Origin of the sequence: Catenulispora rubra (genome assembly GCF_015356825.1) — a bacterium.
Taxonomy (GTDB): domain Bacteria; phylum Actinomycetota; class Actinomycetes; order Streptomycetales; family Catenulisporaceae; genus Catenulispora; species Catenulispora rubra.
The window spans coordinates 1-56828 of record NZ_JAACYW010000042.1 but is presented as its reverse complement, the minus strand read 5'-3'; the positions used below and the strand labels follow the sequence as shown (position 1 = coordinate 56828).

Here is a 56828-nt window from a genome sequence, read left to right as displayed (position 1 = left end):
CCACCCACCACCCGCTACTCGTCGTCCCCGTACTCGCGCGGCAGCAGCTTGTACGTCGGGTTCGCCATCGCCAGGTGCCCCTCCATCTCGCCGACCATGCCCTCGACGCGCATGCTCGCGCCCGGCTCGATGCCGGGGATCGAGCGGCGGCCGTAGAACACCAGGGTGATGCCGCCGGAGGAGTCGTAGAGTTCGGCTTCCAGGGCGGGGGAGCCCTTCACCGGGGATACCGCCACCGATCTGATGCGGCCTTCGACCGCTGCGCGCTGGCGCCACTGGACTGTGCCGATCGGGGTCAGCGGGACCGGGACGCCGTGGCCGGGGTCCGGGATGCTGGCGCATTCGGCGTCGAGGAGCATCTTCTTCGTGGAGCGGGGCTTGGCGGCTCCGGTGCCCTCGGCCTCGCGGATCTTGCTCTTGTGGCCCTTCTCGGCCAGCTCCAGTTCCTCGATGGCCTCGACGACGTCGAAGGGCACGATCGTGGCCACCACGTGCGGCAGGGTCGAGAGGACCTCGGCCAGGCGGTCCGCCGTGCGGTCGTGGAGCAGGCGGCCTGCGACCGGCGAGTACGTGCGGCGGGGGAGCAGGACCGTCACCTCGTAGCCGTCCGCCGTCTCGCGGGCGGCCAGTTCCATCGCCGCGCGGCGGATGCGGCGGTCCGGGACCTCGATGACCTCCAGCGGGATGTCCGCCGCCTGGGAGGCGTCCCACTGGTTGCGCAGCTGCTCGGCGTAGACGTTGTCCACCATCAGGTGCACCGCCCGGAGCTCCGTCGGGCGCAGGGAGCGGGCGTAGCGCAGGGTCTTGATCACGGCCAGGTCCACCGAGTCGACCAGGACCATGACCGAGGTTTCCGTGCGGGTCGGGAGCAGGGCCGAGGCCGGGGTGTTCGCCAGCGCGTCGGCCTCGCGGCGGTAGCGCTTGTTCAGCTGGATGAGGCCGAACACCGCCGGCGGGAAGACCACCACCACCAGCCACGCGCCCTCGGTGAACTTGGTGACGGCGAAGATCAGGACGACGGCCAGCGAGCACACCGCGGCCGAGCCGTTGACGAACAGCTTCCACGTGCGGCGTGGTTCGTTGCGGATCCAGTGGTATTTGAACAGGCCGGTCGCGGCCATCACGAAGCCGGTGAACACCCCGATCGCGTACAGCGACACCAGCTTGGTCAGGTTGCCGCCCATCGCGACGATCAGGACCAGTGACAGGATCGTCAGCACGATGATGCCGTTGGAGAACGCCAGGCGGTGGCCGCGGGTGCGCAGCTGGCGCGGCAGGAACGAGTCGTCGGCGACGTAGGAGACCAGGAACGGGAAGCCGCTGAAGGAGGTGTTGCCGCCGGTGTACAGGATCAGCGCGGTGGCGATCTGGACCAGGGTGATCATCACGCCGCCGACCGCGTTCTTGCCCCACACCAGGTGCGTGATCTGCGCCAGGACGGTCGGCGCGCCGTTGGTGTAGGGGTAGGTCTTCATCTGCCAGGCCAGGATCGAGACGCCCAGCACCAGCGAGCCCAGGATGACCGACATGGCGGTCAGCGTCTTGCGGGCGTTGGCGCCGGCCGGCTTCTTGAACACCGAGATGCCGTTCGAGACGGCCTCCAGACCGGTCAGCGACGACCCGCCGTTGGCGAAGCCGCGCAGCAGCGCCAGCGCCGCCCCGGCCGTGAGCAGGAAGTTGGTGTGCCCGCCGACCTGCACGATCCCGCCGTAGCTGGTGGTGTCGTGCGCGTTCGTGGCGTGGTGCAGGGTGCCGGTGGCCAGCTGCACGACGCCCAGGATCAGGGTGATCCCGACCAGGACGATGTAGACGTACGCCGGGGAGGCGAACAGCTTGCCCGCCTCCTTGACCCCGCGCAGGTTGCCGTAGCAGAGCAGCAGGACCACGGCCACCGTGATCCACAGCTTCCAGCTGGTGATGTCCACGGAGAAGGTGATCGCCAGGTAGGAGGCGATGGCGTCGGTGCCGGCCGAGATCTGGACCGCGACCGTCACCACGTAGTCGATCATCAGCGCGACCGCGGCGATCTGGGCGATCTTCGGGCCGAAGTTGTCGCGGGCCACCACGTAGGACCCGCCGGCCTTGGTGTACACCGAGACCACGTCCCGGTAGCACAGGGTCAGCAGGATCAGCATGCCCAGAATCACGCCGGTGATCGGCATGACCAGCATGAAGCCCAGCGCGCCGAAGTAAGGGATGAGCTGCGTGAGCATCTGCTCGGAGCCGTACGCCGAGGAGGAGATCATGTCGATGCCCATGATCCCGAGCGCGGTCGGGTTGTTGAGCTTCTCCCCGTGCAGCTCGTCGTTGACCAGAGGCTTCCCGAGAATCTTCTTCTTGACCCGGTAGCCCAGCGACTCGGGAAGGTTGACGTCCGGGGCCAGGGCCCCGGGCGCCGCGACAGGTACCGCGCTCGCCCCCGCGCCGGCCGGCTTCGGCGCGGCCGTGCTGGTTCTGCTCATCGCAAGTTGCCTCATCTCGGCGGGATACAAAGGACCAACATGGTCCCTATGCCCATGCCGAAGGTCTGTCCTATCACCTCGGAGATCAGATCATCCAACTTGAGGGCGTTTGCATTTCGTTTGCGCCAACGGGAACGCCCCTGCCCGCGAGCGGGGAGGGGCGCTCCCGATCATGAGCTCTGCGTTTGCGACCAGGACTGTCGCATCGCGGTCGAACTCATCGTCCGGCAGGGCCGAACGGGGGAGTGTCATCGACCTCTCACGAGACCGTCCACGTGTCGGACCCGTGCAGGAGCTCGTCGAGCTTGCCCGAGCCGAGGGTGCGCGCGGCGTCGTCGAGCTGGTCGGCCATCAGCTGGTCGTACGTCGGCCGGGTGACGTCCCGGAAGACGCCGATCGGGGTCGGGGACAGCGTCGCCGGGTCGGGCAGCCGGGACAGGGCGAAGGCCAGGTCCGGCTCCGGGGTGTGCGCGTCGTGGATCAGCACGGCGTCCCCGGCCTGCTCCAGCGGCACCACCTTCAGGGTGGCGTCCGGCATCCGCACGATGCCATAGCGCTCGTCGTCCGGACCGAACGCGATCGGCTGGCCGTGCTCCAAACGGATGAGGTGCCGGTCCCGGACCGAGTTGTCCTTCAGGTTCTCGAAGGCGCCGTCGTTGAAGATGTTGCAGTTCTGGTAGATCTCGATCAGCGCCGTGCCCTGGTGCTCGGCCGCGGCCTGGAGCACCGAGGTGAGGTGCTTGCGGTCGGAGTCGATGGTCCGGGCCACGAAGGTCGCCTCGGCGCCCAGGGCCAGCGACACCGGGTTGAACGGGGCGTCCAGCGACCCGTACGGCGTGCTCTTGGTGATCTTGCCCAGTTCCGAGGTCGGCGAGTACTGCCCCTTGGTCAGGCCGTAGATCCGGTTGTTGAACAGCAGGATCTTCAGATTGACGTTCCGGCGCAGCGCGTGGATCAGGTGGTTGCCGCCGATGGACAGCGCGTCGCCGTCGCCGGTGACCACCCACACCGACAGGTCCGGCCGGGAGGCGGCCAGCCCGGTGGCGATCGCCGGGGCGCGGCCGTGGATGGAGTGCATCCCGTAGGTGTTCATGTAATACGGGAAGCGCGAGGAGCAGCCGATGCCCGAGACGAACACGATGTCCTCGCGGGAGATGCCCAGGGACGGCATGAAGCCCTGGACCGCCGCCAGGATCGCGTAGTCCCCGCAGCCGGGGCACCAGCGCACTTCCTGGTCGGTCTTGAAGTCCTTGGTTGTCAGCTTGAGAAGTTCAGGCATGGTTGTTCAGACCCCCACCTTGTCAACCGCGTCCGACTCGATCAGATCCTTGATCACTCCGGCCAGCTCAGCCGCCTTGAAGGGCAGGCCGCGCACCTGGTTGTAGCCGACCGCGTCCACGAGGTAGCGGGCGCGGATGAGCATGGAGAGCTGCCCGAGGTTCATCTCGGGGATGAGCACTCTGTCGTACTCCTTCAGTATGCGCCCGAGATTCTCCGGGAAGGGGTTCAAGTGGCGCAAGTGCGCATGTGCGACGGCCTGCCCGCCACGCCGGACCTGGCGGCAGGCGGCCTGGATCGGACCGTAGGTCGAGCCCCAGCCCAGGACCAGGACCTTCGCCTCGCCGGAGCCTGAATTTGAATCGGACCCAGTGTCGACCTCCAGCTCGGGGACGTCGATACCGGCCACCTTGGCCGCGCGGGTCCGGACCATCAGGTCGTGGTTCGCCGGGTCGTAGGAGATGTTGCCGGTGCCGTCCTGCTTCTCGATGCCGCCGATCCGGTGCTCCAGGCCCGGGGTGCCGGGGACGGCCCACGGCCGGGCCAGGGTCTGCGGGTCGCGCAGGAACGGCCAGAACACCTCGCTGCCGTCCTCCAGCACCTTGTTCGGGCCGGCGGCGAAGTTCGGGGCGATCTCCGGCAGGTCGGCGACGTCCGGGATGTGCCAGGGCTCCGAGCCGTTGGCCAGGTAGCCGTCGGAGAGCAGGAACACCGGGGTGCGGTAGGTGACGGCGATCCGCACGGCCTCCACGGCGGCGTCGAAGCAGTCCGCCGGGGAGCGCGGCGCCACGATCGGCACCGGGGCCTCGCCGTTGCGCCCGAACATGGCCAGGAGCAGGTCGGACTGCTCGGTCTTGGTCGGCAGGCCGGTGCTCGGGCCGCCGCGCTGGATGTCGCAGATGACCAGCGGCAGCTCCAGGCTCACCGCCAGGCCGATGGTCTCGCCCTTCAGCGCGATGCCGGGGCCGGAGGTGGTGGTCACGCCGAGCGACCCGCCGAAGCTGGCGCCCAGGGCCGCGCCGATGCCGGCGATCTCGTCCTCGGCCTGGAAGGTCCGCACGCCGTGGTTCTTGTGCTTGCTCAGCTCGTGCAGGATGTCCGAGGCCGGGGTGATCGGGTAGGCGCCGAGGAACATCGGCAGCCCGCTCTGGTGGCCGGCCGCGATCAGGCCGTAGGCCAGGGCCAGGTTGCCGTGGATGTTCCGGTAGGTGCCCTTCGGCATCGGGGCCGGGGCGATCTCGTAGGAGACGACGAAGTCCTCGGTCGTCTCCCCGTAGTTCCACCCGGCGCGGAACGCCGCCACGTTCGCGGCCGCTATGGCCGGCTTCTTGGCGAACTTCTTCTCCAGGAACGCCACCGTGGCCTCGGTGGGCCGGTGGTAGAGCCAGGACAGCAGGCCGAGCGAATACATGTTCTTCGCCCGCTCGGCGTCCTTGCGGGAGATGTCGTGGCCCTCCAGGACCTTGACCGTCTGCGTGGTCAGCGCGACCCTGTGCACCTTGTAGCCGTCCAGCGAGCCGTCCTCCAGCGGGTCGGCGGCGTAGCCGACCTTGGTCAGCGCGCGGGGCGTGAACTCGTCGGTGTTGACGATGACCGTGCCGCCGCGCGGGACGTCCTTCAGGTTCGCCTTCAGCGCCGCCGGGTTCATCGCCACCAGCACGTCCGGCGCGTCGCCGGGGGTGAGGATGTCGTGGTCGGCGAAGTGCAGCTGGAACGCGGACACGCCGGGCAGGGTCCCGGCGGGGGCCCGGATCTCCGCGGGGAAGTCGGGCAGCGTCGACAGGTCGTTGCCGAACGCCGCGGTCTCGGAGGTGAACCGGTCACCGGTGAGCTGCATACCGTCGCCGGAGTCGCCGGCGAAACGGATGATGACCCGGTCTACCTTCTCAACCTGCTTGGTCATGGGGAACCCGCCCTGTTGTAGAAGTATCGTTGCGCGTCCGAACAGCTGTCGTGGGTCGTCTCCTGCGGAGCCTTCCCACGCCGTGCGTCCGGGCCCGTCTCAATGCTACGGCGGGTAAGTTTCTCTAAGCGGTAGTGGGATTGCTCGGATGTCTTACAACGCGGGATCGCGGTGAAAGAGATGTAAAGAGGAGCGGGTCGCCTAGCGGTGCCCGCCCTTGATCGGCTAATGCGGCCGAACCAGCCTGGCCTGGCTGCCTCTGCCGACCCGCCTGGCCGGTTACGGCCGGCCCAGGGCCCGGTACGTCCAGCCCGCGCTCCGCCAGGCCGTCGCGTCCAGCGCGTTGCGGCCGTCGATGATCCGGGTCTGTCGCACCTGGGTGCGAACCGCCACCGGGTCGAGGTCCCGGAACTCCTGCCACTCGGTGAGGTGCAGGATCACGTCCGCCTGGTCCGCCGCCTCCATCGCCGAGTCGGCGTAGGACAGGGTCGGGTACATCTTGCGCGCGTTGTCCGTGGCCTTCGGGTCGTAGACCGTGACCTGCGCGCCCTGCAGGTTTATCGACGCCGCGACGTTCAGGGCGGGGGAGTCGCGGATGTCGTCGGACTCCGGCTTGAACGCCGCGCCCCAGACCGCGACGCGCTTGCCCAGCAGGGAGCCGTCGCACTGCTCGCGGGCCAGGTCCACGGTCCGGACCCGGCGCCGCATGTTGATGGCGTCGACCTCCTTGAGGAAGGCCAGGGCCTGGTCCACGCCGAGCTCGCCGGCCCGGGCCATGAACGCCCGGATGTCCTTGGGCAGGCAGCCGCCGCCGAAGCCGAGGCCCGGGACCAGGAAGCGGTGGCCGATGCGCGGGTCGTGGGACAGCGCCTCGGCCAGCTGCATGACGTCGGCGCCGGCCGCCTCGCACACCTCGGCCATGGCGTTGATGAAGGAGATCTTGACCGCCAGGAAGGAGTTGGCGGAGACCTTGACCAGCTCGGCGGTCGGGAAGTCGGTGACCACCAGCGGTACGTTCTCCGCCAGCAGCCGCGCGTAGACCCGGCGCAGGTCGGCTTCGGCCTGCTCCGACCGCACGCCGACGACCAGGCGGTCCGGGTGCAGCGTGTCGTGCACGGCGTGGCCCTCGCGCAGGAACTCGGGGTTCCACGCCACCTCGGCGTTCGGCGCCAGCTCGGCGATCCGGTCGGCGATCCGGGAGGCGGTGCCGACCGGGACCGTGGACTTGCCGATCAGCAGCGAGCGGCCCTGGTGCGCGACCGACCGGGCCAGGGTCTCGAACGCGGCGTCGACATAGGTCATGTCGGCGGCGTACTCGCCCTTCTTCTGCGGCGTGCCCACGCAGACGAAGTGCAGCGCGCCCTCGCCGGCCCAGGCGGCCAGCTCGGCGTGATCGGAGGTGAAGGACAGCCGGCCGGCGGCGATCTGCTCGCGCAGCAGGTCCTCCAGGCCGGGCTCGTAGAACGGGACGTGGCCGGCGGCCAGGGCGGCGACCTTCTCCACGTCGACGTCCAGCCCCATCACCTCGAAGCCGAGCGCGGCCATACAGGCGGCGTGGGTGACACCGAGGTAGCCGGTGCCGATCACGGTGATCCGCACGTGTGTCTCCGATCTGGTGGGATGTCCTGTCGAACCAAGCCAGCGTAGACGTCGATGCTATGAGCAACCCTCAGGCGAAAGCACCAAAACTTTTCAAGAATGCCGCAGTACCCGCGATCGGGCCGAGCAATCACCTCGCTCCGGGTGATGGCCCGACTTCGCTCCGTGCCCACCGCTTCCGGGGTTGAGAACGGTCGAACGGCGGGTGGCGGGCGGTTTGCTGAAGCGGTTGATCGGGGTCCCCGGCACCCGCGCTCCTCACCGGTGATTCAGTGCTCTGACAGGTGATCACGCCTCGTAAGCGACTAAGGCGCAACGGGTGGGCGAACAGATGTCCTTGGTCGGACGTTTCCCGGCGCCTGGTTTGCTTAGCACGCCTAGATTGATCGCTCGAGAACCTTCAAAATCGAGCTCGAGTGTTGGGCGGCATGCCATGGACACTGTTCGGGACGAGAGCGGACGGGTGCTGGTGGACCGCGCTGAGAACGGGCGCTACCGCTGGCGGGCGAAGGCGAGCAACGGACGGATCGTGGCCATCTCCGCCCCGGCGTACTCTGCCGCGGACGAGGCACGCCGGGCCTACTCCCGCTTAAGGCGCGACGCGCCCAACCTGTCGGCGCGCATCAGCCACGTGAAGGACGGAGCCGGCTGGACCTGGGTCCTGCAGTCCCCGAGCGGAACCCCGCTGGCCAGGTCGATCCGGTCCTACGAGCGTTACGCCACCTGCCAGATCGCGGTCGCCAAGTTCCTGGCGCTGCTGGCCGCCGACGGCTGAGATGCCCGGTGCCCTGGTGGTGCGCGCAGGCGACGGCGAACTGGTCTGGATCCTGCTGGCGGCGAACGGCCGCCCCCTGGCCCGCTCCGCCGGCGCCTACCGCAGCGACGAGGCCCTGGACGCGGCCTGGCGCGAACTGGTCGCCGACCGCGACGCCCTGAGCATCCGCCTGGGCCGCGACGCCGACGGCCCGGACTGGTGGTGGTCGGCGGCCCTGCCCGTGCGCGTGACCGGCACCGGCATGCACGCGGGCGTGGTCGTGGCCCGCAGCGCCCGCGGCTACCTCCGCCCCGACCAGTGCCGCGGCGGAGCGACCGGATTCCTGAACGCCCTGTCGGGATTCGCCCGCCGCGGGAGATGAACGAGGCGTGACCAAGGCGGCGCCGGGACGGTACTGAGGGAAACACTCGTGGTGCCGCCGACCCCGCGGGGGAGCGCTCGGCGGGCGCTGTGGCCTGCCCGTTCGACGGCATGCGCGCGTTGCGCGGCTTCGCGACCGTGGGTGAGGGGGCTGTGACGAGCAGTCGCCTTCGGTGATGGTGGACGGTACGCGGTTCACGACTCGTCGGAGGATGACCGGATGCGTGCCGGAATGCGGCGATCTGTGTCTAATACGAAGATCTATGTCGAATACGAAGATCTGTGCCGAATATGAAGATCTGTGCCGAATACGAGGATCTCAGGGACCGGCTCCTTCTTCGAGTCCGCGTGGGGCATCACGAACATCCCGTCGTGCGTCAGTCCGCCTGGGCCGACCCGGCCGGGGCTCGCCCCTGACGGCCTCGGCGGACCGCGTGTCGAACGCCGGACAGCGCTGTTCCTAGGTGAACGCGGGGCCCCGAAGACGGCACTACCGCGCCACTGCCGGAAGCACACCGGGTTTCGCCCGACTCTGTTTCAGGGTTCTCACACACCCTGCCAGCAGCACATCTGTGCGGCGCGCGGTCCGCCGGCCGGCAGGCCGTAAAGACCTTGAACCCTGGTCGGGAGGGAGCCCTTCGGCGAATGTCATTCCCGCAAGGACCAGTCCCCCTTGCAGGAGGAAATGTAATGCGCTCTGTCACCCGCAAGCTCGCGATGACCTCGGCGGTCGCCGCGGCCGCCCTCGGCGCCGTGATGGCGTCGAACGGCGCCGCGATGGCCGACCCGGCGTCCACCCCGGCCGCCGGCTCCATCGTCGCCGTCGGCTCGGACACGATCCAGTCGTTCGACAACGGTCTGTCCACGCAGTACAACGGCTCCACGCCGACCCCGGCGTCGAAGTTCTACAGCTGGGACGCGACCGGCACCTCGCCGATCACCCCGAAGACCGGCTGTGACACCACCGCCACCCCGCCCGGGGCCGGCGAGATCAACCGCCCGAACGGCTCCGGCTCCGGCATCACGGCGCTGAACAACACCGACTACACCTGCGTCGACATCGCCCGCTCCTCGCGCCCGCCGAACACCGGCACCACCGACTACTTCATCCCGTTCGCCTCGGACGCGGTGGGCTGGTCGGCCTACACCGGTGGCAACGCGCCGTCGAACCTGACGAGCGCCGAGCTCAAGGGCATCTACAACTGCACCTACACCACCTGGAACAGCCTGCCGACCGACCCGACGTCGTCGACCGACACGATCAAGGTCTACGTGCCGCAGTCCGGTTCGGGCACCCGCTCGTTCTTCCTGAACGCGCTGGGCATCACCGCGACCAGCGAGCCGTGCTGGCAGTCCGTCACCCCGGAGGAGAACGAGGGCACCGACGCCGCGTTCACCGGCAACACCGACGCCATCTTCCCCTACTCCCTGAGCCACTACGTCGGCCAGGTCTACGACAGCAAGGGCGGCGGCAGCGACCTGCCCGGCTCGCTGGACGCCGTGCGCTCGCTGGACAGCACCCAGCAGATCCTGACCGCGACCAAGGTCTGGAACAACGCCCTGTCGCTGACCTACACCCGCAACGTCTTCCACGTCGTCCGTGAGGCCGACTGGAACGGCACCGGCCCCGGCGGCGCGACCGAGCAGAGCCACCTCAAGGCCCTGCTGGACCGCAGCAGCAACAGCGGCTACCTGTGCACCAACGGCGCGAGCCTGATCACCAGCTACGGCTTCCAGACCCTGAGCCACGGCTGCGGCACGCTGCAGCCCGGCGTCTGACTCTCGCCGAGCGTCCGGTCGTCCCTGACCGGCTGAAAGACGGATCCACCACGGATCCGAGTACGTAGCGGGCCCGTCGGAAGCGTCCATCAGGACGAATCCGACGGGCCCGGCCCCTTCGTAGTTCATCGCCTGTCACACCCGATCATGTAGGAGCCTGCAATGAACCGCATCGCCATCCGCTCGGCCGCCGCTGCGGCCGCCCTGGCCGCCACCGCCTTCGCGCTCCCCGCCGCCAGCGCGACCGGCACCCCGGCCTCCGGCTCGGTCACCCTGACCGCCACCAACGCCTTCGTCGACAGCGCGCTCCACTCCGGCATCGCGGCGGTGCCGCTGCCGTCGGCGACCGGCAGCTACAGCAACACCACCGGCGCCACCGCGACCTTCCCGGTCACCGGCGGCAACGCGGTGCTCGCCCGGTTCTACGGCAGCATCACCCTGGGTGGCGGCCTGGCCTTCGCCGACGCGTTCACCGGCAAGATCGTCTGCTTCCACGACGTCGCGTTCGGCGGCGACACCCAGTCGCTGACCGCGGTGCCGGACGGCTCGACCACCCCGGTGACCCTGTTCGCGCTCGGCAACAACACCATCGGCAGCGGCAACGGCGTGGTGCCGGAGACCCTGACCGGTGACGCCGACGTGGACCCGGCCGGCGCGGCCTACCTGGACCAGGCGCTGCACACCACGTTCTTCAACGCCAACCAGGTCGTCGGCTCGCTGAGCGTCAGCTACACCCCGGCTTCCTGAGCCGTCCTCTCCGGACGGTCCCGACCGCGGGCCGGCTTCGGCCGTTCCCCTTGCCGAGCGGCTCGCGGTCGGCCAGCGTTTCCGCCTTGGCCGCCCTGCGGCCGGTCTCCCGTCGCCCGGGGACGGGCGAATGTATGAGTCCACTGATTTTCGAGCTCGGAGGTCTGTTTCCCATGTCGCCCCGTGAAGCGGGAACCAGGCGCCGGCCGGGGCTGCGTGCCTACTGCGCCGCGGTGCTCGCCTGGACGGTCGTCTTCATGACGGCCCTGATCGTGTTGCCCCCGAGCGCGAACACCCTCCCCAAGGCGCACGCCGACGCCACCTCCGTCACCGTGCAGGGACCCCCGGTGTGGAACCCGGCCACCGGGACGTCCGGCGCCCGCGGGACCGTGTCGGTCTCCCAGACGCAGAACCTGGTGGACCAGGTGGTCCACGTGTCCTGGACCGGGTTCACGCCGAGCACCAACGGCTCGTTCGTGGTCGTGGGCCAGAGCCCGAGCTGGAGCAACGTCGGCTATCCGGTGGTCGCCTACGAGTGCAAGGGCACCAACCCGCAGATCACCGACTGCTACGGGTCCCTGCACTACGGCCAGACCGTCACCAAGGACAACAACAACGGCTTCGGGCAGGGCGCGGTCGCGACCGGTCTGAACGCGCCGGACTTCGCCAACAACGAGTTGGCGGCGGTCACCGGCACCGACGGCACCGGCAGCCTGGACATGGAGGTCTACACCGCGAACCAGGCGCCGACCCTGGGCTGCGACGCCGACCACCCGTGCTCGATCGTCGTGGAGCCCAACTACGGCGGCGACCCGCTGGGCTATGACACCGGCGTTCCCGACTGCAAGGACCACACCGCCGACACCGGCGGGAGCGGCGAGGCCACCGACGTGACCTTCGGCATCCCCGACCCGTCGAACAACATCAGCGGCGAGTCGTGCGCCTGGCAGAACCGCACGGTCGTCCCCCTGTCCTTCGCCCCGGTTCCGGCCGCGTGCCAGGCCAGCGCGACCGGCGTGGCCGCCGAGGGCATGCCGATGCTCGACCGCGCCCTGACCCAGTGGGTGGTGGGCTCCTGCCTGGCCGGGAACAACCCGGTGACGGTCAACGCCCAGACCGACCAGACCGAGCCGGTGGCCCGCGGCGACTTCCTCGCCGGCAGCCCCAACGCGGACGTGGCCTTCACCTCGCTGCCGGCCGGCCCGGGGACGAAGGGCGCACGGCCCTACACCTACGTGCCGGTGGGCAGCACCGGGATCGCCGTCGTCTTCTTCGTCGACGATCCGAACACCAACCTGCCGATCCGGAGCATGAAACTCAACGCCCGGCTGGTGGCCAAGCTCCTGACCCAGTCCTATGACCTGGAGTCGTTCAAGGGCCAACTGGACGACACCGCCTCGGTGGCAGGGAACCCGGCCTGCCTGTTCGCCGATCCCGAGTTCCAGTCGCTGAACCCGACCGACAACGCGTTCGCCTGGCCGACCTGCCAGGACGTGACCGCGATCAACACCCTGCCGATCGTCGCCGGCGGCCAGACCGACCTGGTGCGCGAGCTGACCACGTGGATCATGGCCGACACCCAGGCCCGGGCCTTCCTGGCCGGCGCCGCCGACCCGTGGCACATGCACGTGGACACGAAGTACCTGACCTCGGTGTACCCGTATCCGATCAACAACCTGGTGCCGCAGGATTCCAGCGGGCCGAACAACGACCCGACCACCGGCAAGCCCGCCACCGGGGTCCACAAGGACTACAAAATCCTCAAGAGCTTCGAGTGGAACCCCATCCAGGACGGTCTCGACGACGTCCTACGGCATCTGCTCAAGGCCACGGCGACCTGCGACAGCCCGGACGTCGACAGTGTGACCGGCACGCACCTCAAGTGCGGGCCGCAGAACCTCGGTTCGCGCGGAGTGCTGGCCATCATGGACACCGGCCGCGCCGCCGCCTTCAGCCTGCCGACCGCCTCCCTGCCCAACGCCGCCGGCAACTACGTGGCCCCGACCGCGCCGGCCATGGCGGCCGCGACCGCGGACTACGCCACCGACCCCGCGACCGGCACCGAGTCGCTCCAGTGGGAGGCTCCCGGCCCGGCGTACGCCGGCGACGTCGCCGCGTACCCGCTGACCGTCCCGGCCTACGCGATGGCGCCGACCTCCGGGGTCTCCCCTGCCAAGACCGCCCACATCGCGGACTTCCTGGCCTCGGTCACCGACAACCGCAGCGGCCAGATGGCCGGCGACGCGCCCGGCGAGCTCGCGCCCGGCTACGTGCCGAACACCGCGGCCCAGGCCGCGCAGGCGGGGGCGGCGATCGCCAAGATCCGCGCCGGGGCCGCCCCGGGCGGCCCGACCGCCACGGTGACCGCCACCGGGCCGGCCACCGGCCAGCCGACCACGTCCGGCAACACGGTGGTCACGCCGGTCACCGTGTCGAAGAACGGCACGCCGTCGGTGTCCTACCTCACCAGCACCGTCGGTTCCGGCGGGAACGGCGGCGGCACCGAGCCCGGCGGCTCCTCCTCCTCGAAGGGCGCCGTGGCCCCGGCCGGCAGCAGCACCCCCGTGCACAGCCTCACCGGCTCCACCGCCGCGGCCGCCGTGGGCACCGCCAGCGCCGACACCGCGGGAATCGGCCGGCTGATCCTGCCGATCCTGCTGATCGTCGGCCTGGTCCTGGTGGCCGCCGGTCCCATCGCCCTGATGCTGACCTCCGGCGGGGTCGGCGCCCGGCTCCGGACCATCTGGAAGCGGCCCGCGCGCCGCTTCGGGCGGTGAGGCCGTGAGCACCGCCGACGCCGGCGCCGCGCTCGCCGACGACCTGTTCGGGCCACCGCCGCCACTGCCACCGCCACCGCCGTCGCCTCCGGCCTCCGGCCCGGAGGCGGGGCCCGCCCCCCTCGACGACACCCCGATCCGCATCGTCCCCGGGGTGTCCCGGGGGGACCGGATCTTCCGCATGGGCTTCCGGGCCGCCGGCCTGTCCGTGTTCGCCGTCATGGGCCTGATCGCGCTGTTCCTGGCCGTCCGGGGAGCGCAGGCGCTGCACGCCACCGGCTGGTCGTTCCTCACCGAGCAGCGGTGGCAGACCGCGGTCCACCGGTTCGGCGTGGGCGCGGTGCTGCCGGACGGGATCATCATCGCGGTCATCGCGATGCTGATCGCGGTGCCGGTGGCGCTCGGGTCGGCGCTGTTCATCTCCGAGTACGCGCCGGTCGGCCTGCGCCGGACCCTGATCTCGCTGGTCGACCTGATGGCGGCGGTGCCGAGCATCGTCTACGGACTGTGGGGTCTTGTGTTCCTCACCCCGCGCATCATCGGGTTCGAGCGCTGGCTGTCCACGCACCTCGGCGGCGTGCTGCCGTTCCTCAAGGTGCGCAACGGCCAGATCTCCACCTCCTACACCCAGTCCGCCTTCATCGCCGGGGTCGTGGTGTCGCTGATGGTGATGCCCATCATCTGCTCGCTGTCCCGGGAGGTGTTCTCGCAGGCCCCGACCGGGGAGCGGGAGGGCGCCTACGCGCTCGGGGCCACGCGGTGGGGGATGGTGCGGACCGTCGTGCTGCCGTTCGGCAAGGGCGGCGCGATCGGCGCGGTGATGCTCGGTTTCGGCCGGGCGATGGGCGAGACCATCGCGGTCGCGCTGATCATCTCGCCGGTGTTCGCGCTGTCCTCGCATCCGCTCCAGGCCGGCGCCAACTCGATCTCCTCGCTCATCGCGCTGCGCTACGGCGAGTCCGACAAGCTCGCGCTGTCGGCGCTGATGGCCGCCGGGCTCGTGCTGTTCGCGATCACGCTCGTGGTCAACATGGCCGCGGCCGCGGTCATCTCCCGTTCGCGCTCCGGCGCCGCGACCAATGAGTGAGAGGTCTGACGCCGCCATGACACACGTCGACTCCGCCGGACCCGGCTTCGCCGCCGATCCCACCGCCGCCGGCCTGAACACCGCCTACCTGGACACCAGGTCCGGCCAGGTCCAGGTCCGGCCCGGCTCGATCACCGCGGCCGACGTCGGGACCCTGGCCGGCGCCGCGGCCGGCGCGCTCGGGCTGGTCTGGCTGGTGTACGAGCGGATCATGCCCTTCGCCGGCGCCCTGGGCTTCTGGCTGTGCTGGTACGTGGCGTTCCTCGGCTTCTACTGGGGCATCGCGCGCACCCAGTGGGAGCCCCGGCACGTGCGCGAGAAGATCGCGACCGCCGTGTTCACCGGTGCCGGCCTGCTGATGATCGCGGTGCTCGTCGACCAGATCGGCTATGTCGCCTGGCGCGGGTCCGACGCGCTCGGGCACGGCAACTTCCTGACCACCGACATGCAGAAGACCGGGCCGCTGGACGGGCTCAGCAGCGGCGGCGTGCTGCACGCGATGATCGGCTCGCTGGAGCAGCTGGGCCTGGCGACCCTGTTCGCGGTCCCGCTGGGCCTGTCCACCGCGGTGTTCATGTCGGAGATCGGCGGCCGGCTGGCGCAGCCGGTCCGCACCGTGGTCAACGCGATGACCGCGCTGCCCTCGATCGTCGCCGGCTTGTTCGTGCTCGGCTCGGTCATCCTCACCCTGGGTTTCGACCGCAGCGGTTTCGCCGCCTCGCTGGCGCTGACCGTGATGATGATGCCGATCGTCACCCGGGCCGCCGAGGTGGTGATCCGGGTGGTGCCCGACACCCTGCGCGAGGCCTCCTTCGCCCTCGGCGCGAGCCAGTGGCGCACGGTGTGGAACGTCGTGCTGCCCACCGCGCGCTCCGGCCTGACCACGGCGATCCTGCTGGGCATGGCGCGCGCGGTGGGGGAGACCTCGCCGGTCCTGCTCACCGCGGGCTTCACCCCGCGCAAGAACGCGAATCCCTTCAGCGGCGAGCAGATCAGCCTTCCGCTGTACGTCTGGAACTACGTCCGCTATCCGCAGAACGACATGAAGATCCGGGCGTTCGGCGGCGCGCTGGCCCTGATGGCGATCGTCATGGTCCTGTTCGTCGCGGCGCGCCTGGTCGGCGGGCGCCGGCCGGGCGAGCTGTCGCGCCGCAGCCTGCGCCGGATGGCGCGGGACCGGGCCGCCTCGGTGCCGCCGTCCCCGACCATGTCCGGGCCGCCGGCCGCGCGCCCAGCGCCCGTGGCCGCCGCCGTCATCCATCCGGAACCGGAGCCTGCTTCGTGAAGACACACACCTTGAGAGGCCGTATCCCGGCGTTGCTGGCCGCGGTCGGCCTCGGCGGTCTGCTGGCCGCCGCAGGCCTGCCCGCCGCGAGCCCGGCGCACGCCGCCACCGCGCTGCGCGGCTCCGGTTCGTCCTGGAGCGGACCGGCGCTGGACCAGTGGCGCCGCGACGTCCTGCCGCAGGGCATCAACATCGACTTCGCGTCCAACGGCTCGGCCGCCGGCCGCACCGACTGGGAACAGGGCCAGGACGACTTCACCGCCTCCGACGTGCCGTTCCGCACCGCCGAGGACCAGGGCGTGGGCTCCTCCGGGCACTCCAACGGCCAGGGCAACGTCGAGAACCCGACCTACCGCTTCTCCTACGTGCCGGTGACCGCCGGCGGCACCACCTTCATGTACAACCTGCACATCGGCGGCAAGCAGATCATGAACCTGCGGCTGTCCCCGGATGTGCTGGTCGCCATCTTCACCAACCAGATCACCACCTGGGACGACCCGCGGATCAAAGCCGAGTACCCCGGGAACCTGCCGCACGAGCCGATCACCCCGGTGGTGCGCTCCGACGGCTCCGGCGCGACCGCGCAGTGGACCCGGTACATGGAGCACACGCACAAGGCCCAGTGGGACGCGTACTGCACGGCGATCAACGGCATCTCGTGCGGCGACTACACCGAGTTCTACCCGACCCCGGCCAGCAGCAACATGCACGCCGAGAACGGCTCGGACGTGGTGGCGAACTTCATCATGTCGCCGACCGGCGAGGGCGCGATCGGCTACGACGAGTACGCCTACGCCAAGCTGAACTTCTGGCCGGTCGTCAAGGTGCTGAACCCGGCCGGGTACTACACGGTCCCGACCGCGTCGAACGTCGCCATCGCGCTGACCGCGGCCAAGATCCGCGGCGTGGACGACAACACCCCGGCCAGTGACCCGAACTACCTGCAGCAGAACCTCGACGCGGTCTACACGATGGGCGACCCGCGGTCGTACCCGATCTCCAGCTACAGCTACGTCATCGTGCCCAGGGACACCGGGACGCTGCCCGCGGTGCCCCGCGCCTCCGACGACCACGGCGCCGCGCTGTCCAAGTACGCGGCCTACATCCTGTGCGCCGGCCAGGCCGAAGCCGACAACCTCGGCTACTCGCCGATTCCCCGGAACCTGGTGCGCGGCGGGATGCTGCAGATCTCGCACATCCCCGGGCAGCAGTCCGGCGTCGACCCCAACACCCTGTCCAACTGCCCGAACCCGACGTTCAACGCCGCCGGCCAGCTGACCGTGCTGGTCGACGCCCCGCAGCCGAGCCCGTGCGACAAGGTCGGCGCACCGCTGAACTGCACCGTCGGCGGCGGCACCGGCGGTGGCACCTCCGGAGGGTCCAGCGGCGGGTCCACCGGCGGCTCGGGCGGCAAGAAGGGCGGCACGACCGGCGGCTCCACCGGTGGGACGTCGGGCGGCACCAGCGGCGGTTCGTCCGGGTCGAACGGCGGGACCACCGGCGGCACGACCGGCGGAGCCGGTGGCTCGACCGGCGGGACCACCGGCGGCACGACCGGCGGCACCACCGGCGGGGTGGACCCGCTGACCGGGCTGCCCACGGACAGCTCCGGAGGCACCGGCGGTGACACCGGCGGCACCGTCGGCGGGGCCACGTCGGTGGTCGCCGACGTGCCCCAGCACCGTGATCCGAAGCTGATGGCCGGCCTCACGTCGCTGGAACTGCTGGCGGTGGTGATCGCGCCGCCGGTGTTCGGCAGCATGCTGATTCGGCGTCGCAAGCTCGCGGCGGCCGAGCGGGACGCGGCCTTCGTGGCCGGGGCGTTCCAGCCCGGCGGCGAGGAGAAGGGGCCCGGCAGATGACCGCGCCCACCGCGGAACCCGCCGTGGACTCCACCGCGGAGGAGCCGACCGCGCCGGCGGCTCCGGACGGCGAGTCCGAGACGGCTCAGACCGCTGAGACCGCTCAGACCGCTCAGACTGCCCAGATCGCGCAGACCGCTCCGGAGGCCGGCGCCGCCGCCGATCCGCAGCCTGCTGTGAAGCCGTTCGAGCTGCGGCCGTCGCTCGCCGCGCTCCGCGCCGGGCTGCGCGAGGGCCGGGGTCTGCGCGTGGTCCGGATGGTCTCCACAGCCGCGAGCCTGGCGGCGGTCCTGCTGCTCGGCTGGGGCGTCTACGCGTTCGGCCTGACCGGGCTGCAGGAGAAGCACAGCCAGGCCAACCTGTACCGGGCGTTCGCCGCCGAGCTCGCCAACGCCACCGCCCCCGTCGCCCCCGCGCCCGACGGCGCCCCCGTGATGATCCTGGACATCCCCCGGCTCGGGCTGCACCAGACGATCGTCGTCGAGGGCACCACCGGCGCCGATCTGGCGCGCGGGCCGGGGCATGTGCGGTACACGGTGCTGCCCGGGCAGCCGGGTGTCAGTGTGCTGATGGGGCGGCGCGGGACGTTCGGCGCGCCGTTCGCCGCGCTGCCGCAGCTGCGGATCGGCGACAAGATCAACGTCACCACCGGCGAGGGGTCCTACACCTACACCGTCAACGCCTTCGGGCAGGGGAGCAAGCCGGTCGACGACAAGTTCCCGAACCGGCTGGTGCTGGCCACCGGGGACTCGACGTGGATCCCGACGCACGCGATCTACGTCGGCGCGCGGCTGGACGGCCAGGCCGGCGCCGGTTCCGGGCAGACCGGGGCGCGCACCGACCTGGACAAGGCGCTGGCCTCCGACACCGACGCCTGGCCGGCCCTGCAGCTGTGGGCGCTGGCGCTGGCCTTCGCGGTGGTGGTGACGGTGGCGCTCGCGGTGTTCTGGAACCGCCGTGCCGCGTACCTGTCCATGGCGCCGGTGCTGGCCGCGCTGCTGTGGTGCGTGTACGAGAACGCCACCGTCTTGCTGCCGAACATCTACTGAAGCTGGGACCACGATGACCGAGATAGACGAGTACGGCGGGGTGGCGACGGCCTCGACCGCGGACGCTCCGACCGAGCAGTTGCCCGCCGTCCCGGGCGATCCGATCGGCCCCGGCGCGGGCCTGGATGCGAACATCGGGCGCTCCGGCCGGCTGGTCGGCCTGGAGACCCGCGACCTGTCCGCCTGGTTCGGCGACCACAAGGTGCTGGAGCGGGTGTCGCTGACCATGGAGCCCGGCGAGGTGACGGCGCTCATCGGGCCGTCCGGCTGCGGGAAGTCGACGTACCTGCGGATCCTGAACCGCATGCACGAGATGGTGAAGTCGGCGCAGCTGGCCGGGCGGGTGCTGCTGGCCGGCGACGACATCTACGCGCCGGGGCGCCGTCCGGCCGACGTGCGGGCCCGGGTCGGCATGGTGTTCCAGCGCCCGAACCCGTTCCCGGCGATGTCCATCTACGACAACGTGGTCAGCGGCCTGAAACTGGCCGGGATCAAGGCCGGCAAGGCGCGGCGGGACCAGCTGGTGGAGACCAGCCTGACGCAGGCCGGGCTGTGGGCCGAGGTGCGCAACCGGCTGCGCTCGCCCGGCGGCGCGCTGTCCGGCGGCCAGCAGCAGCGGCTGTGCATCGCCCGCTCGCTGGCCGTGGAGCCGGACGTCCTGCTGATGGACGAGCCCTGCTCCGCCTTGGACCCGACGTCCACCCGCCGGGTCGAGGAGACCATCGCCGACCTGCGCGGGCGGCTGACGATCGTGATCGTCACGCACAACATGCAGCAGGCCGCGCGGGTGTCGCAGAACTGCGCGTTCTTCCTGGCCTCGCACGACACGCCGGGGCGGATCGTGGAGGCGGGGCCGACGCGGCAGCTGTTCGAGGACCCGCGGGACGAGCGGACTTCGGACTACGTGAACGGGCGGTTCGGCTAGCCCGGCCGGAGTTTTCGACGGCACAGCGGCGTCGCCGGGTCCTTATGGATCCGGTGGCGCCGCTGTGGAGGTCGTCCGCCTGGAACGCCTAGAACGCCTAGAACACTTAGAACACCGACCACCCCGTGGCCGCGCTGAACCGGTCCAAAGCCTCCACGCCCGCCACCGAGTTCCCGTGCGGGTCCAGCGCCGGCGACCACACGCACAGCGCGGCGCGCCCCGGCACCACCGCGACGATCCCGCCGCCGACCCCGCTCTTGCCGGGCAGCCCGACGCGGAACGCGAAGTCGCCCGCGGCGTCGTACGCGCCGCACGTCATCATCAGGGCGTTGACCCGCTTGGCGCCGAGCACCGGCAGCAGCCGGGTGCCGTCGGCGCGCACGCCGTGCCGGGCCAGGAACAGCGCGGCCATCGCGGTCTCGGCGCAGCTCATCGCGATCGAGCAGTGCCGGAAGTAGTGCTCGGCGGTGAGGCCGACCGGGTTCTCGATGTTCCCGTACGCGGCCATGTAGTGCGCCAGCGCCAGGTTCAGGTCGCCGTGCTCGGCCTCGGAAGCCGCGACCACGCCGTCGATCGTCACGGTGTGGTCGTCGGATTCGGTGCGCAGGAAGTCCAGGACCGCGCCGGCCGCGTCGCCGGTCTGGGTCTGCAGGATGTCGGTGACGACCAGGGCTCCGGCGTTGATGAACGGATTGCGCGGAATCCCGCGCTCGAGTTCCAGCTGGATCAGCGAGTTGAACGCGTTGCCGGACGGCTCCACCCCGACCCGGCCGCGCAGCGCCCCGGCGTCGCCGGCCATCACCAGCGCCAGCGTGAAAACCTTCGAGATGCTCTGCAACGAGAAGCGCTCGCGGAAGTCGCCCACGCCGTACAGGTGTCCGTCGACCGTGGCCAGGGCCATCCCGAACCGGTCCGGCGGCACCTGGGCCAGCGCCGGGATGTAGTCCGCGACGCGGCCCTGGCCGACGAACGGAGCGACCTCGTCGGCGATCCACTCCAGCAGCGCGTCGTAGGCGATGTCGTCGATCGAGACCGCCGCGCCTTCCTCAGTCGCCATCGGCGGTGTCCTTCGCAGCGGTGTCCTTCGGATCGGAAGCGAGCCAGGCTTTTATATCCGCCGCCCACTGTTGGTCGCGCGTCGTCTCGGTGAACTCTTTCCAGTCGATCAACAGGTAGATCACTCCGTCCGTGCGGTGCTGAGGATCAAAGGCTTCAGGGCCTCGTCCCGGCACTGCCCGGACCAGCCGGAAAGCACCAGTTCACGCGGGGTGAGAATGATCACGCCGCGCCGCCGGAACTGCGCGCCGGCCGGGTCCGCGGTCATGCTGCCTTCGTTCCCCATCGTTCCCCTACGAAAGTCGGACGTGCGCCGTTCCGCACCCGACCTACGCTGAAGGGGTGAAATCCCCGGCCTGGCTCCCGCGCGCCCGCGACATCGCGGTCATGGCGCTGGCCCTGCTGGAGGGCCTCGCGGACCTGTACACGGACGGCGTGGACAAGCACGACCTCCCGATGGCCGCCCTACAGGGCTCGCTGGCGCTGGTCGGCACCGTCGCGCTGTGGTGGCGGCGCTCGCGCACCGAGCGCGTCATCGTGCTGACCATGCTCCTGGCCGTGGTGGGCCAGGTGTCGGTCCCGCTGGCGATGATGCTGTTCGCGCTGGCGGTGAAGCGCCGCGACCGGGTGATGTGGGGCCTGACCGCGCTCGGCGGCGCCGCCTACCTGACCCAGACCGCCATCGAGAACCACGGCGACCTGACCTTCACCGACGTGCTGGTGAACGTGCTGTGGGTGCTGGTCCTGGTGCTGTTCGGCGCCTACTTCGGCGCCCGCCACGACCGGCTGGTGGGCCTGCAGGAGCGCGCCGAGCGCGCCGAGGCCGAGCAGGAGGTCCGGGCCGAGGCCGCCCGGCTGGCCGAGCGGACCCGGATCGCCCGCGAGATGCACGACGTCCTGGCGCACCGCATCTCGCTGATCGCGCTGCACGCCGGCGGCCTGGAGATCACCGAGCGCCCCGAGCCCGCCGCGGCCCGCCAGACCGCCGGCCTGATCCGGGAGACCGCGCGCTCCGCGCTGGAGGACCTGCGCGACGTGCTCGGCGTGCTGGCCAGCGGCGACACCTCGGCCCCGCTGGCCCCGCAGCCGCGCTTCGCGGACATCGCCGAGCTGGTCGAGCGCTCGGCCGCGGCCGGCGTGTCGGTGCGGCTGGTGCCGAACAGCAGCCTGAGCCTGGACGCGCCGGTGCCCGAGGCCGTGGGCCGCGCCGCGTACCGGGTGGTCCAGGAGGCGCTCACCAACATCCACAAGCACGCCGCCTCGGCCGCCACCACGGTCCGGCTGTCCGGCGCGCCGGACATCGGCCTGGAGGTGCGGGTGGAGAACCAGGCGCCGCGCGTCGTGGGCACCTCGCTGCCCGGCGCCGGCTCGGGCCTGGCGGGGCTGCGCGAGCGGGTGGAGGTCGCCGGCGGCTCGTTCGAGGCCGGTCCGACGCTCCGCGGCGGCTTCCTGGTGCTGGCCTGGCTGCCCTGGCCGCAGGCCGACGCGAAGAAGGACGAGGCGGACTACGGTGTCATCGTCTCCCCGGGCAGCCGCGAGCGCGGCACCGGACCCTCGGCCGGAACGGCCTGCGTGACCGATGATGAGAAGGACCGCGCCGGCCGCACCGCCGACCCGGACGCCCCCCGCCTGATCCCCTCCCCGGAGCCCGCCGCATGATCCGCATCCTGCTCGTCGACGACGAGAGCCTGGTCCGCGCCGGCCTGCGCACCATCCTGGAGTCCGCCGAGGACCTGCGGGTGGTCGCCGAGGCCGAGGACGGCTCGCTGGTCGTCGACGCCCTCGCGGCGCACCGTCCGGACGTGGTCCTGATGGACGTCCGCATGCCCCGCGTGGACGGCCTGGAGGCGCTGCGCCGCGTGCAGGCCACCCCCGACCCGCCGCCGGTGGTCATGCTCACCACCTTCGACCTGGACGCCTACATCTTCGAGGCGCTGCGCCTGGGCGCCACCGGCTTCCTGCTCAAGGACACCCCGCCGCGCGACCTGATCTCGGCGATGCGCGTGGTGGCCCGCGGCGACGCGATGCTGTCGCCGCCGGTGACCAAGCGGCTGCTGGACCACTACACCGGGCTGCGCGTCGCGGACCGCGCCGAGCAGGCCGTGAAGCTGCTGGCGGAGCTGACGCCGCGGGAGCGGGACGTGCTCGCCGAGGTGGCGCGGGGGCTGTCGAACGCGCAGATCGGCAAGAACCTGTACCTGAGCGAGGCGACGGTGAAGGCGCACGTGTCGCGGGTGATGGCGAAGCTCGGCGTGGCGAACCGGGTGCAGGCGGCCCTGGTGGGACGGGACGCGGGGCTGCTCGACGAGGCGTGACCGCTGCGCTTCCAGGCCCGTGATCAGCGCGTTCCGCCGTCCCGGATTCCCCAAGCACCGCCCCGTCTGTCAGAACCCCGGGCTATGGTGAAAAACGTGTCCACGACCATCGACCGAGACGCCGTCGCCGACCAGCTCGAACCCTTCCGGCGCGAGCTGACCGCCTACTGCTACCGCATGCTGGGCTCCGCCTTCGAGGCCGAGGACGCGGTGCAGGAGACGCTGCTGCGCGCCTGGTCCAAGTTCGAGGGGTTCCAGGGGCGCTCGCAGCTGCGGACCTGGCTGTACCGGATCGCGACGAACGTGTGCCTGGACATGGCGCCGGCCGCGCAGCGCCGGGCGCGGCCGATGGACCTGTTCTCGCCGGGGTCGGCGACCGCGCCGAATCTGGCACAGCTGGAGGAGAACATCTGGGTCGGGCCGGTCCCGGACGAGCGGGTGCTCGCCGGGGACCCCGCCGAGGTGGCCGTGGGACGGGAGAGCATCCGGCTGGCGTTCGTCGCCGCGCTGCAGAAGCTCGCGCCCCGGCAGCGGGCCGTGCTGATCCTGCGCGAGGTGCTGGCGTGGTCGGCGGCGGAGACCGCCGAACTGCTGGACTCGTCGGTGGCCTCGGTGAACAGCGCGTTGCAGCGGGCTCGCGCCACCCTGGCCGAAGACGGCGCCGCCGGCGGGGACACCGCCAAGCCGCTGGACGAGGAGCAGCGCGAGTTCCTGGGCAAGTACGTCAAGGCCTTCGAGGCCTTCGACATCGAGGGTCTGACCGAGCTGCTGCGCGCCGACGTCTCGCTGAACATGCCGCCCTACCAGCTCTGGCTGCAGGGCATCGACGAGCTGCGCGCATGGTGGAACGGCGCCGGGGGCGGCTGCCGCGGCTCGCGGCTGCTGGCCGTCGAGGCCAACGGGTCGCCGGCGTTCGCGCAGTACCGTCCGGCCGAGGACGGCGACGGGTTCACACCGTGGGCGATCATGGTCCTGGAGATCCGGGACGGGCAGTTGGCCGGTATCGGCAACTACCTGGACACCGACCGGCTGTTCCCGCTGTTCGGTGTGCCCGCGCGGTTGCAGGCCGACGGCACGCCGGCCTGAGCCAGCCCTCAGCCCTGCTCAGCCCGGCTCAGCCTCAATCTCAGCCTTCGAACTCAAGCTCCGCTCCCTCATCCGGCGGAGCCGCGCCGCCGATCACGAACACCTCGTCCAGCCCGGTCAGCGCCAGCAGCAGCCGCAGCCGCTCGCCGACCCCGGTGAGCACCAGCTCGCATCCCCGCCGCCGGGCGTCGAGCCGCCGCCGGGCCAGCCGCTCCAGGTCCGCCCTGGTCGGCTGCTCGATCGTCGACACGTCATACCGCTCAATGCGTCCCACGTCACTACAGACCCGCGTCGGCGCGCCGATTCATCGATCCGGCGAGAAAATCTTCGCTCAGGGCGATGAGTTCGGCGCCGCGCCTCCGTCTGACCCTGTGAAGCGACCGACACGGAGCCCGCCGAAGGCGAGACGCCGATCTTGCGCGCGTCGCCGAGCGCCCTGGCGAACTGCAGGTCCTGGCCGGCCTCCTCGCGGTCCGGCCAGGCGGCGTCGAAGAAGAAGCCCGCGGTGATGGTGACCGCCATGCAGTTGATCAAGTGCGACGTCTTCAAGTCCGGCATCCTGCACGTGGTCTACGGCCCGGCCGAGGACTGAACTGTCCTGTCAGTAGGGCCGCGCGCCGCCGTAGGGGTCGCTCTCCTGCGGCGGCGTGAGCTCCGTCGTGGCGGCGGTCGGCGACTCGTAGCCGCCGTGGCCGCCGTAGCCCCCGCCCCCGTCGGCGGACCCCGGGGAACCCGAAGCGTACGGCGACGTCGGCGTGAACGAGTAGTCCTCGCTCGAACCCGCCCCGGACGACGGCGCCGCCGAGGACATGGCCGACGACGTGTAGTCGGCGTACGACGGCGCCTCGTACTCCTGGGTCGTGCTCACCGGCTCCGAGAGCTCGGTCGACCCGTAGACCAGCACCGCCACGAACCCGACCAGCCAGCCCGCGAACAGCCCGAACTCCAGGCCCATCGAGATCAGCGTGAAGTAGATGTCCCCGCGCCCGAACTGCGTGTTCCCGCCGTCGGTCAGGCCGTTGGCGATACCGATGCCGGCGATGGCGGAGCCGGCGATCAGCGCGATGGCCGCGGCCACGCCGGTGACGAACCACGAGCCGAGGAACAGGGTCCAGCGTCCGCGCCGGGCCGCCACGCCGCGGCAGACCACCATCAGCAGCAGGAAGGTCAGTACCACCGCGATCACCGGCTCGGCCGTCATGCCGAAGAAGACGCGGGCCGGCTCGCCGGCTTCCTTCGTCGCCCGCCACGCCAGCGCGCTCAGGCCCCTGACCGGTCCGGCGATCCAGCTGTGCGTCGCGTTGCCGCCCACGGCCGACCTGCCGTCGCGCCAGTGGCCGGTCCACTGGTTGTCGAAGGCGGCGACGAGGATCAAGAGCACCAGTGCCGCGAAAACCGCTATCTTCGCCCCGCGTCTCGCGGAGATGTTGTTAGTCATGCCGGACGCCCCCTGTCTAGTATCCGCTCCCTGCGATTTTGTCCCCAGGAGCGCGGCGTGGATAGCCCCCTTACCCGGGTCCCACCGGCGCTACCGTCTCCGGCGCATCGGGACCGATGCCCGGATCGAGGCACGTCCCGGGACGATCTACGCTGAAGGGGTGACCGATGACGCCTCGCGCAGTATCCCCGAGCCCGCGCCCCGCACCACCGCCGCCTCGCGGACCATGCTGTCCCACATCATGGGGCCCACCGAGGTGAACCTCCTGGGCACCGTCCACGGCGGCGTGGTCATGAAGTTCGTCGACGACGTCGCCGGGGCCGTGGCCGGGCGGCACTCCGGGGGACCCGCGGTCACCGCCGCCATGGACGAGATGCAGTTCCTGAACCCGGTCCGGGTCGGCGACCTGGTCCATGCCTACGCGCAGGTGAACTGGGTCGGCGCCACCTCGATGGAGGTCGGCGTGCGGGTGATGGCCGAGCCCTGGAACGAGGCCGGGACCGCGCCGCGCCACGTGGCCAGCGCCTACCTGGTGTTCGTCGCCGTCGACGACAAGGGCCAGCCGCGCTCGGTGCCGCCGCTGGTGCTGGAGACCGATCTGGACCGGCGCCGGCACGGCGAGGCCGAGATCCGGCGGAGCCACCGGCTGGCCCGCCGCCGCGCCATCCAGGCCGCGCGGGATCAGGCGGGACGGGACCAGGCTGTTCGGGATCAGGCTGGGCGGCGGGCCGAGGAGGCCGCGCTGGCTGCGGCGAATGGCCCAGCGAATGACCCGGCGAGCAGCTCGGCGAGCAGCCCGGAGGCCGGGCGATGAGCGCCGCCGGCGAGCGGGCCCAGCGTCTGCGCCTGGTCCCCGGACGCTTCGCGGTCGAGCACCTGCCGGCCGCCGTCGCGCCGCCGAGCGGCTGGATCGCGCAGGTCCGCGCCCCCGAGGGGCTGACCGTGGTCCGCGAGGTCGTCGAGCACGGGAGCGCGGACGCCGAGCTGTGGCGCGCGCTCTACGGCGGCGACACCGCGCACGGCCTGAACCTGCCGGGCATGCTCGCCGCGCTGCTGGAACCGCTGGCCGCGGCAGCGGTGCCGGTGTTCGTCGCCTCGACGTTCCACGCCGATCTGGTGCTGGTGCCCGAATCCGACACCGAGCGCGCGGTCGCGGCGTTGCGGGCGGCCGGACATGCCGTCGACTGAAGACCCTGTCCGGTCACCGGATGGTCGCAGTCTGTGCATCTGCCCCGAGGGTTCAGAGTAGGCCGGTAATCTGACCGACGATGAACGTCTCAGAACCCTCCGCACCCACCGCGGCATCCGTTGAGGAGACCAGGACCGCCTGGCCCCCGGTATCGGTGATCATGCCGGTCCTCAACGAGGAGCGCCACCTCGCGTTCGCCGTCAACGGTGTCCTGGCCCAGGGCTACCCCGGCGAACTGGAGCTGATCCTGGCGATCGGCCCGAGCACGGACCGCACTCAGGAGGTCGCCGACGAACTGTCGGCCGCCGACCCCCGGGTGCGCAGCGTGCCGAACCCCACCGGCCGCACCCCGGCCGCCCTGAACGCGGCTCTGGCCGAGGTCAGGCACGACATCGTGGTCCGCGTCGACGGCCACGGCGAGCTCGTCCCCGGCTACATCCAGACCGCGGTGCGGCTGCTCGAAAAGACCGGTGCGGCCAACGTCGGCGGCGTCATGCGCGCCGAGGGCGTCACCGTCTTCGAGCAGGCCGTGGCCCGCGCCATGACCAGCAAGCTGGGCGTCGGCAACGCCCCCAACCACACCGGCGGCGAGAGCGGCCCGTCGGACACCGTCTACCTCGGCGTCTTCCGGCGCGACGTGCTCGACGAGCTCGGCGGCTACGACGAGCACTTCACCCGGGCCCAGGACTGGGAGCTGAACCACCGGATCCGCGAGTCCGGCCGGCTGATCTGGTTCGACCCGAGCCTGTCGGTGACCTACCGGCCGCGCCCGAATCTCAAGGCTCTGGCGAAGCAGTACAAAGAGTACGGCCGCTGGCGCCGCGTCGTGATGCGCACCCACGCCGGCACCGCCAACCTGCGCTACCTCGCGCCGCCCGGGGCGCTGCTGGCCGTCGCCGCCGGGACGGTCGTCGGCCTGGCCGGCGTCACCGGCGGCCCCGGGATAGCCGCGCTCGGCTTCGTGATCCCGGTCGGCTACTTCGGCGCGCTGACCGCCGGCGCGCTCTACGAGTCCCGCGGCCTGCCCGCGGGCGTCCGGGCCCGGCTGCCGCTGGTGCTGGCCACCATGCACGGCTCCTGGGGCTACGGCTTCCTCACCTCCCCCGCGCGGCTGGCCAAGGCCACCGGCAAATCCTCCAAGACCCCTAAGAAGTAGCCGCGCATGCGCATCCTGATGCTCGTCATCTCCAACGTCGCGACCGACACCCGGGTGATGCGCGAGGCCGCGGCGCTGGCCGGCGCCGGCCACGCGGTCCACGTGATCGGCAAGGACGTCTCGACCGGCTATGAGCCGCCGGCGGGTGTCACGGTGGCCAGCGTCGGCGCCGGGTCGGCGTTCCGCAAGGAGGGCGCCGAATCGCTGGGCGCGCGCCGCAAGCTGCCGCCGCACCTGCGGGCCGCGCGCTGGCTGCTGCTGCCGCAGCACCGGAACTCGGCGTTCGCCTCGTGGCGGGCCAACGCCCGGCAGCTGGCCGCCGGGCAGGAGTTCGACGTCGTGCACGCGCACGATTTCAACACCCTGTCGCTCGGCGTGGAACTGGCGCAGGAGCACCGGGTGCCGCTCGTCTACGACACGCACGAGCTGTGGCAGGGGCGGCCGCGCGTCGGCCGCCCGACGCCGTCGCAGAAGCGCCGGGAAGCCAAGCAGGAACAGGCCTGGGGCGCGCGGGCGGCCACGGTGATCACCGTCGGGCAGGGCGTGGCCGACGCGCTGCGCGAGGCGTACGGCTGGCGGCACGTCGAGGTCGTCCGCAACACCTTCCCGATGCCCGAGGGCGGTCCGGTGGACCCGCCGAAGACGGTGTCAGGGGCCGTATACGCGGGCCGGATCGCGCCGTTCCGCGAGCTGGAGGCCATCGCCGGGGCGTCGGAGCTGGTGAAGCCGCTGCGGATCGTCATCGCCGGGCCGGCCGACGACACGTATCTGGGCTCTTACGACTCCAAGGCCGCCGAGGTGGTCGGCGCGCGTCCGGTGGACGAGGTGGACGCGCTGCTGCGGGAGCTGGGCATCTCGCTGGTCACGCACTCCGACAAGTGGCTGAACCACCGGCTGGCCATGCCGAACAAGCTGTTCCACGCCGTGCGCGCCGGGGTCCCGGTGGTCGGCACGGACGTGCAGGAACTGCGGCGCGTGGTCGAGGAGCACAAGCTCGGGGCGCTGTACACGCCGGGCGACGCGGCCTCGCTCGCCGCCGCGTTGCAGGAGGTCGCGGACAACTACGCGACCTACGCGGTCAACGTGCGCGCGGCCGCCCCGGCGTTGAGCTGGGAGGCCGATTCCGAGGTGCTGAAGGGGATCTACGAACGGCTGACCCCGCGGGGCGAGTGAGCGCAAGTGGTTCCGGACCGGCCCTGCGCAGTAGGGTCGGTCCGTGTCGAAGCTCCGCGTCCTGTACGCCCCCAGGGACATCGCCGGCCAGCCGTCCGAGTGGGCCGAGGCGCTGCGCGCGCAAGGCGTGGAAGCGCAGGTGTGGTCGTTCGGTGAGCCGGCGTTCGGCCTGAGGCCGGACCGCGAGTGGGACCAGGACCGGCTGCTGGCCGATCCGATGTACCGCTGGCAGGCGCTGGACGAGGCGGTGCGCGGGTTCGACGTGTTCCACCTGCAGTACGGCCGCGGGCTGCTGGACGCCAAGGAGCCGGTGCTGCCCGAGCTGTGGGACCTGCCGCTGCTCCGGTCGCTCGGCAAGCGGGTCTACATGCACTGGCACGGCTCCGACGTGCGCCTGCCGTCGGTCCACGCCGAGCGGGAGCCGGACTCGTACCTGGCCGGCGCCGCCGTCGACGAGGACGCCATCTTGGCCCGGGTCTCGGTGGCCCGCCGCTTCTGCGACGCGATGTTCGTCTCCACCGCCGGCCTTCCGGACTACGTCCCGGACGCCGAGCTGGTCCCGCTGGCCCTGGACGTCGCGGCCTGGCACACCCCGCGCGGCGCCGAACCGGCCGTCCCGGTCGTGGTGCACATGCCCTCCCGCCGCGCCACGAAGGGCTCGGACCTGGTCGACGCCGCCCTGCGGCCGCTGCACGACGAGGGCGTGATCGTCTATCGCCCGCTGTCCGGCCTGACCCGCGACCAGGTCAAAGCGGAGTTCGCCAAGGCGGACCTGGTGGTCGACTCGCTGACCATCGGCGACCACGGCGTGGTCTCCTGCGAGGCGATGGCCAGCGGCGCGATCGCCATCGCGCACATCCACGACCGGGTGCGGGCGCGCGAGGCGATGCCCGGCGCGCCGGTGTCGGAGGTACCGATCGTCGAGGCCACCGGCGCGACGCTCGGCGACGTGGTGCGCAAACTGGCGGCGGACCCGGTGGAGCGCGCCCGGCTGCGCGCCGAGGGCCTGACCTGGGTGACGCAGCGCCACGACAGCAAGGTCGTGGCCGCGCAGCTGCTGGCGGCGTACACCCGCGAGCGCGGCCGCGTGGTCAGCGCCTACCCGGAGTGGCCGGAGTCGACGGGCAAGAAGCGGGTGCGCGAGCTGGAGGCCGAGATCGAGCGCCTGCGCGCCCAGCTGGGCCCGAACGGCGAGCCGCTCCCCGGGCTGACGCGGCGCGACCGGCTGGAGGAGCGGCCTGGGCTGCATCTGGCGGTGCGGAAGGCGGATCGGGCCTATCGCGGGCTGCGGAAGAAGCTGAAGTAGGTCATAAGCGGAAGGCGTAACGAGCGATCGCGTCGAGGTCGATGAGGACATCGATGCCGGCGACCTTGAGGATGACCTGGCCGAGGTGAACCTGCTCTTCGCCACGGACCGGGATCTCGAAAAGCGCCAGTTGTTGACCGCTGCGCTCGATGCGCCACGAGGGAATGCCCGCGTCGCGGTAGAGCGAGGGTTTGATTCGGCGATCGTTCAACACTGAGCCCGGCGACATGATTTCGACCGCCAGCACCACATCACGCGCTTCGGCGACCTTGTCGGGACCGAACGCGGTGCCGTCGATGATGAACACATCGGGGCGCGGCACGGTTTCCTCATCGATGATGACGTCGAGATCGGTGAACACCGGGAACTGGTCGCCGAGTGTGTCCTCCAGCACTCGTGCGAGGCGGTTGGCGGCCCTGCCGTGCCAGGGCTTTGATGATGGACTCACGGCCAGTGCACCTCCGAAGAGTTCCACCTTGAGCTTCTCGTCCACATCGAGGGCGAAGAACTCTTTGGTGGTGAGCGGTTCGGAGGCGTGCATGATGGAGTTCAAGTCGAAACCTCCTTCGGTTCGCTTGCCATCATCCGGTGAACCCATCGGGGATCAGCCCCTTTCTTTTCCTCTAATTCACCCGTTCGGCCCATGAGCTCCGCTCGAACGAGTAATCACCATCTTCCCTGGCAAGCCTTGGGCAACCCGCGCGCCGGTCCCCGAACCTTCCCGCGTCACCATGATGCAATGGCACGATGACTCCGAGCGACCACAAACCCCGCGTCGTCATGCTGGTCGGCAACTTCGTGGACGGTGACTCGCGTGTCCAGAAGGAGGCGCGGTACGCCGCCGCCGCAGGCTGGGACACGTATCTGGTCGGGCGGTCGCCGAGTGGGCGGCGGGAGGAGTACGCGCTGGGGGGTGCGACCGTCGTGCGCGCCGCCGAGACCATGACCGCCACGCGGTATCGCGCTTCGCATCCGCATCGGCGGGGCTTTCGGGGGCTGGTCGCTTACCGATCGGCGGAGCTCAGTCGGACGCGGCATCAGCGGCAGCGGTTGCGGCAGCGGGATCTGGGTGCTGATCGGGAGTTGCTGGCGCGGCGGGTCGCGGACGGGGCCGGTGCGCTTGAGGTGCTGGGGACGCGGTTGGTGTTAGGTCTTCGGGTTCTGAGCGTGCGGCTGCGAGGGCGGTGGGTCGCGGTGCGCAAGGGCGCCTTCGACCGCAACTACGCGGCGGCGGCCGGTGGCGGGCCGAGCAGTGCGCTGGAGCGGCTGTTGGTGCGGCGCGGCAGTGAGGCGGCGGCGTGGGCGGCGCAGCCCCGGCTGGCGGACTTCGAGGACTCGTTCGGGCGGATGGCCGACGAGCTGGCGCCGGACGTGCTGCACGCCAACGACGCCGAGATGCTCGGCGTCGCGGTGCGCGCGGCGGTGCGGGCGCGGGCCGCCGGGCGGCGGGTCGCGGTGGTCTACGACTCGCACGAGTACACCGCCGGCGACATCCGGCCGGAGGACGTCACCTGGGCGCCGGTGATAACGGCTCAGGAGGCGAAGTACATCCCGATGGCCGACGCGGTGGTGACCGCCGTCGACAACTTCGCCGACAAGCTGGTCGAGCACCACGGCCTCGCGGTGCGGCCCACGGTGGTGCGGAACATGCCGGAAGCCGCGACGTTCAGCGTGCCCGGCGGCCGGGGTCCGGGCGTGCGCGGGCGGCTGGGGCTGGGGCCGGAGGCGACGCTGCTGGTGTATCCGGGCTCGGTGACGCCGATCCGCGGCCTGGACACCGCGGTGCGCGCCCTGCCGCAGCTGCCGGAGGCGCACCTGGCGCTGCTCGTCGGCTCCCGAGCAGGGCACGTCGCGGAGCTCGCCGAGCTGGCGGCGCGGCTGGGCGTGGCGGAGCGGTTCCACGTGCTGGACTACGTGCCGGTCGAGGAGCTCACCGACTTCATCGCCTCGGCGACGGCGGGCGTCGACACGCTGCGCCGCATCCCCACCCAGGAGCTGACGATCACGACCAAGTACTGGTCCTACATCGGCGCCCGCCTGCCGGTGGTGGTCAGCGACGTGAAGGCGGCCGGCGAGCTGACCCGCCGGCTGCGCAACGGCGAGGTGTTCGAGGTCGACGACGCGGACGGCCTGGCGACGGCGGTGCGCAAAGTCGCGGCCGAGCGGGAGCGGTACGCGGCGGTCTACACGGACGAGATGCTGGCGGCGCACAGCTGGGAGGGGCAGGTGCCGGCGCTGCTGGAGGTGTACGAGCGGGTGAGCGGGCTGCGACCGGAGCCGGGCGGCGCGGGGGGCGCGGGAGACGACCGCGGCGAGGACGACGGCGAGAGCGATGGGGGTGGCGGCGGTCGAGTACCGGCCTCGCGCCCGGATCCCGCCGAGGCGGCCGAGAGCGGCGCCCGCGGCTAGCAGCGAGCCGACCGGCTGCTGCGGGCGGTGCTGGGCGGTGCCGTGCGAGGCTGCTGGTTCCTGCGCGGGCTGCGTGCTTGCTGGCTGCGGTGTGCCGCCGCTAGCCCGTCCGTGAGCCTCCGGCATCCGCACCGCCCGCAGACCGGCGGTCCACCCCACCCGCCTCACCCGAATCGGCTAACGTGGCGGCGCTGCTCCGTTAGCCGGCGCGGCGCCCCAGCCCGCCCCACCAGAAAGCCGCCGAGCCATGCCTGAGCAGGACCAGCCCGCCGCCGCGCGCAGCCGCGCCGCCGTCGTCTCCGCGGCCCCGGCGGCCGCCGCCACGGCCGCGCGCGCCGAGGCCGACCGGCTCCTCGCCACCGGGTACAGCGTCCTGTTCCTCACGCCGGCGTTCGGCAAGCGGAAGCCGGATCCGTCGCGCGGCGGCGTGCACGTCGTCGAGGTCCGGGTCGGGACCTCCTTCGACTCCGCCTCCGGCGCCATCGGCAAGCTCGGCCGCAAGGCCGTCCTGACCACGCGCAACGCCCGCGGCAAGGCCCTGGGCAACCCGGCCGCCACCTGGTCCGCCGCCGACGTCGCCGCCGAGATCGGCCCGTACCTCGACGCCTTCGCCCCCGACGTCGTCGTGGCCTGCGACAAGACCGCCGAGAAGGCCGTGGCCAAGCTCGGCCGCGCCGCCGCGGCGCCCGGCAGGGACCAGCAGGCCGCGGCCGCCAAGAGCCCGCAGACCTCGCTGCTCATCGGCTCCAACAACAACGCCGGCATGGGCCACGCCTGGGCCGTCGCCGTGCGGGAGCACGCCGGGATCGCGGCCCGCAACCTCCAGAAGAAGAGCTACGCCTTCGCCTACGGCTCCGACATCAAGGCCGAGGACAAGGACTGGGTCGACCCGCTGTGGGGCCTGGGCCGGGTCGCCGACACCCTGGACACCGTCACCCACGTCCTGTCCGAGAGCGGCCTGGCGGTCCTGGGCCGGCTCAACGGCGGCCAGCTCGCCGACGACCTGCCCGAGCTGCGCCGAGCCGGCATCCGGACCGCGCTGCTGTTCCACGGCTCCGACATCCGCTCGCCCGACCGGCACACCGAGCTCTACAAGTTCTCGCCGTTCCGCGCGCCGGTCAGCGAGGAGGATCAGAAGCTCACCGAGGTGCTGCGGGGCAAGACCGCCGAGATGGCCAAGTGGGTCGAGGAGTTCGACGGCCCGGTGTTCGTCTCCACCCCGGACCTGATCGACGACGTCCCGCGCGCCACCTGGCTGCCGGTCGTCGTGGACCTGGAGCAGTGGACCGAGGGGACGCGCACGCCGCTGGAGCGCGAGGTCCCGGTGGTCGTGCACGCGCCGTCGCGGCCGTTCATGAAGGGCTCGGACCTGATCGAGCCGACGCTGCGCGACCTGGAGTCCCGCGGCCTGATCGAGTACCGGCGGCTGGAGCACATCCCGCAGGCCGAGCTGGTCGGCGTGGTGCAGGACGCGGACATCGTGCTGGACCACTTCGTGATCGGCAACTACGGCGTGATGACCTGCCAGGCGATGGCCGCCGGCCGGGTGAGCATCGCGAACATCGACCAGCGGGTGCGCGACCGGGTCCCGGCCGAGATCCCGACGATCCAGGCCGACCCGGACTCCCTGGCCGAGGTCATCGAGGGCGTGCTCGCCGACCGCGACAAGGCCCGCGCCGTGGCCGCGACCGGCCGGGCGTTCGTCCGCGAGTACCACGACGGCCGCAAGTCCGCCGCGGCGCTGGAGCCGTGGCTGCGCGGCTGAGGACACATCCCCGCCGTATCCCTGCATCCCTGCCATATCGCTGTCGGGGTGAAGGTCATATTTACCGTTGCTAGAATCCGAGCCAGTCCACACCTGCCCCCGGAGGAACAGTGACCACTCCCGACCAGCGCCGCGTTGTTGTGCGCCCACGCGTTGTCATGCTGGTCGGGAACTTCATAGACGGGGACTCCCGCGTCCAGAAAGAGGCCCGCTCGGCGGCGGAGGCCGGCTGGGAAACCTACCTGGTCGGCCGCTCGCGCAGCGGCAAACGCGAGGAGTCCAAGCTCGGCGAGGTGACGGTCCTGCGCCCGGCCGAGAGCATGGCGGCCACGAAGTACCGCACCTACCACCCGCGCCGCAGCGGTGTCAGCGGTCTGATCGCGTACTCCACGGTCGAGCTCGGCAAGGTCAAGCACCAGCGCCAGCGCATCCGCCAGTCCAACCTGGCGGTCGAGCGCGAGCTGCTGTCCCGCCGGTCCGCCGACGGCCTGAACCCGGCGGCCAAGCTGGTCGACGAGGCGGTGCTGGCGGCCAAGTCGCTGGGCGTGAAGGCCGCCGGCTACTGGATCTCGGCCCGCAAGCAGTCCCTGGACCACAACTACAACGTCGTGCAGGACTCGCCGAGCACCTCGCTGGAGAAGCTGCGCGTCCGCCGCGGCGGCGAGGGCGCGGTGTGGAACGCCCAGCCGCGCCTGGTCGACTTCGAGGACTCCTTCGGCCGCGCCGCCGACGAGCTGGAGCCGGACCTGATACACGCCAACGACGCCGAGATGCTGGGCGTCGCGGTGCGCGCGGCGGCCCGCGCCAAGGCCAAGGGCCGCACCGTGAAGGTCATATACGACGCCCACGAGTTCTTCGCCGGCGACACCCGCGACAACCCGACCTGGGCCCCGGCGATGGCCGCCCAGGAGGCCAAGTACCTGCCGCTGGCCGACGCCGTGATGAGCCCGATCGAGGGCTACGCCGAGGCCATGATCGAGTTCCACGGCCTGGCGAAGTTCCCCGGCCGCCAGGCCCCGGTGCTGGTGAAGAACATGCCGGCGCTGGCCGACCTGGCCGCCTCCGGCGACGACGTGCCCGGCGTGCGCGGCGCCCTGGGCCTGGCCGGCGACGTCCCGCTGCTGGTGCACCCGGGCAGCGTGACCAAGGTCCGCGGCCTGCAGACCGTGGTCGAGGCGCTGCCGGAGCTCGACGGCGTGCACGCCGCCCTGCTGGTCGGCCGCCGCGACGGCTACGTGGCCGAACTGGTGGCGATGGCGCAGCAGCTGGGCGTCTCAGACCGCTTCCACCTCCTGGACTACGTCCCCAGCGAGGAGCTGACCGCGTACCTGCGCTCGGCGACGATCGGCATCGACACCCTGCTCCACATCCCGCTGCACGAGCTCACCATCACCACCAAGTTCTGGTCCTACATCAGTGCCGGGCTCCCGGTGGTCGCCAGCGACGTCAAGGCCACCTCGCAGCTGACCCGCGAGCTGGGCAACGGCGAGGTCTACACCGCCGGCGACGTGAAGTCGTTCGTCGAGGCGGCGCGCAAGGTGCTCAAGGACCCGGCCGCGTATACGAAGGCTTACAGCGAGGAGACGCTGCGTCAGTACTCGTGGGAAGGACAGGCCGAGACGATGCTCGACCTGTACCGCGAGGTGACCGGTCGGGGCTGAGCTGGCGCCTCTGCTATGTCAGTGGCATGCCGTAAACATATCTTAAAAGGGGCGATTCATCTCCGGTCGTATGTAATGCCCGGAGCGCCCTACCCCGCCAGATCCGTCGGCCGCAGCCGCGTAGCCGCACTCCCGCCGCTCAGCAGCACCTCAGCGATCCGCTCCCCGGCGCGCCCGTCCCACAGCTCCGGCCGCCGGGGCGCCGGCGGGTCGGCCAGCACCCGCTGCGCGATCTCGACGATGCGCGCCGGGTCGAGCCCGGCCAGGATGTTCGTGCCCTCGCTCACCGTGATCGGGCGCTCGGTGTTGTCGCGCAGCGTCACGCACGGGACGCCGAGGGCCGTCGTCTCCTCCTGCACGCCGCCGCTGTCGGTCAGCACGATGCGGGCCCCGGCCTGCAGCGCCACGAAGTCCAGGTAGCCGGCCGGGGGGATCAGGCGGATGCGGTCGGTGGCGACCAGGTCGCGCAGGGCCGCCGCGGCGCGGGGGTGGGCCGGCAGGATCAGCGGCAGTTCCCCGGCGACCTTCGTCAGGGCGCCGACCAGGGGCGCCAGCGCCTCGGGGGAGTCGACGTTCGCCGGGCGGTGCAGGGTCACCAGGCCGTAGCCGCCGGGGGTCAGGCCCAGCTGCTCCAGGGCGCCGGAGGCCAGGGCGCGGTCGCGGTTGGCGAACAGGGTGTCGATCATGACGTTGCCGACCAGGTGCACCTGGTCCTCGCGGTAGCCCTCGGCGCGCAGGTTGTCCACGGCGTCCGGGGACGGCGCCAGCAGGTAGTCCGACAGCCGGTCCACGACGACCCGGTTGACCTCCTCGGGCATCGACCAGTCGCGGCTGCGCAGGCCCGCCTCGACGTGCGCCAGCAGCGTCCCGGCCTTGGCCGCGACCAGGCCGCAGGCCACGGTGGAGGTCACGTCGCCGACCACCACGACCGCGTCCGGCGCCAGCTCGGCCACCACCGGCTCGAAGGCCAGCATGATGCGCGCGGTCTGCTCGGCCTGGCTGCCGGATCCGGCACCCAGGTAGCGGTCCGGGGGGCGGATGCCGAGGTCGCGGAAGAAGACGTCGTTCATCGCCTCGTCGTAGTGCTGGCCGGTGTGCACCAGCACCACCTCGGCCCCGCGCGCCTCCAGCGCGTCCATGACCGGCTTGATCTTCATGTAGTTGGGGCGGGCCCCCGCCACGCAGATGATCCTCAAGGCTGCCGCCGTCCGTACTCGTTCCGCTGCTTGACCCGGCAACTCTAGAACACGTGCCGATGCAACCCGATTCGGGCCGAGCGCGTGCAGTGCTCGGAACCGGGGGCGGGTACGGAGCGCCGTGGCCGTCCGAAGATCGCACCGAGGGGAGCGGCACTTGGCGTCGCCGAGTGATTTCGACGAGGTCTACGCGGCCACCGCGCCACGCCTGATCGGCCAGCTGTACCTGGTCATCGGCGACCTGCCGGAGGCCCAGGACTGCGTCCAGGAGGCCTACGCCCGGGCCTGGACCCGGTGGGACCGGCTGACCCGGGACGGCGGCGACCCGGTGGGCTGGGTCAAGACCACCGCCTACCGGCTGGCGATCTCGCGCTGGCGGTGCTGCCCAAGGGCATGCGCGCCGCGCTGGTCCTGTACTACCTCGGCGGCCTGCGGGTGGCCGAGGTCGCCGAGGCGCTGGAGATACCGCAGGGCACGGTCAAGGCCCGGCTGGCCCGGGGGCGGGTGGCGCTCGCCGGGCTGCTGGCCGACACGGCCGGGACCGAGGGCTGGGAGATGACGCATGCCTGAGATGAGGGACGAGATGAACAACGGCGACGAGACGAACGTCGGCGGCGTCGGCAACATCGGCGGCGTCGGCAATATCAGCGATGTCAGCACCATCGGCGACGAGATGAACGACGGCTTCCGCGGCGTCCTGGCCGAGGTCCTGGACGGCCGGGCCTGGGCCGGCTACGCGGGCCCCGGCGCGACCGTGCGTCGGCGCGGACAGCGGCGGCGCCGGCGGGTGGCCGCGTCGTCGGTGGCGGGCGTCGCGGTGGTGGCGGTGGCGGTCGCCGCGACGAGCGCGGGGTTGGCCACCGGGGGATCGGGATCCGCCCCGGGCGCAGCCTCCACCAGCCGGTCCACCACGGCCGGGCCCGGCAAGTACGTGAAGCTGAGCGACGCCCTGATGCAGCCCGCCGACCTGGGCACCGGCTACACCGCCGCGGGGATCTTCGGCACGGCCGGGCCGTTCAGGGGTCTGCCCTGTGCGCAGATCACGCCGGTCGCCGTCGTCGGACCCGCGGTCCAGGGGGCCTTCACCCACAGCGTTTCGGGCGGGAACGGGCTCATAGACAACGAGTATCTGTACCAGTTCTCAGACGCGGCCATGGCGAAGGCGGCCTTCGCCCAGGCCCGGTCCGCCGCGCAGTCCGGAGGATGCCGGGTGCGGGCCGGATCGGTGTCGGCGGCCCAGGACGTCGGCGGCGTCGGGGACGGGATGTTCACGCAGAAGGTTTACGGGGGCCCGACCATGCTTGTCACCGCCGTCGTCCTGGAGGGACAGGTCATCGTCGTGAACGAGCTCCTGCCCGGATCGGCCGAGGCGGTGAAGGCGGTGTCCGCCGACTGGCTGACCGCCATGTCGCAGAAGGCTGCGGACCGGGTGCGGAACGCGCCGCGGACCGACGCCCCGGAGCCGGTGCCGGCGGGCACCCGGCCGACATACCCGTCGACCGGCGGCTCGGGGCACGAGCCCGTGCCCTCGGCCGGTCCGCTCCCGGTCTCGCAGCCGGTGGACGGCTTCCTGTTCGCCCCGGCGGACCTCGGACCTTCCTTCGGGGCGAGCCCCCAGGACGCGTGGCAGTCGGGCGGGACCCAGATCATCGGGGCCACGGCGGTCGCCGGGATGTGCTTCCGCGGCACGGTGTCCGGTGGCGACGGCGAGTTCCTGGTCAACGAGGGCGCCTACACCTTCGCCGACGCCTCGGCGGCGCAGACCGGCCTCGCCGCCTACGACCAGTCCACGCAGCAGACGAAGGCCAAGTCCGAGCCGCTGTCCGGTCTCGGCGACCAGGCCTGGATCAAGCACTGGGCCGGGGAACAGGGCGGTGTCACCGTCGCCATCCGGGTCGGGGCCAAGGTGATCACTTTCGACGTGCTGGCCGGCGGTGCGTCGGCGGACCAGCCGATCCCGGGCGGTGACACGTGGGTGCGGCAGATCGCGTACACAGCCGTGCAGCGTCTGGCCGCCGCCAAGTGAGGCGTTGACCGCCAGGCGCCACGCACCAGCCAAAACGCAGGCCGGACAACGGAAAACGCGTCGAGGCCCGGCCCCCCACCCCACTGGGGAAGCCGGGCCTCGACCCGTGTCACGGCGACCGGTTCAGCGCCCCACAACGCCGGCGCGGTCGCGCGTCCTACAACACTTCGACGTTCGGGCCCGCCATCCGGTTCCGGCAGTCGAGGACATATTTCGCGTGCTTCGCTACGAGGTCGTAATCGAACTCTGCGTGGTCGGCCAGAAGCACCACCGCGTCGGCCGCGGCGATCTCCTCGGCGCCGGCCTCCACCCGCACCAGCCGGGCGTCGGCGTGGATGTCGTCGACCACGTGCGGGTCGGCCCCGCGCACCTGCGCGCCCAGGTTCAGCAGCAGCTCGGCGACCCGGGTCGAGGGCGACTCGCGGGCGTCGGAGGTGTTCGGCTTGTACGCCAGGCCCAGCAACAGCACGCGCGAGCCGTTGACCGTCTGCCGGCGCGTGTTCAGGCCCTCCATCAGGCGCCGCACGACGTAGTCCGGCATGTGGTTGTTCACGTCGTTCGCCAGCTCCACGAAGCGGAACGGGACGCCGACCGTGCGCTCCACCTTCCAGGACAGGAACGACGGGTCGATCGGCAGGCAGTGCCCGCCGACGCCGGGGCCGGGGGTGAACTTCATGAAGCCGAAGGGCTTGGACGCCGCGGCGCCGATCGCCTCCCAGACGTCCACGTCCAGCGCCTTGGCGAACATCGCTATCTCGTTCACCAGCGCGATGTTGACGTGCCGGAAGGTGTTCTCGATGAGCTTGGCGAGCTCGGCCTCCTTCGGCCCGGAGACCGGGACCGTGGTCTCGACCAGGTCGTCGTAGAAGCCCTTGATCACGGCCAGCGAGTCCGCGTCGACGCCGGAGACCACCTTCGGGGTCTTCTCGAACGGCCAGTTCTGGTTCCCCGGGTCGATGCGCTCGGGGCTGAAGCCGGCGTGGAAGTCGCGACCCGCGGCCAGCCCGGAGAGCTCCTCCAGGATCGGCACCATCAGCTCCTCGGTGGTGCCCGGATAGGTCGTGGACTCCAGCACCACGGTCGCCCCGGGGCGCAGATGCGCGCCGAGCGTGCGGGAGCAGGACTCGATGTAGCTCAGGTCCGGCACGCCGTCCCGCAGCGGCGTCGGCACGGTGATGACGGCCAGGTCGAACCCGGCCAGCGCGGCGGCATCGGAGGTGACGGAGTAGGCACCGGAGTCCAGCACGGCCCGGATCCGCTCCGAGGCGACGTCCTCGACGTACGACTCGCCGGCCGCCAGCTGCTTCACCCGGTGCGGATCCACGTCGTAGCCCACGACCCGGTGCCCCACCTCGGCCGCGCGGATCGCAAGCGGCAGGCCCACGTACCCCTGGCCGGCGACGACTACGTGCATGATGACTCCGTCTGGTCGAATCCCGTCGAATCCCGCCACGCGCCCCCGAAGCGACGCCGCGTCGCGCCAACTCTATGTGAGCGCGGCGGACGTCTCACGTCCGCTCATGCGCTGTATCCGCGCGGTTACGGAAGTCGCAACCTGCTGACCGGAATTCTCAGGCGCTGTTTGTGCACGATCGCGCGTCGGTTCGGGCGGTCGCGGGTGTCGTGTTGGCGGCAGGCGGTGAGTTGTCGAGCCGCGAGGCCATCCAACCATTCGCGAAGCCGTAAAAAGCTCTTAAAACCCACAGACCAAACGCACCCGCCACACCCACCCGCCACCCGCACCCACACATAAAGCAGGAGCGCCAATCCTCAGAGCCACCCACGCCGAGCGGCCTCGACCCCCGCCTCGAAACGGCTCTCGGCCCCGAGCCGCACCATCAGATCGGCCATGATGCGCCGCACCGTGCGGGCCGAGATGCCCAGGCGCTTGGCGGCGGCTTCGTCGGTGAGGCCGTCGGCGAGCAGGCGCAGGAGGTGGTTGTCGGTGGGGGACAGGCCGGCGGAGGAATCCGATTTGGAGGGCATGCCCAGCGGGACCGCGTCGGTCCAGATCAGTTCGAACAGGGCGGTGAGTTGGTCGACCAGTCCGGGCTCGCGCACGCACAGGGCGCCGATGCCGGGCTCGTCGGGCTCTATCGGGACGACCGCGGTGCGACCGTCGACGATGAGCAGCCGGCGGGTCACGGCGGGGGAGAGCCGGATCTCGGTGCCCCGCTCGGCCAGCCATCGGCCGTAGGCGATGGTGACCGGGTCCTGGCGGGTCGAGGAGTGGTACAGGACGCGCGAGGGGATGCGCCGGGCCACATCGTCGTCGGTGGGGCGGGCGGCGGACAGGGAGGCCGCCGAGATGGCGTTGCCGGGCACCATGGACAGCACTTCGATGGTGGCGCCGGCCAGGAGCTGGTCCAGTTCGGACTGCACCGCGTCCAGGCCTATCAGCCGCTCGGCGGGCTCGCGCTCGGCGACCGCCGCCCGGCCCGCCGCCACCGCGTCGCGGCCGGCGGCCAGCTCCGCCTCCTGCCGCTGCACCAGTAACTGCATCCCGGTGACGAGCGAGACCGGATACAGCTCTCCGGAACGCTCTCGCGACGGTCGCAGCAGGGCCAGCTCGACCAGGCGGTCCAGGGTATCCCTGATCTGGTCCTCGTCCTGTCCCAACCGTGTGGTCAACTCGCGGACACCTACTGAGGGGTCGGCGAGCATCGCGCTGTAGACCGCTTGCGCTAGCGGATCCAGTCCTAGCGAACCAAGCACGGCACACCCCCTTCGCATACATCCGGCCTCGGCGCCGGACCCATGCTCGCAGCAGGAACCTTGGCGATCAAGGGGGATACCGCACCATTCCGGATACAGGGGCGTGGCCGGGACCGGCCTGGCCTAAGGCGGACGGGTCCGCACCGTTCCCCGCACCGGCCGCCACGCATGAGACTCAGACCAGCGCCCGCTCCTCGGCGTACCGGGCCCGACCCCCACAGCTGTGCGGGCCCCACAAATCCACCCCACAGAAACGGAAGCACCGTGTCTCGATTCAAGCATGTCCTCGCAGGCTTGGCTGTTGTCACTGTCTTGCTGATAGCGCCGCTCAGCGCCTCCGCGCCCGTGGTCCAGCAGGCAGGCCCCGTCGCAGCCGGCATGCCCGGCTGCCTCTCGTGCTGGTCCTGACCGAATCCTGACAGGAAGGAAGATCATCATGGATCTGATCATGGTGGCAGTGCAGCGGGCCGGTTTCGCGGGAGACCGCGGTCTGGCCGCGGCGACCCTCCGCTACGCCCTGCAGGCGGTCTCCGGCGACTCCCCCCGCGCCCTGGAGCACGCCCATGTGGTCGTCGACGAAGCCGGCGTCTTCCCGGCCCGCCTCGTGGCCGGTCTGTACCTCGCGTCCGATCCGGACGTTCCGTACTCGGTCCGCGACACCGCGACCGCGTTGGTGCGGCGCGCCCTGACCACCTCGCCGATGCTGGAGGACTGGAGTGTGGACTGGGTCGAGGGCCCGTACGGGTACGAGCTCCTGGGCGGGCTCGACGACCTCGAGGACAGCCGGAGCCCGTTGCGCAACTGAGTGTGCGGTCGGACCGGCACCCGGTTGTAGGAGGTGTGCCCCACTGAAACTCTCAGCGGGGCGCACCTCTTATACATGGAGCGCACCTCTTATACGTTCTCAACCCATATGTGACTACTCGCGCGTTTCCGACTGCCCCGGTCGATCGTTGACCCGACATGCGAATGGCGTTGCGGAGGATCGACCCCCTGGCGGCGGCGGTGGCCATGCTCGCCCTGGCGCTGCGGGTGCCGTTGGTGATGGCCGCGCTGCCGGGAGTGGGCAACTCGGACGAGCCGCTGAACATCTCCGTCGGGCTGCGCATGGCGTCGGACGGAATGCTCAACGCGCACACCTACCGCTACCCGGGACTCCTCTATGAGGTCATCGCCGGAGTGACGACCGCCTTCCGCGCGGTAGGGATCCACGTACCGACGCATGGCGCGATGCGCATCGAGAACCTCGGCGTGGCACACACGGACTCCCGCGCGTTCATCGTGACGATCCGGTTCGTCGGAGTCCTGGCTGCTGTGGCTACCTGTCTACTGGTGTGGGCCGCCGTGCGGGAAGTACTGAAGGCGGCAGAGCTCCCGGAACGATGGGGACGTATCGCTGCCGCAGTCGCTGCGGCGACCGTAGCGGTTTCCCCCTTAGCGACAGCCAACAGTGTTTACGCGACCCCGGACGTATATGCCGGGCTCGCTGTAGCGCTTACCTTGTACGGCGCTACCCGGGTTCTCCGCGACGCGCGCTATGCAGACCTCCTCTGTGGTCTCGGCGTGGGCATCGCATTAGGCGCCAAATACCTGGCCGTCGCAGCGCTTCCGGTAGTTGTCGCCTATGTATTGAATCCCCGGCGCGACAAGCCGGTGATCCGGATCGCGGAAGCCGCCGCCGTCGCGGCCGCGGTGTTCGCGCTGACCACACCGGGGATCCTCACGCATCCCATCGCCGTTCTGGACGGCGTGAGATCGGAAGCCGTCCATTATCAAGACGGCCACGTCGGTGCGCAGGGCGGCGCACCCGGCTACTACCTGGGCGCCCTCTTCCGTGATCAACCATTGCTATTGGCCGCCGTCGCGGTGGCGCTCGTCGCGCTGTTCCGGGCGACCGAGATCATTCGCAGGACATTGATCATCGCCCTCGCTTATGTGATTCCGCAGTTCCTTCTCCTGGCCGTGATGACGGTCCGCTTCGACCGCAATCTCGTCCCGCTGACCCCGGCGCTCGCCGTCCTCGCCGGCGTGGCCGTCCCCGCGGTCGTCCCGGCCGTCGTCCCCTGGATGCGACGACGGGCCGTCGGCGCCGCGGCCGTGGCTGTGATCGTGACCGCGGCGTTCATCCCGCTCGCCTCCGCCGTCCGCCTCTACCCCCGGCTCGACGAGCACTCGCGCGTCCAGGCCGCGGGGTGGGTCGCCGCGCACGTCCCCGGGCACGCGCCGGTCGCCGTGGAGAGCTACGGCCCGTGGCTCGACCCCGCGCGCTACCACCTCGTGCCGCTCACCTTCGCGGCCGACCGGCCGGGCGTCCGGGCCCGGGCGCTCATCCTCACCGAGCACGCCGCCGGCCGCTTCCTCGCCGATCCCGCGCACCACCCGGCCGAGGCGGCCGCCTACCGCGCGCTCATGAGCCGTTACCGACTCGCGGCACGATTCACAGCCGGGTCGTGGATCGAGGTCTACGTGCCGCGGGAGACGCCCGCGACCCGCGGATAGCCGGGGTCACCCGTCCGGCACGGTGGCGGCTTTCCCGCCCCGGGGCGCCGCCCCACTAGCATTCCCATGTGACAAACGACCGCCGTCCCCGAATCGCGATGCTCGTCGCCAACGACGTCCGTCTGGACTCGCGGGTGCAGAAAGCCGCGTACAGCGCCGCGGAGGCCGGCTACGACGTCCTCCTGCTCGGCTACGAGCCGAACCGCAAGGGGCGTCCATCGGATCCGGCCTACATCGGCGCGGCGCAGGTCGTCCGCACCGGACTGCACAACAAGTGGCAGATCGCGCAGTGGCCGCTGAAGGACGACGGAGCGCCGAGCCTGCGGCTGATGCCGTTCCGCGCGCTGTCGTTCGCGTCGTCGCTGGACTACAAGGCGCGGCGCCGCATCGTCCAGCGCATCAAGGAGCCCGGCACCGGCGACGGCAGCGTGAAGCATCGCGCCAAGGAGGTGCTCTGGAAGGTCTACTTCCGCGACGGCGACTGGCGGCGCACGGCCCGGCACCTGCTGTGGCTGGAGTCGAGCTGGTCGGCGCTGATCGAGGAGTTCGAGCCGGACCTGATCCACGCCCACGACATGCACACCCCCGGCATCGCGGTGCGGGTCGCCGACAAGCTGGGGCGCAAGGGCAAGCGGCCGAAGGTGCTCTACGACGCCCACGAGTTCGTGGCCGGGGTCTCGATGCCCGAGCAGCGCCGGCTGGCCTACGTCGGCCTGGAGGGCGAGTACGTCCGCAAGGCCGACGCGGTGATCACCGTCTCCCCGCTGCTCGGGCAGTGGTTGCAGGAGCGCTACCACCTCACCGAGACGCCCGGTGTCGTCGCCAACGCCCCGATGCTGCACGTGCCCGGCGACGAACCTGGCGACGAGCGCGATGAATCGGGCAATACGGACTCCGCCGAGGCGCCGAGCCTGCGCAAGGCCTGCGGTCTGGCCGACGACGTCCCCCTGCTCGTCTACTCCGGCGCGGTCTCGCCGATGCGCGGCATCGCGACGATGGTGGCCGGCCTGCCGGAGCTGCCGGACGTGCACGTGGCCGTGGTCCGCGGCGCCGACACCGAGTTCACCCGGGCGCTGCAGAAGCAGGCCGAGGACCTCGGGGTCGCCGACCGACTGCACATGGTCGGCTACGTCGCACCGCACCTGGTCCCGCAGTACCTGGCCTCCGCGGACATCGGCGTGATCCCGATCCTGCACACCCCGAACCACGAGGTGGCGCTGATCACGAAGTACTACGAGTACATGCACGCCAAGCTGCCGATCGTGGTCTCCGACGTGCAGGCCATGGCCGACTTCACCCGGGAGCTGGGCAACGGCGAGGTCTTCACCGCCGAGGACGCCCACGAGTACGCTCAGGCGGTCGCCAAGGTTCTCGCCGACCGGCCCGCCTACGCGTCCCGCTACACTGACGACCTGCTGGCGGCCAACTCCTGGGAGGGCCAGGCCGAGGTGTTGGGCGGGGTCTACGCGCGACTGCTCGGGCGGGAGCCGGAACCGCGGACGGGGGTCCGGGCGTTCGGTGAGACGGATGAGCCGAACGCTTAGGGTGTAACCACGGGGACATTCGGCGGACCGCAAAGCGTTGCCCGATAGTGTGACCGATCTACAGCACGACCCTGACCCCCCAAACAGGTGCAACCTAAAGCAAGTGGAGTGTGAGAGTGGCGACCGCCACCAGTGAGACGGGATCCGTGGAGGAGACCCGGACGAAGACCCCCGAACCTCCGCGCGCGACCGAGCAGGTTCACGTCTTCGAGCCCTACCGATACGCGCTGCCCAAGTTGGGACCGTACTTCCGGGACGTTTGGGCCCGGCGTCAGTTCGCCACCCACATGGCGTCCTCGACCTTGAAGGGCCAGCACTTCGACAGCTTCTTCGGCCAGTTCTGGCTGGTGCTGAACCCGATGCTGCTGGCGCTGGTGTACTTCCTGCTGACCAGCGTGCTGGGCGGGCAGAGCGGTGCCGGCACCAGCGCGATGAACCACTTCGTCGGGCTGCTGACGGGCTTGTTCGCGTTCTTCTACACGCGCAACGTCATCCAGTTCGCCGCCAGCTCGATCACCGGCGGCGGCAAGATGATCATCAACATGTCGTTCCCGAAGATGCTGCTGCCGCTGTCGACGACGTTCACGGCGATGCTGACGTACTTCCCGACGCTGTTGGTGTACGCGTGCTTCTACATCGGCGTGCACCACTCGGTGGCGGTCGGGATCCTGTGGATCATCCCGATCTTCATCATCCAGACGGTGTTCAGCTTCGGGCTGGGGCTGCTGTTCGCGGCCGTGACGCTGTACTTCCGCGACATGTCCACGCTGCTGCCCTATGTGCTGCGCATCTGGATGTACATCACCCCGGTGCTGTTCTCGCTGTCCTACGTGAAGTCCGAGGTCGCGGCCGGCAAGCTGCCGCACGTGATCGAGGCCGTCTACAAGTGGGACCCGTTCTCGCCGATCATCAACTCCTGGAACACCGCGTTGGTCGGCGACGGGCCGCGGCCGTTCTGGAAGGGCGGGACCATCAACGGCCACTACTACGCCGCCGCCTCCTACAACCCGCAGATGACCGAGCTCCTGGTCGGCGCTGTCGTCGCCACCATCGCGCTGGTCGTCGGCGCCTGGTACTTCATGTCGAGGGAGCGTGAGTTCGCTGTCCGCCTCTGAAACCGTCGAGACCGTGGACACCGCCAAGTCTGCCGAGTCCGCCGAGTCCGCCAAGTCCGCCAAGTCCGCCGAGGCCACCCCGGCGCCGGCCGAGCAGCCGGCGGCCAAGCTCGTCGACAAGCAGCTGGAGCCCCGCCTGGCCATCAAGGTCGAGAACCTCCACCTGTACTACCGCACCAAGGCCGAGGCCAACCCGACCCTGAAGGCCGCGCTGATCCGCAAGGCCAAGCGCCAGAAGGTCGAGCAGAAGGTCATCAAGGCGGTCAACGGCGTCTCCTTCGAGGTGCCGCACGGCACCGTGCTGGGCGTCATCGGCCACAACGGCGCCGGCAAGTCCACCCTGCTGCGCGCGCTCTCCGGGATCCTGCCCCCCACGCAGGGTCGCGTCGAGGTGCGCGGCCGGGTGTCCACGCTGCTGGCCCTGGGCGTCGGCTTCAACCAGAACCTCACCGGCCGGGAGAACATCGTCCTGGGCGGGCTGGCGCAGGGCTGGTCCAAGGACCAGATCCGCGAGAAGGAGGACGCGATCATCGACTTCGCCGACCTCGACACGCTCTCGGAGGGCGCGATCGACCGGGCGATGAAGACGTACTCCTCGGGCATGTACGCGCGTGTGGCCTTCGCGGTCGGCGTGCACATGGACCCGGACATCCTGCTCGTGGACGAGGCCCTGTCCGCCGGTGACGCGCGGTTCAAGGAGAAGGCCACCGAGAAGATGCTGGAGCTGTGCGAGAACGCCCGCACCATCGTGCTGGTCTCGCACGGCCTGGAGACGGTCCGCCACATGTCCAACCACTGCATCTGGATGGACCACGGCAACCTGGTGCAGAGCGGCGACCCCGACGAGGTCATCGACGCCTACATCGAGCAGCAGCGCAGGGACCGCGAGGCGGCCGACGCCAAGAAGGCCGCCGCCGAGGCCAAGGAGGCCCTGGAGGACGAGGCGCTCGCGGCCAAGGCCGAGAAGACCAAGGAAGCGCTGCAGAAGGCCATCGGAGAGGACGTCTGAGCAAGGCATGGCCGCTGACCGCAGCAGTAACAGCAGCAGTATTGACGTGTCGATCATCACCGGCGGGCACGACGTGGCGGACGCGCGGCTGCACCGCCTGGCCGCCGCGCTGCGCCGGGCCGGCCTGGGCGTCGAAGTGGTCGGTCTCGGGCTCCCCGAGGCCGGCCCCGCCGACTGCCTGGTGCGCACCCTCGGCTCCCGCTCGGCGAAGAAGCGCCTCAAGGCGGACCTGACGCTGCCGTTCAAGGCCCGCGGCAAGGTCCTGCTGACCGTCGACCCGGACATGGTCCCGGGTGCCACGCTGGCCCGCTGGTTCAAGGGCCGCAAGGTCGTGGCCGACGTCCACGAGGACTACCTGAAGCTGCTCAAGGACCGGGCCTGGGCCCGCGCCTCCTGGAAGAAGAGCGCGGCCACCTTCGCGGTCCGGATCTGCACGTTCTGGACCAAGCGCGCGAACATCACGGTGGTCGCCGACGACCACGTGCCGCCGATGAAGGGCCGCAACCGCCTGGTGGTGAAGAACCTCCCGGACTTCTCCTTCCTGCCGGCCGCGGGCGAGCCGGACCACTCCGCCCCGCGCGCCATCTACATCGGCGACGTGCGGCGCTCGCGCGGCCTGCAGGCGATGCTGGCCGCGGTGGAGGGCACCTACACCTGGGAGCTCGACGTGGTCGGCCCGGTGCAGCCCGGCGACCAGGCCTGGCTCGACACCTGGCACGCGACCTCCAGCGAGCAGGTGCGCAACCGGATCAGGTTCCACGGGCGTCTGGACCCTCAGAAGGCCTGGGCGCTGGCCGACGGGGCGTGGGCCGGGCTCGTGCTCCTGGACGACACCCCGGCCTTCCGCGAGGCGGTGCCGAGCAAGCTGTACGAGTACCTGGCCGTCGGGCTGGCGGTGGTGGCGACACCGCTGCCGCGGATGGCCGAGCTGATCTCCGCCTCCGGTGCGGGCGAGGTGGTGGCGGACCCCGCCGCCGCGTCGGCTACGCTGCGGCGGTGGTCGGAGCACTACGACGAGCTCGAACAGGCGCGCCACAACGCCCGCAAGTGGGCGGCGGAGCACCTCACCGGGGCCTCGCCGTACGACAAGCTCGCGGAGGAGATCCGCGGGCTGGTCAAGCACGGTCAAGCACGGTCAAGCACTGACGCTCTAAAGCCATAGTGGGCCGCCGCGCCCACGGTCCAGCGGGCCGCGACCCGGCGCCGCGCGACTGATCCCGGAGAACCGAGAGTGACTGAACAAAAGCAGGGTAGCCGGGAAGGCGTGCGGATCCTGCCCAGCGCCGACGTGGACGACCGCGCCGAGATCGGCGAGGGCACCAGTGTCTGGCACCTGGCCCAGGTGCGCGAGGGCGCGCGGGTCGGCCGCAACGTGGTGATCGGCCGCGGCGCCTACATCGGCCCGGACGTGCCGGTCGGCGACAACTGCAAGATCCAGAACCACGCGCTGGTCTACGAGCCGGCGGTGCTGGAGCCCGGGGTCTTCATCGGCCCGGCGGTGGTCCTGACCAACGACCACTACCCGCGCGCGGTGAACGCCGACGGCACCCCCAAGTCCGCCCACGACTGGACCCCGGTCGGCGTCACGCTGCGCGAGGGCGCCTCGGTCGGCGCCCGCTCGGTGTGCATCGCCCCGGTGACCATCGGCCGCTGGGCCCTGGTCGCGGCCGGCTCCGTGGTGTCCAAGGACGTCCCGGACTTCGCGCTGGTCGCAGGCGTCCCCGCCAAGCGCCTGCGCTGGGTCGGCAAGGCCGGCGAGCCGTTGGAGGACCGCGGCGACGGTCTGTTCGTGTGCCCCAAAGACGGCTCTGAGTACGTAGAGATCGACGGTGTTCTGAAGGAGAAGGCATGACGCTCCCGTTCATTCCCCCGGCCCGGCCGGTGACCGGCGAGGACGAGATCGAGGCCGTGGTGCGCGTCATGCGGACCGGCCAGGTCGCCGCCGGCCCCGAGGTCGAGGCCTTCGAGCAGGAGTTCTCGGCGCTGGTCGACGGCCTGCACTGCGTGGCCGTGAACTCCGGCACTTCGGCGCTGCACCTGTCGGTGCTGGCGCTGGGCGTCAAGCCGGGCGACGAGGTGATCATGCCCTCGTTCTCCTTCGCGGCGACCGCGAACTCGGTGGCGATCGTCGGCGCGGTGCCGGTGTTCGTGGACATCGAGCGGGATTCGTTCAACGTCGACCCGGCGGCGATCGAGGCCGCGATCACCGACCGGACCGTGGCGATCATGCCGGTGCACCTGTACGGGCACCCGGCGGCGATGGGCCCGATCATGGAGATCGCGCGCAAGCACGACCTGTTGGTCATCGAGGACTCGGCGCAGGCCGTCGGCGCGACGCTGGACGGCAAGGCGATCAGCACCTTCGGCGACGCCGCGTGCATCAGCCTGTACCCGACCAAGAACATCCACTCCATCGAGGGCGGCATCGTCGTCACCCCCGACGCCGAGGTCGCGCGCCAGGTCCGCCTGCTGCGCAACCAGGGCATGGAGGAGCGGTACAAGAACGAGGTCATCGGCCTGAACAACCGGCTGTCCAGCGTGCACGCCGCGGTCGGCCGCGTGCAGCTGACCAAGCTGGCCGCCTGGACCAAGCAGCGCCAGGAGAACGCGCGCTACTTCGACGCGCACCTGCAGGGCGTCGGCGTCCCGCCGGTCGTGGCCGGGGCGGAGCACGTGTACCACCAGTACACGATCCGGGTCACCGACGAAGTCGAGGGCGGTCGCGACGGTCTGGCCGAGCGCCTGAAGGAGCGCGGCATCGGGACCGGCATGTACTACCCGATCCCGATCCACCGGCTGCCGTCCTTCCAGCGCCCCGACGTCGCCTCGCGCGTCGCCGGCGAGCTGGTCGAGACCGAGAAGGCGGCGGCCGAGGCGCTGTCGCTCCCGGTCATGCCGACCCTGACCCAGGACGAGCTGGAGCGGATCGTGGCCGGGGTGAACGCGCTGTGAGCACCGCTTCTGGAAAGAACGCCGTGAACGGCACGAAGCTGCGCGCGGGCCTGATCGGCCTGGGCATGATGGGCCGGCACCACGCCCGGGTGCTGGGCTCGCTGGACGGCGTGGAGCTGGTCGCCGTCGCCGACCCCGGCGGCGACGCGCACGGCGTGGCCAACGGCCGCGAGGTGCTGGGGAACGTCGAGGAGCTGATCGCCGCGGGCATCGACTTCGCGGTGGTCGCGGTGCCCACGGTCTACCACACCGAGATCGGCCTGGCGCTGGCCGAGGCCGGCGTGCACACCCTGATCGAGAAGCCTTTAGCGCCGGATGTGAAGTCCGCGACCCAGCTCGCCGAGACCTTCGAGCGGGCCGGCCTGGTCGGCGCGGTCGGCCACATCGAGCGCTTCAACCCCTCGCTGCAGAACCTGCGCAAGCGGCTGGAGCACGGAGAGCTCGGCGAGGTCTTCCAGGTCGTGACCCGGCGCCAGGGCCCGTTCCCGAACCGGATCGCCGACGTCGGCGTGGTGAAGGACCTGGCCACCCACGACATCGACTCCACGGCCTGGGTGACCCGGCAGCCCTACACCTCGATCTCGGCCCACACCGCGTACCGCTCGGGCCGCGAGCACGAGGACCTGATCGCGATGACCGGCCGGCTGGCCGACGGCACCGTGGTCAACCACCTGGTGAACTGGCTCTCGCCGATGAAGGAGCGGGTCACCATCGTCACCGGCGAGAAGGGCTGCTTCGTCGCCGACACGCTGGCCGCCGATCTGACGTTCTACGCGAACGCATCGGCCCCGACGATCCCCACCTGGGAGGCGATGCAAGCCTTCCGCGGAGTATCCGAGGGCGACATGGTGCGCTTCGCCATCCCGAAGCCCGAGCCCCTGCGCACCGAGCTGGAGGCGTTCCGGGACGCGGTCCTGGACGTCGACGGCGGCCGCGAGCGCGTGGTCAGCATGCGCCAGGGCCTGCAGGTCGTGCGGGTCGCCGAGGCCGCGCTGGACTCGGCCGCCAAGGGTGCGACCGTCGAGCTGTGATCGCCTGAAGTGACGACGAACAGACGTTCCGTAGCGGTTGACGTGCTGGCCGGAAGAGGCCGTTGACCAGCTGAGGACGCGGAGTGATCAGGGCCCTCGAAACCGGGTATCCGGTTTCGAGGGCCCTGACGCGTTCTTTACTTCGGTTTGACGAGCTTCACGAAACTCTAAGAGTCCTCGCGGAGACTGATCTCCCTACTCGAGACGAGTCCGCACCATGCCTGATGAAAGGGGCTGGATCCTTGGAGCCCGAGCAGCTTCCTCCCCATGTCAGTGTGGTTCTGCCGTGTTTCAACGAGGAGGCGCATGTTCTGCTGGAGATTCAGCGGATCTGCGCGGCGTTGGATGCCACGGGGTACCCCTATGAGGTGCTTGCGATCGATGACGCCTCCACGGATGGGACGTTGGAGGTGTTACGGAAGGCTGAGATCGAGTATCCGTCGGTGAAGGTGGTGGCGTTCAACCGGAACGGTGGGGCCGGGACGGTGCGGCGGATCGGGTCGAAGATGGCCCGGGGTGAGATCGTGGTGTGGACGGATGCGGATATGTCGTATCCGAATGAGCGGATCCCCGAGTTGGTGGAGATGCTTGATTTCGATGCGGACATCGATCAGGTGGTGGGGGCGCGTAGGGCGGAGATGGGGTCGCATCGGTTGTTGCGGATCCCGGCGAAGTGGGTGATCCGGAAGATCGCTGAGAAGTTGACGAATCAGAAGATTCCGGATTTGAACTCTGGTTTGCGGGCGATGCGGCGTGAGGTGGCGTTGCCGTATCTGCGTCTGTTGCCGCCTGGGTTTTCGTGTGTGACGACGATCACGTTGGCGTTCATGTCGAATCAGCATCCTGTGGTGTATGTGCCGATTGATTATGCGAAGCGGGCGGGGAAGTCGAAGTTCCGGTTTGTGACGGATGCGTACCGGTACATCCTTCAGGTGTTGCGGATGGTGATGTATTTCAATCCGTTGAAGGTGTTGATGCCGCCGGCGTTGTGGTTGGTGGGCATCGGCGTGGTGAAGGCGGTGTTCGACCTGGCGGTGCATCCGTTCCGGTTCGCGCAGAACACGGCGTTGTTGCTGCTGTCGGGGTTGATCATCGCTTCGATGGCGTTGCTCGCCGACCTCATCGTGCGGTCCCGGCCGGAGTGAGCGGGAACGTCTGGGTCGCGCGGGCGGTGACCGCCGCGGCCGTGCTGGCTGCGCTGTACCTGGCGGTCGGCGGCATCGCCTCGCAGCTGGCGGGGCGCACCGTGCTGGCCGACACCGACTACATGATGCGCTACGGCGAGTACGCGAACGCCGGCTACGGCGCCTCGCAGAGCAAGAACCTGATGCAGTCGGACATCTACACCTCGGAGATCCCGGCCGAGGACCTGTTCGCCAAGGGTGTGAAGTCCGGGAAGCCCTCGGCCTGGGACCCGTACATCGTCGGCGGGACCCCGCTGGGCGGCATCACCAACAACGCGCTGGCCTCCCCGGTCACGGCGCCCTACTACGTGCTGCCGTCCTGGCTGGCCCCGGCGTACGAGCGGCTGGCCGAGGTGGTCGTCGGGCTGACCGGGCTCTATCTGTTCCTGCGCCGGCTGAAGCTGTCGCCGCCGGCCGCGCTGGTCGGCGGGATGGCGTACGTGTCCGGCGCCTACATGGTGGCCTGGCAGGGCTGGCCGCAGACCCGGGTCGGCGCCTTCGTGCCGCTGGTGTTCTGGGCGGTCGAGCGGTTCATCCAGCAGCGGCGCTTCCGCGACATGGCGATCCTGGCTGTGGCGATCGCCTGTCTGCTGCTCGGCGGCTTCCCCTCGGTGGAGGGCTATTCGCTGCTCACGGTCGGGGTCTACGCGCTGGTGCGGACCCGTAAACCCGGCCAGTTGGCCGGGCTCGCGGCGGGAGTCGGGGCCGGCATCGGGCTGGCTTTGTTCCAGGTGCTGCCGTTCGCGAAGTTCTACTCGTCGTGGCTGATCGAGGGGCGTGCGCAGAACGGCGCCGACCACCTGGACCCGCTGACGTTCCTGACGTCGTTCGCGCCGTGGGCGTTCGGCGGCGTGGCCTCCAACGGCCAGCAGCTGTTCTACCTGGACCCGAACGCGGTCGAGGCGCTCGGCTACGTCGGCGCGGCGGTGTTGGTGCTGGCCGTGGCCGGGGTGATGGCGATCCGGCGCGGCCGGATGCTGCTCCCGCGCGGCGTGTGGGTGTTCTTCGTGGCGGCCACCGTGCTGTGGATGCTGCTGATCTACCACGGCGGCTTCCTGCTGACGGCCGGGCAGCACGTGCCGGTGCTCAGGTCGCTGTTCGGGGCGAACTTCATCGGCCGGGCGCGGTGCGTGTCCGGGCTGCTGGTGGCGTGCCTGGCGGCGGTCGGGTTCGAGGTGGTGCTGCGCAAGCGGTCGGAGTTCGTCGCGGCGCCGGCCGCCGAGCGCGGTCGGTTCGCGCAGTGGATCGTTTCGCGGATGTCGCGGATATCTCAGATGCCGCGGATCCCGGGGCGCCCGGGCCTGGCCCGCTGGGCCGCGCCGGCCTGGTCCGGGGCGGTGCTGCTGGCGGTGGTGCTGGAGGGCCGGGCGCTGCTGTCCGAGGGGCACAAGGTCGCGGTCACGGACGGGTCCAAGGGGTACAACGGGTCCGATCCCACGACGGCCACCCAGGTCGCCGTCTCCACCTACAGCACGGAGATCCACCGCGGGCTGGTCCTGATCGCGGCCGCGGTGCTGCTGGTCGCGCTGCTGTGGCTGGTGTCCTGGTTCGGCGGGACGCTCCGGCGGCTGGGCGTGGTGCGGGTGCTCGCGGCGTGCGGGGTGCTGGCGATGGTCGCCGCCGAGGGGACCTCGTTCATCGGGCGGTTCACACCGAGTGCCGATAAGTCGACTTTCTACCCGGTCACGGACACCCAGGAGTTCCTGGCCGCGAACCTGGGCCACTCGCGATACGCCGCCACGGCCGACGCGTCGGTGCTCGGCACCGACTCGGTCTACGGGCTGCGCGCGCTGAACGGGCACGCGTTCCTGAACTCGGCGTTCGCGACCCTGGTGCGCGGCGTGCCGGGGGACCCGGTGCCCGGGCCGACCCGGCTGTCCTTCGAACCGGACGAGGCGCAGGCCACCAGCCCGATCCTGGACCGGCTGGGCGTCGCCTACTTCACCGCCGCGCCGAACGAGCAGGTCTTCGGGACTCTGCACGCGGCGACGACCGACGGCTCCGAGGCGGTGCTGCAGCCGAACGTGCCGGTCACGGTGCAGCTGCCGGTCGGCGACGACGTCCGGGCGCTGGGCCTGGTGCCGACGTCCTCCGACGACGTGTTCGCCTACGCGCCGAACTCGGACGACGAATGGATCGAGGTCTCGGTCGCGGACGACTCCGGCACGGTGACCTCGAAGCGGCTGACCCAGGGGATCCAGACCGGGGTCGAGTTCGACGTGCCGATACCGCTGGACTCCCCGGCGCAGGACGGCACGCGGACCGCGACGATCACGCTGCACTCGACGAAGGCGACGCCGCTGGCGGTGCAGGCGCTGGCCGGGGCGCCGTCGCTGGCGACGGTGACGGACCCCGGGGACGGGCTGAAGCTGGTGTACGCCGGGTCTTCGGTGATCTACCAGCGGCTGAACGCGATGCCGCGGATCCGGTGGGCCGACTCTTCGGTGGTGGTCGCGGATGCCACGTCGCGGGTGAGCTTGCTGGCTTCGGGGATGTTGGACGCTTCGACGGTGGTCTTGAACAGCGGGTCGGCGCTGTCGGCGCCGAACGTGTTGTCGGCGCAGGGGTCTGATTCCGGGACGCCGGCGGGGGCGGCTTCGTCTTCGGCTGCTGGCGTCGCGGGTGTCGCTGATGCTTCCGGTGCTGCTGGTGTCGCGGGTGCTGCCGGCGTGGCCGGTGCCACCGGTGCCGGGGCGGTCGGCTCGCCTCCGGCCGGGACGCCGGCGGCAGCGGTCGCGGCCACTTCGGGGATCGTCGACGGCGGTGCCGTAACGGTGACCACCGACGGCCTGGACTCGGTCGGCGCGCAGGTGAACACGACGGCTCCCGGGTACCTGGTGGTGGCGGACTCCGACCAGGTCGGCTGGTCGGCCACCGTGGACGGCAAGGCGGCCCGGCTGGTGCCGGCCGACCAGGGCCTGGTCGCGGTGTCGGTGCCGGCCGGGACGCACACGGTGAAGCTGCGCTACAAGTCGCCGGACAACGGCTTCGGCGGATACGCGAGCGCCGCCACGGCCTTCGCGCTGGCCGGCGGGGTCGGGGTCGAGACGTGGTGTTCGCGGCGCGGACGGACGCTGCCGTGGGAGCTGGCTTGGACGCGCGTCCGGGGTCGGCG

The 56828-nt window shown here is 70.9% G+C and carries 47 protein-coding genes and 2 pseudogenes; 36 read left to right on the top strand and 13 right to left on the bottom strand.

The genetic code is table 11. The annotated features are described in order from the left end of the window. Positions 1-14: 14 nt before the first annotated feature. From GWK61_RS14845 to GWK61_RS14830, 4 genes are all read right to left on the bottom strand, one after another. Entirely contained in the window at positions 15-2462 is a 2448-nt protein-coding gene (locus GWK61_RS14845) for an amino acid permease (protein ID WP_194908940.1), read from the bottom strand. 259 nt (positions 2463-2721) lie between these two features. After that, positions 2722-3741 (bottom strand): 2-oxoacid:ferredoxin oxidoreductase subunit beta, encoded by a 1020-nt coding sequence (locus GWK61_RS14840; RefSeq protein WP_194908939.1) that lies wholly within the window; start codon positions 3739-3741, stop codon positions 2722-2724. Positions 3742-3747: 6 nt separating this feature from the next. After that, positions 3748-5643 carry a 2-oxoacid:acceptor oxidoreductase subunit alpha gene (locus GWK61_RS14835; protein WP_194908938.1) on the bottom strand — a complete coding sequence of 632 codons (1896 nt, stop codon included), beginning with the start codon at positions 5641-5643 and terminating at the stop codon, positions 3748-3750. 279 nt (positions 5644-5922) lie between these two features. Continuing rightward, positions 5923-7242: a UDP-glucose dehydrogenase family protein gene (locus tag GWK61_RS14830; RefSeq protein WP_194908937.1), complete on the bottom strand. Its 1320-nt coding sequence runs from the start codon at positions 7240-7242 to the stop codon at positions 5923-5925. A 433-nt stretch (positions 7243-7675) separates the two neighbouring features. Between GWK61_RS14830 and GWK61_RS14825 the strand changes: the two genes are divergently transcribed. From GWK61_RS14825 to GWK61_RS14780, 10 genes are all read left to right on the top strand, one after another. Beyond that, complete coding sequence (locus tag GWK61_RS14825) at positions 7676-8017, top strand: DUF1508 domain-containing protein (protein ID WP_194908936.1); 342 nt, start codon at positions 7676-7678, stop codon at positions 8015-8017. A 1-nt stretch (position 8018) separates the two neighbouring features. Next, positions 8019-8378, top strand: coding sequence for a hypothetical protein (locus tag GWK61_RS14820; RefSeq protein WP_194908935.1), 360 nt, complete (start codon positions 8019-8021; stop codon positions 8376-8378). Between the two features lie 689 nt (positions 8379-9067). Continuing rightward, on the top strand, positions 9068-10156 hold the full coding sequence (locus GWK61_RS14815) for a substrate-binding domain-containing protein (protein ID WP_194908934.1): 1089 nt from the start codon (positions 9068-9070) through the stop codon (positions 10154-10156). A gap of 162 nt (positions 10157-10318) precedes the next feature. Further along, the gene (locus GWK61_RS14810) at positions 10319-10903 is read left to right on the top strand and encodes a hypothetical protein (protein WP_194908933.1); all 585 of its coding nucleotides are present in this window, start codon (positions 10319-10321) and stop codon (positions 10901-10903) included. Between the two features lie 173 nt (positions 10904-11076). Continuing rightward, positions 11077-13680: a hypothetical protein gene (locus GWK61_RS14805; protein ID WP_194908932.1), complete on the top strand. Its 2604-nt coding sequence runs from the start codon at positions 11077-11079 to the stop codon at positions 13678-13680. A 4-nt stretch (positions 13681-13684) separates the two neighbouring features. Beyond that, on the top strand, positions 13685-14767 hold the full coding sequence (pstC, locus tag GWK61_RS14800) for a phosphate ABC transporter permease subunit PstC (RefSeq protein ID WP_323747571.1): 1083 nt from the start codon (positions 13685-13687) through the stop codon (positions 14765-14767). Between the two features lie 16 nt (positions 14768-14783). Then, complete coding sequence (pstA, locus tag GWK61_RS14795) at positions 14784-16052, top strand: phosphate ABC transporter permease PstA (RefSeq protein WP_194908931.1); 1269 nt, start codon at positions 14784-14786, stop codon at positions 16050-16052. After that, a complete protein-coding gene (locus GWK61_RS14790) occupies positions 16049-17914 on the top strand; it encodes a substrate-binding domain-containing protein (protein WP_323747570.1) in 1866 nt (621 codons plus the stop codon). Before pstA ends, GWK61_RS14790 begins: the two co-directional genes overlap by 4 nt. Next, positions 17911-18963, top strand: coding sequence for a class E sortase (locus GWK61_RS14785; RefSeq protein WP_228562333.1), 1053 nt, complete (start codon positions 17911-17913; stop codon positions 18961-18963). The genes GWK61_RS14790 and GWK61_RS14785 overlap by 4 nt, the downstream gene beginning before the upstream one ends. A 13-nt stretch (positions 18964-18976) precedes the next feature. Next, positions 18977-19888, top strand: coding sequence for a phosphate ABC transporter ATP-binding protein (locus GWK61_RS14780; RefSeq protein ID WP_228562332.1), 912 nt, complete (start codon positions 18977-18979; stop codon positions 19886-19888). A 106-nt stretch (positions 19889-19994) separates the two neighbouring features. Here GWK61_RS14780 and GWK61_RS14775 read toward each other — a convergent pair whose 3' ends face one another. From GWK61_RS14775 to GWK61_RS14770, 3 genes are read right to left on the bottom strand one after another with little or no spacing between them, the layout of a single operon-like run. Next, the gene (locus GWK61_RS14775; RefSeq protein ID WP_194908930.1) at positions 19995-20945 is read right to left on the bottom strand and encodes a glutaminase; all 951 of its coding nucleotides are present in this window, start codon (positions 20943-20945) and stop codon (positions 19995-19997) included. After that, positions 20935-21069, bottom strand: coding sequence for a hypothetical protein (locus GWK61_RS58505; RefSeq protein WP_267254265.1), 135 nt, complete (start codon positions 21067-21069; stop codon positions 20935-20937). The genes GWK61_RS14775 and GWK61_RS58505 overlap by 11 nt, the downstream gene beginning before the upstream one ends. Next, positions 21066-21212: a hypothetical protein gene (locus tag GWK61_RS14770; protein ID WP_194908929.1), complete on the bottom strand. Its 147-nt coding sequence runs from the start codon at positions 21210-21212 to the stop codon at positions 21066-21068. The genes GWK61_RS58505 and GWK61_RS14770 overlap by 4 nt, the downstream gene beginning before the upstream one ends. 74 nt (positions 21213-21286) lie before the next feature. Between GWK61_RS14770 and GWK61_RS14765 the strand changes: the two genes are divergently transcribed. The 3 genes from GWK61_RS14765 (at position 21287) to GWK61_RS14755 (ending at position 24345) form a co-directional block, all read left to right on the top strand. Then, positions 21287-22603, top strand: a complete 1317-nt coding sequence (locus tag GWK61_RS14765) for a sensor histidine kinase (RefSeq protein WP_323747569.1) — start codon at positions 21287-21289, stop codon at positions 22601-22603. Further along, the gene (locus GWK61_RS14760) at positions 22600-23259 is read left to right on the top strand and encodes a response regulator (protein ID WP_194908928.1); all 660 of its coding nucleotides are present in this window, start codon (positions 22600-22602) and stop codon (positions 23257-23259) included. The genes GWK61_RS14765 and GWK61_RS14760 overlap by 4 nt, the downstream gene beginning before the upstream one ends. Positions 23260-23343: 84 nt before the next feature. Beyond that, positions 23344-24345 (top strand): sigma-70 family RNA polymerase sigma factor, encoded by a 1002-nt coding sequence (locus GWK61_RS14755; protein ID WP_194908927.1) that lies wholly within the window; start codon positions 23344-23346, stop codon positions 24343-24345. Between the two features lie 40 nt (positions 24346-24385). Here the strand turns inward: GWK61_RS14755 and GWK61_RS14750 are convergent, their stop codons facing one another. After that, on the bottom strand, positions 24386-24619 hold the full coding sequence (locus GWK61_RS14750) for a hypothetical protein (RefSeq protein WP_194908926.1): 234 nt from the start codon (positions 24617-24619) through the stop codon (positions 24386-24388). A gap of 141 nt (positions 24620-24760) precedes the next feature. On the opposite strand from GWK61_RS14750, the gene GWK61_RS14745 reads away from it, so the two are divergent. After that, complete coding sequence (locus GWK61_RS14745) at positions 24761-24937, top strand: hypothetical protein (protein WP_194908925.1); 177 nt, start codon at positions 24761-24763, stop codon at positions 24935-24937. Between the two features lie 9 nt (positions 24938-24946). On the opposite strand, the gene GWK61_RS14740 is transcribed toward GWK61_RS14745, so the two are convergent. Then, a complete protein-coding gene (locus GWK61_RS14740; protein WP_194908924.1) occupies positions 24947-25783 on the bottom strand; it encodes a hypothetical protein in 837 nt (278 codons plus the stop codon). 160 nt (positions 25784-25943) lie between these two features. Here GWK61_RS14740 and GWK61_RS14735 point away from each other — a divergent pair. From GWK61_RS14735 to GWK61_RS14715, 5 genes and pseudogenes are all read left to right on the top strand, one after another. Next, positions 25944-26480, top strand: a pseudogene (locus GWK61_RS14735) (acyl-CoA thioesterase); the annotation flags it as partial. Positions 26481-26593: 113 nt separating this feature from the next. Then, a complete protein-coding gene (locus tag GWK61_RS14730) occupies positions 26594-26971 on the top strand; it encodes an ACT domain-containing protein (RefSeq protein ID WP_194908922.1) in 378 nt (125 codons plus the stop codon). A gap of 80 nt (positions 26972-27051) precedes the next feature. Continuing rightward, positions 27052-28128, top strand: coding sequence for a glycosyltransferase family 2 protein (locus GWK61_RS14725; RefSeq protein WP_194908921.1), 1077 nt, complete (start codon positions 27052-27054; stop codon positions 28126-28128). A gap of 6 nt (positions 28129-28134) precedes the next feature. Continuing rightward, the gene (locus tag GWK61_RS14720; protein WP_194908920.1) at positions 28135-29301 is read left to right on the top strand and encodes a glycosyltransferase family 4 protein; all 1167 of its coding nucleotides are present in this window, start codon (positions 28135-28137) and stop codon (positions 29299-29301) included. A gap of 43 nt (positions 29302-29344) precedes the next feature. After that, entirely contained in the window at positions 29345-30607 is a 1263-nt protein-coding gene (locus tag GWK61_RS14715) for a glycosyltransferase family protein (protein WP_194908919.1), read from the top strand. A 1-nt stretch (position 30608) separates the two neighbouring features. On the opposite strand, the gene GWK61_RS14710 is transcribed toward GWK61_RS14715, so the two are convergent. Beyond that, entirely contained in the window at positions 30609-31160 is a 552-nt protein-coding gene (locus GWK61_RS14710; protein ID WP_194908918.1) for a Uma2 family endonuclease, read from the bottom strand. 194 nt (positions 31161-31354) lie between these two features. Between GWK61_RS14710 and GWK61_RS14705 the strand changes: the two genes are divergently transcribed. From GWK61_RS14705 to GWK61_RS14695, 3 genes are all read left to right on the top strand, one after another. Then, positions 31355-33016, top strand: a complete 1662-nt coding sequence (locus GWK61_RS14705; protein WP_228562331.1) for a glycosyltransferase family 4 protein — start codon at positions 31355-31357, stop codon at positions 33014-33016. A 247-nt stretch (positions 33017-33263) separates the two neighbouring features. After that, entirely contained in the window at positions 33264-34781 is a 1518-nt protein-coding gene (locus GWK61_RS14700) for a glycosyltransferase (protein WP_194908917.1), read from the top strand. Positions 34782-34891: 110 nt separating this feature from the next. Further along, a complete protein-coding gene (locus GWK61_RS14695) occupies positions 34892-36442 on the top strand; it encodes a glycosyltransferase family 4 protein (RefSeq protein ID WP_194908916.1) in 1551 nt (516 codons plus the stop codon). 89 nt (positions 36443-36531) lie between these two features. Here GWK61_RS14695 and wecB read toward each other — a convergent pair whose 3' ends face one another. Then, on the bottom strand, positions 36532-37680 hold the full coding sequence (gene wecB, locus GWK61_RS14690) for a non-hydrolyzing UDP-N-acetylglucosamine 2-epimerase (protein ID WP_369125587.1): 1149 nt from the start codon (positions 37678-37680) through the stop codon (positions 36532-36534). A gap of 79 nt (positions 37681-37759) precedes the next feature. Between wecB and GWK61_RS61530 the strand changes: the two are divergent. The 3 genes and pseudogenes from GWK61_RS61530 to GWK61_RS14680 all read left to right on the top strand — a co-directional run. Continuing rightward, positions 37760-37957, top strand: a pseudogene (locus tag GWK61_RS61530) (sigma factor); the annotation flags it as partial. Positions 37958-38031: 74 nt separating this feature from the next. Further along, on the top strand, positions 38032-38208 hold the full coding sequence (locus tag GWK61_RS61525) for an RNA polymerase sigma factor (RefSeq protein ID WP_267254264.1): 177 nt from the start codon (positions 38032-38034) through the stop codon (positions 38206-38208). Continuing rightward, the gene (locus GWK61_RS14680; RefSeq protein WP_194908914.1) at positions 38201-39664 is read left to right on the top strand and encodes a hypothetical protein; all 1464 of its coding nucleotides are present in this window, start codon (positions 38201-38203) and stop codon (positions 39662-39664) included. Before GWK61_RS61525 ends, GWK61_RS14680 begins: the two co-directional genes overlap by 8 nt. A 157-nt stretch (positions 39665-39821) precedes the next feature. Here the strand turns inward: GWK61_RS14680 and GWK61_RS14675 are convergent, their stop codons facing one another. Further along, entirely contained in the window at positions 39822-41078 is a 1257-nt protein-coding gene (locus GWK61_RS14675) for a nucleotide sugar dehydrogenase (protein WP_194908913.1), read from the bottom strand. Positions 41079-41434: 356 nt separating this feature from the next. Further along, a complete protein-coding gene (locus tag GWK61_RS14670; protein ID WP_228562330.1) occupies positions 41435-42295 on the bottom strand; it encodes a helix-turn-helix domain-containing protein in 861 nt (286 codons plus the stop codon). Positions 42296-42815: 520 nt separating this feature from the next. Here GWK61_RS14670 and GWK61_RS14665 point away from each other — a divergent pair. The 11 genes from GWK61_RS14665 to GWK61_RS14615 form a co-directional block, all read left to right on the top strand. Beyond that, positions 42816-43184, top strand: coding sequence for a hypothetical protein (locus GWK61_RS14665; protein ID WP_194908911.1), 369 nt, complete (start codon positions 42816-42818; stop codon positions 43182-43184). Between the two features lie 158 nt (positions 43185-43342). Then, a complete protein-coding gene (locus GWK61_RS14660; RefSeq protein ID WP_194908910.1) occupies positions 43343-44878 on the top strand; it encodes a glycosyltransferase family 39 protein in 1536 nt (511 codons plus the stop codon). 68 nt (positions 44879-44946) lie between these two features. Next, positions 44947-46422, top strand: coding sequence for a glycosyltransferase family 4 protein (locus GWK61_RS14655; protein WP_194908909.1), 1476 nt, complete (start codon positions 44947-44949; stop codon positions 46420-46422). Between the two features lie 116 nt (positions 46423-46538). Then, positions 46539-47537, top strand: a complete 999-nt coding sequence (locus GWK61_RS14650; protein WP_194908908.1) for an ABC transporter permease — start codon at positions 46539-46541, stop codon at positions 47535-47537. Continuing rightward, positions 47515-48546, top strand: a complete 1032-nt coding sequence (locus GWK61_RS14645) for an ABC transporter ATP-binding protein (RefSeq protein WP_194908907.1) — start codon at positions 47515-47517, stop codon at positions 48544-48546. The genes GWK61_RS14650 and GWK61_RS14645 overlap by 23 nt, the downstream gene beginning before the upstream one ends. Positions 48547-48553: 7 nt before the next feature. Beyond that, positions 48554-49708 (top strand): glycosyltransferase, encoded by a 1155-nt coding sequence (locus tag GWK61_RS14640; RefSeq protein ID WP_194908906.1) that lies wholly within the window; start codon positions 48554-48556, stop codon positions 49706-49708. Positions 49709-49777: 69 nt separating this feature from the next. After that, on the top strand, positions 49778-50398 hold the full coding sequence (locus GWK61_RS14635; RefSeq protein WP_194908905.1) for an acyltransferase: 621 nt from the start codon (positions 49778-49780) through the stop codon (positions 50396-50398). Further along, entirely contained in the window at positions 50395-51498 is a 1104-nt protein-coding gene (locus GWK61_RS14630) for a DegT/DnrJ/EryC1/StrS family aminotransferase (protein WP_194908904.1), read from the top strand. The genes GWK61_RS14635 and GWK61_RS14630 overlap by 4 nt, the downstream gene beginning before the upstream one ends. Positions 51499-51521: 23 nt before the next feature. Further along, complete coding sequence (locus GWK61_RS14625; RefSeq protein WP_438939768.1) at positions 51522-52529, top strand: Gfo/Idh/MocA family oxidoreductase; 1008 nt, start codon at positions 51522-51524, stop codon at positions 52527-52529. A 224-nt stretch (positions 52530-52753) separates the two neighbouring features. Beyond that, positions 52754-53674 carry a glycosyltransferase family 2 protein gene (locus GWK61_RS14620; protein ID WP_194908903.1) on the top strand — a complete coding sequence of 307 codons (921 nt, stop codon included), beginning with the start codon at positions 52754-52756 and terminating at the stop codon, positions 53672-53674. Continuing rightward, the coding region (locus GWK61_RS14615; RefSeq protein WP_194908902.1) for a glycosyltransferase family protein at positions 53671-56828 on the top strand (3158 nt) is incomplete at its 3' end. The genes GWK61_RS14620 and GWK61_RS14615, both read left to right, overlap by 4 nt.

What these genes read in the sequence shown, in the direction of transcription:
- GWK61_RS14845 (WP_194908940.1), bottom strand. Translation starts at nt 2,462, where the DNA reads ATGAGCAGAACCAGCACGGCCGCGCCGAAGCCGGCCGGCGCGGGGGCG.
- GWK61_RS14840 (WP_194908939.1), bottom strand. Translation starts at nt 3,741, where the DNA reads ATGCCTGAACTTCTCAAGCTGACAACCAAGGACTTCAAGACCGACCAG.
- GWK61_RS14835 (WP_194908938.1), bottom strand. Translation starts at nt 5,643, where the DNA reads ATGACCAAGCAGGTTGAGAAGGTAGACCGGGTCATCATCCGTTTCGCC.
- GWK61_RS14825 (WP_194908936.1), top strand. Translation starts at nt 7,676, where the DNA reads ATGGACACTGTTCGGGACGAGAGCGGACGGGTGCTGGTGGACCGCGCT.
- GWK61_RS14820 (WP_194908935.1), top strand. Translation starts at nt 8,019, where the DNA reads ATGCCCGGTGCCCTGGTGGTGCGCGCAGGCGACGGCGAACTGGTCTGG.
- GWK61_RS14815 (WP_194908934.1), top strand. Translation starts at nt 9,068, where the DNA reads ATGCGCTCTGTCACCCGCAAGCTCGCGATGACCTCGGCGGTCGCCGCG.
- GWK61_RS14810 (WP_194908933.1), top strand. Translation starts at nt 10,319, where the DNA reads ATGAACCGCATCGCCATCCGCTCGGCCGCCGCTGCGGCCGCCCTGGCC.
- GWK61_RS14805 (WP_194908932.1), top strand. Translation starts at nt 11,077, where the DNA reads ATGTCGCCCCGTGAAGCGGGAACCAGGCGCCGGCCGGGGCTGCGTGCC.
- pstA (WP_194908931.1), top strand. Translation starts at nt 14,784, where the DNA reads ATGACACACGTCGACTCCGCCGGACCCGGCTTCGCCGCCGATCCCACC.
- GWK61_RS14785 (WP_228562333.1), top strand. Translation starts at nt 17,911, where the DNA reads ATGACCGCGCCCACCGCGGAACCCGCCGTGGACTCCACCGCGGAGGAG.
- GWK61_RS14780 (WP_228562332.1), top strand. Translation starts at nt 18,977, where the DNA reads ATGACCGAGATAGACGAGTACGGCGGGGTGGCGACGGCCTCGACCGCG.
- GWK61_RS14775 (WP_194908930.1), bottom strand. Translation starts at nt 20,945, where the DNA reads ATGGCGACTGAGGAAGGCGCGGCGGTCTCGATCGACGACATCGCCTAC.
- GWK61_RS14770 (WP_194908929.1), bottom strand. Translation starts at nt 21,212, where the DNA reads ATGACCGCGGACCCGGCCGGCGCGCAGTTCCGGCGGCGCGGCGTGATC.
- GWK61_RS14760 (WP_194908928.1), top strand. Translation starts at nt 22,600, where the DNA reads ATGATCCGCATCCTGCTCGTCGACGACGAGAGCCTGGTCCGCGCCGGC.
- GWK61_RS14755 (WP_194908927.1), top strand. Translation starts at nt 23,344, where the DNA reads ATGGTGAAAAACGTGTCCACGACCATCGACCGAGACGCCGTCGCCGAC.
- GWK61_RS14740 (WP_194908924.1), bottom strand. Translation starts at nt 25,783, where the DNA reads ATGACTAACAACATCTCCGCGAGACGCGGGGCGAAGATAGCGGTTTTC.
- GWK61_RS14730 (WP_194908922.1), top strand. Translation starts at nt 26,594, where the DNA reads ATGAGCGCCGCCGGCGAGCGGGCCCAGCGTCTGCGCCTGGTCCCCGGA.
- GWK61_RS14725 (WP_194908921.1), top strand. Translation starts at nt 27,052, where the DNA reads ATGAACGTCTCAGAACCCTCCGCACCCACCGCGGCATCCGTTGAGGAG.
- GWK61_RS14720 (WP_194908920.1), top strand. Translation starts at nt 28,135, where the DNA reads ATGCGCATCCTGATGCTCGTCATCTCCAACGTCGCGACCGACACCCGG.
- GWK61_RS14705 (WP_228562331.1), top strand. Translation starts at nt 31,355, where the DNA reads ATGACTCCGAGCGACCACAAACCCCGCGTCGTCATGCTGGTCGGCAAC.
- GWK61_RS14700 (WP_194908917.1), top strand. Translation starts at nt 33,264, where the DNA reads ATGCCTGAGCAGGACCAGCCCGCCGCCGCGCGCAGCCGCGCCGCCGTC.
- GWK61_RS61525 (WP_267254264.1), top strand. Translation starts at nt 38,032, where the DNA reads ATGCGCGCCGCGCTGGTCCTGTACTACCTCGGCGGCCTGCGGGTGGCC.
- GWK61_RS14680 (WP_194908914.1), top strand. Translation starts at nt 38,201, where the DNA reads ATGCCTGAGATGAGGGACGAGATGAACAACGGCGACGAGACGAACGTC.
- GWK61_RS14675 (WP_194908913.1), bottom strand. Translation starts at nt 41,078, where the DNA reads ATGCACGTAGTCGTCGCCGGCCAGGGGTACGTGGGCCTGCCGCTTGCG.
- GWK61_RS14665 (WP_194908911.1), top strand. Translation starts at nt 42,816, where the DNA reads ATGGATCTGATCATGGTGGCAGTGCAGCGGGCCGGTTTCGCGGGAGAC.
- GWK61_RS14660 (WP_194908910.1), top strand. Translation starts at nt 43,343, where the DNA reads ATGCGAATGGCGTTGCGGAGGATCGACCCCCTGGCGGCGGCGGTGGCC.
- GWK61_RS14640 (WP_194908906.1), top strand. Translation starts at nt 48,554, where the DNA reads ATGGCCGCTGACCGCAGCAGTAACAGCAGCAGTATTGACGTGTCGATC.
- GWK61_RS14630 (WP_194908904.1), top strand. Translation starts at nt 50,395, where the DNA reads ATGACGCTCCCGTTCATTCCCCCGGCCCGGCCGGTGACCGGCGAGGAC.
- GWK61_RS14620 (WP_194908903.1), top strand. Translation starts at nt 52,754, where the DNA reads ATGAAAGGGGCTGGATCCTTGGAGCCCGAGCAGCTTCCTCCCCATGTC.